This is a genomic window from Enterobacter cloacae complex sp. ECL411 (genome assembly GCF_021869665.1).
In the GTDB taxonomy this organism is placed as follows: domain Bacteria; phylum Pseudomonadota; class Gammaproteobacteria; order Enterobacterales; family Enterobacteriaceae; genus Enterobacter; species Enterobacter intestinihominis.
Genome location: NZ_CP091488.1, coordinates 110,393 through 165,214, shown reverse-complemented (window position 1 = coordinate 165,214; position 54,822 = coordinate 110,393). Strand labels below are relative to the sequence as shown.

Below are 54,822 nucleotides of genomic sequence, written 5' to 3'. Positions count from 1 at the left end.
GCAAAGGCCTTTTTGTTTATCCACAGGGTGGCAGAAGACAAAGATCCACTCTGGAATGAAATGAACAGAGCGATAAAAAACGGGGGTTAGATTATTTTGCGGATTCCATTTTTTTCCTTTCCGGAAAAGGTGAGTTATTCCTTTGCGGATTTCTGTGGAAAAAAGAAAATAACCGTCGTTCTGAGTCATCAGAATGGTTTTACAGGGTCAGAAACCGTGAGGGGCAGTGAGGAAAGGATAAAAAACTCGCGGATTTTCCGGAAAAAACCAGCACCAGAAGCCCCGGTGAGGGGCATGTGAACAGAGGGGCTGCGAGTGCGGTACGCCGGTCTATTCCGGCGGTGAAAGTGCCAGGTCCAGCTGGTACAGATGCTGAACCGCCAGCTGTGTCAGTCGTTCAGGTGTACACCAGTACGCCTCATCATGAGACAGGGTCCTGAACACCCATTTTTCCATGACGTGAAGACGTTCGTCTGCCGGCAGCTTAATCAGGTTGTTGGCACGCTTGCGCTCCGCCCCTTTCTTCCGGCGGTAAGCCAGGGCATCACGCCGTTTCTGACCGGACCAGCACTGACGGGCCTTATGCGGGGTAATGTCATCATGCTCACTCATCGCCCCTTCCCGGATGAGCCGTTCACGCTCGGCGCTGAGGCGCAGTTTCTTCTCCTGCTCTTTCAGCAGCTTGTCCATATCAACACCCAGCATCTGAAAACCAGCGGGCGTGATATAGACGTACATCGGGAGCCAGGAGCGGGTTTCACGATCCCAGGTGCGTTCTTCCGTATATCCCAGAACGCCAAACCGTACCTGCTCCTCGATAAGACGAGAAAGGCGTGACGCTGTCACCTCCGTTTCCGGAATGACGTTGCCCTGGGCGTCTTTTGGACTGAGTTCTTCTGCCAGACGCGAGACACACAGGCCGACAGAGTGCTTTCCGCCATCGCAGAAGCTGACGAGCAGGGGCCAGAGGGCATCGTTCAGGCGCTGGCGCTCCGGACGGAAGCCATACTTACGTCCTGCCTTCCGGCGGCCGGCCACATAAAGGGGATGACGCGAGATGTGAGTACGCAGCCCGGGCTGTCCGGTCGCCTTGTCAAACATCACAAGCCGGTTGTAGGCATGACCCAGTTCCCCGGAGAGCTTTTTATAATGCTCAGGACGGAACCAGGACGGGTTTTCACATTTGGCTTTTGTGGAATGTTCACCGCGTGTGCGGCGGGTCCGTTTTTTAACCGGTGCGACGAGGAAATTGTCCTGTGTTCCGGCATCAACATCCTGCCAGAAACGGGTTAAGTCATCTGCCGGCAGTTCAGACCAGTGGACAGAAATCTGTTTGTCATTCACGGCGGCCTGTTCTTATGGCGGCCGGGTGTTGTGTTATGTGGTGCATGCGTTATAATCCTTCACAGGCATCGCGCCTGCTTTTAGGCTCCCTGAATATCTGACTGGTCCGCCAAAACGAGACAGATTTCAGGGAGTTTTTGCATTCAGGCTCCGGAAAATTCCGTCACCTGCTCCTGAACGTTTTACTGGACACGTCCTGTCCCTGTTTGTTTCCGGAAGTCCGCATTTCTCCCGAATAACCGTCTTCTGCCACCCGCCTGCTTCACCACAAAGCAGTCAAACTCTTGGTTTGAGTTAGGTCACAAAAGTAATCTGAATCAACAAGCTGTCCCACCACAAGACGATTGCTGACGATTCGGATATTACCTTCTCGTCATTAATTTTTCCAGATGTTAGACAAGATAAGCGTCCATAGTTTGCATGACCATTATCCGTAAGGGACTTTTGAGTAGCAGCGCTCACCGCATTGTTGTCAGTGGATTGGGTTGGGCAGGGAAGAGAAAGAGCGTTTTAGTGGGAACGGGAGGATTACAGGTACTTCTTAGTGGGATTGTATCGCGTTTGCTATACGCTATCCTTGTGATATGCTTGTAAAGCAATTGCTATACAAGGGGCGCACTCATGAAATCAGATGTTCAGCTCAACCTTAGAGCTAAGGAATCCCAAAGAGCACTCATCGATGCTGCTGCAGAGATCCTCCATAAATCGCGTACAGACTTCATTCTGGAAATGGCATGTCAGGCTGCCGAGAATGTGATCCTCGATCGACGCGTATTCAATTTTAACGATGAGCAGTATGCAGAGTTTATCGATATGCTCGATGCACCAGTTTCGAACGATGCCGCAATTGATAAACTTCTGGCAAGGAAGCCTCAGTGGGACGTGTAACAGCACCGGAACCTTTATCAAGCTTTCATCAACTGGCTGAGTTCGTCAGTGGTGAGGTTGTACTTGATGACTGGCTTAAACAGAGAGGACTGAAAAATCAGGCTCTGGGTGCAGCCAGAACATTTGTCGTTTGTAAAAAGAACACAAAACTGGTTGCCGGTTTTTACTCTCTGGCTACCGGCAGCGTTAACCACGCGGAAGCAACTGGAAGCCTCAGGCGCAATATGCCTGATCCCATTCCAGTCATCATACTTGCTCGCCTGGCAGTCGATGTTTCATTTCGCGGGAAAGGGCTCGGGGCCGATTTACTGCATGATGCAGTTTTACGCTGCTACCGTGTTGCTGAGAATATTGGCGTCCGTGCGATTATGGTTCATGCACTGACAGAAGAAGCCAGGAGCTTTTATCTTCACCATGGCTTTAAGCTATCGCAAACCCAGGAGCGGACATTGTTTCTGAAACTGCCTCAGTAGGCTCTGAGATCGAAATGGGGTACCATGATTTAAGTAACTGATTAAATATCAAGGATAAAAAACTAGATTTAACATAATCAATCTTATACGCACCAAGGGTGTAACTGCAATATTCTGATGTCACTTTTAACCCATTTAGTGATGTCACTTTTTCTGGCATAAAGGATCCAATCCTCAGGCCATGGAGACATCAGGATGCTCGTGACCATGTCAGATAAAGAACTCAGCCGGATCAATGTCATTCAGTCAGTTGTTGAAAAGCGCATGCGCCGTCGTGATGCTGCCCATCAGCTTGCTCTGACCGAACGTCAGACACAGCGTTTAATGAACCGCTTTCGCGAGTCTGGAGTTGCAGGACTGGCAAATCTTCGGCGTGGACGCCCCGGTAATCACAGGCTTCCTGAGTCACTTAAGTTACGTGTTCTTTCATTACTTCACGATCATTACAGTGACTTCGGACCAACACTGGCCGCAGAAAAATTGCGCGAACGTCACGACATCTCGGTATCTGTCGAAACGCTCAGAAAATGGATGACGGCCGATGGACTCTGGGTTCCTTACTCACGTCGCAGGCCCCGCGTTCATCAGCCGAGATATCGGCGGGACTGCCTCGGAGAACTTGTTCAGATTGATGGTTCTCCGCATGACTGGTTTGAAGGACGTGCTCCAAAATGTTGCCTGCTCGTCTTTATTGATGATGCTACTGGTCGCCTGATGCATCTCCGCTTCGGCGAGACTGAATCAGCCTTTGATTACATGATGGCCACCCGCGAGTATCTTGAGCAACATGGCAAACCCCTGGCGTTCTACAGCGACAAACACGGCATTTTCAGAGTTAATAATGGTAGTTCAACCACAACCGGCGTCACCCAGTTTGGCCGTGTGCTTTCTGAACTGGGGATCGAGCTGATTTGTGCCAACAGCCCGCAGGCTAAAGGCCGCGTAGAGCGGGCAAATCAGACACTTCAGGATCGACTTATCAAGGAGATGCGTCTCGAGGGAATCAGTAGTATTGAAGCAGCCAACGCCTGGCTGGATATATTCATCGCTGACTTCAATCGTCGCTTCGCAAGACCAGCAAAATACCCTAAAGACCTGCATCGACCCGTAGCTGAAAGCAACGAAGAGCTGGATGATATCTTCGCCTGGCAGGAATTGCGTAAACTGTCTAAAACGCTGACATTCCGCTATGACAAAATGATATATCTGGTTGAACCTACAGAAGAAAACACTCGTATCGCTGGCGAAAAACTCACAGTCTATGACTATCCAGACGGCACATTGGCATTCAAATACGGTTACCGTTCACTCAAATATCAGGTGTTCGACAAACTGGAATGTGTCGATCAAGGGCAGATCGTTGATAACAAACGTCTTGGAGCTGTTCTGAAGCTGGCGCAAAGCAAAATGGATGAACTCGAACGCGATGGTAAGCGTGATCGGAGCAAAAAGATGCCCAAACGACGGGCCCAGGCCAGAGTTCAGGAGCAACTCAGAGCAATTAATCCGGTTCTGGTCAATCCAGCAGAATTCAGGGCCAGTTTGAAACGCTAGCCCCTGCTCTTTTGGGTTTAAATATTTCCACAGTGATTCACTGGGCGCTATTTCCACCTTTGCTCTTCCAGTGAATCAAACTTCTCAATTGCTTCCCATGGAACCAATTTCAACTTGTCCAGTTCTTCTAAAATTTCTAACGCCTGAGCTGTTGGGGATGTTATGCACGGAAGCGTACTTGTAATCCAGTCAATCACGCGACACTTTAGCTCATCATTACTGGCTAAAAGTCGGTTCTGATATGCCCGAATGTCACCGAGAAGCACATGCTCCACCTGAGACTGGAAGGTAATTCCAGCTTCAGGATCATCCAGCTGTTCAAGCAACTCACAAAGCGCCTCTTTTGAACAACGTTCACCTACTCGGGGGCGAGTTGTAAACCATAGCTCACATATAGAATCAGGCAGAATGATTGTTGTTCTTTTTCCACTTTGCTTACGGACGTAGTTAATTTTCACGCCTAAATACCAGCTAATCAATGATAGATGAGTTAATTTATACTCAATCTTGCTATTTGAGTCAATTTATACTCAACAAGAAATTAGATTTTTTCTCTTTTAAGATTCCTGATAATCGCGCTCGTCATTCATGCAGGAAACGTCAATCCCTCGTCTCTTAGGAGTAAACCCCTTTATCACCTCTCCCTTATGTCACTTCAGGTGACATTTGAAACTGGCTAAAACAGGTGACATTTTAAGCTTGCAATAACAAAGGGTGTTAGAACCATTTAGTAATGTCACTTTTTATCCAGATAGAAACGTCACCTTAGAGTAAGCTAAACTGAATGCAATTCTAAGGGACTCAACGGATGTTGGTGACCATGTCAGATAAAGAGATTCATCGCTTACCAGTGATACAGGCTGTTTGTGAAAAGCGTCTACGCCGTCGCGATGCAGCGTCACAGCTTGGCATCTCAGAACGTCAGGCGCAACGGCTTATCAATCGTTACCGGGTTTCAGGTGCTGAAGGACTTGTCAGCCGCAAACGTGGCCAGCCCAGCAACCGCAGGTTGACCGAATCTCTCAAACTACGCGTGCTCAGACTGATACGTGAAAACTACAGCGATTTTGGACCCACGCTGGCCGCTGAAAAACTCAGAGAGCGCCATGATATCCGGCTTTCAATCGAGACCGCCCGCAACTGGATGACGTCTGAAGGACTCTGGGTTCCGCATGCTCGCCGCAAGTCACGGGTTTATCAACCCCGACATCGGCGTGATTGCCTGGGTGAACTTATCCAGATCGACGGCTCCCACCATGACTGGTTTGAAGGCCGTGCGCCAAAATACTGCCTTCTGGTATTTATCGATGATGCCACCGGCCGTCTGATGCATCTGCGGTTCAGCGAGTCAGAAACAGCCTTTGACTACATGCTGGCAACCCGGGAATACATTGAGCAGCATGGGAAGCCGGTATCGCTGTACAGTGATAAACACGCAATATTTCGCGTCAGTGGTCCGGAGAACCGCAATACCACCGTTACCCAGTTCGGACGTGTCCTCTATGACCTGGCAATCGAGCTTATTTGTGCCAACAGCTCTGAAGCTAAAGGCCGCGTGGAACGTGCGAATCAGACACTTCAGGATCGGCTGATCAAGGAAATGCGTCTGGACGGTATTACCGACATTGAAGCCGCGAATGCCTGGCTTGCCACTTTCATCGTTGACTTTAACCGCCGGTTTTCACGACCGGCAAGGTTCCCGAAAGATTTGCATCGTCCGGTGCAGGAAAGCCCCGATGAATTAAGAGACATCTTTGCCTGGCATGATGTTCGTACCGTGTCGAAATCACTGACCTTCCAGTACGATAAGATCCTTTATCTCATTGACCCAACAGAAGAAAATAGCCGTCTTGCCGGTGAAAAAATTAAAGTACTGGATTATCCCGATGGCACCCTCGCCTTCCACTATGGGCATCGTAGCCTTAAGTGCCAGGCATTTGATAAGCTGGCCTGTGTCGACCAGGGGCAGATTGTTGATAACAAACGTCTCGGAACAGTACTCAGACTGGCTCAGGTAAAGCAGGATGAGCGGGAAAGCGAAGGCAAACGGGAACGAAGCAAAAAATCGCCCAGCCGTAAGGCTCAGGTGCGCGTCCAGGAACAGCTCCGGGCTATTAATTGTAGTGGCTCGCAATCGAAATCCCTCCGACTCGCAATCAGCGCATATTTCGGCTCACATTAACTGCAAATGAAAAACGCCCCCGACTCACATTAAGTGACAATGGGCTCGCAATCAGCCAGACGGACTCGCAATCCAGTCCGCCGGGCTCACAATAACTGCAAATAGACATCGTCATATCGGTAGGCCGACCGCCAGTATTCTGTCGCGTAGCTCGGCTGTGCGGGCAGGGTCTAACTGATTGTTAAATAATGCCCTGATTTCAGCAGGTTTTGCATCAAACTGCTCCACCATATCTTTCAGCCGGTAACCATGCCGCGTGAGTGTCGGTTCCAGGTCATCCAGTTGACGTGACAGTACGGATTCAACCAGCGTGGCGGTAATCGGCTTTTCACCTGTCTGGTATCCTGCTTCCATCGCCAGCGTCAGGTGCAACTGGACCTGCAGCGGTGTACGAAGTTTCATCGCCAACAGGTCAACTGCTTCGGTCGTCAGAATATCTTCCGGCTTACCCTTGCCGGTGCTGGTTTTCAGCAACCACTGGATATATTCGCGCTGGCTGCCGGTGATCCCGTCCAGCGTAAAAATATCGGTACGATAACCGATTTCCTCCATCGTCGGACGACGCAGGTCATTACGCAGTTTAGGGTGACCTGCCAGAACGACAGATAGCCGTCCTCCGCCGTCTTCAACCACTTCCATCAACCGTTTGAGCCCCGTCAGTGTATTACCGTTCAGGTCATGCGCCTCATCAACAAACAGCGCCACCGGGCGTTTACCTTTTTTGACTAGCTCCTGCAGTTCCCGCTCGCGACGTTCACCCTGCTTGGGGATCGGGGTTTGGGGAGCAACGGAACAGTAAACGCCGTTAAGTAGTCAATTTAAATGGCCATTAATTTATTAATCAATAAATTATTCCTCTTCATTGAAAGCTCTCAGCTCACACTTACTGACGGATTCCGGCACTGTAAATGAATAGCGCCCCTGCATATTGATATGCCCACACTGTAACGGTGAAAGTTTCTCAACGTCTGAATCTAAAACCGGATAACCCTCACGCCTGAGCTGCTGAATTGCTGCATCCATGTAAATCGTGTTCCACAGAACAATAATATTGAGCACCAGACCTAACGATCCAAGCTGATCTTCCTGGCCTTCACGGTAAGCCTGCCTCAGCTCTCCCCGCTTACCATGAAAGACATTTCTGGCCACCGCGTGGCGACCCTCTCCACGGTTGAGTTGTTGCAACGTTCTTCGCCGCTTGTTTTCATCGTCGAGGTAAGTCAGCATATGGATAGTTTTATCTGCGCGGCCTATTTCGGCTATAGCCTGCGCCAGACTGGTTGGCCTGTCGCCCGTTTGCAGTGTTTTCATGATGGACATTACGTTCAGTCGTCCAAGTTTGAGGGACGCAATCAGCCGCAGAATATCATCCCAGTGTGGCTTTGTTTTTTTCCCAAAATTAAGACGATGCGGGTAATGACTCCAACTTACTGATAGTGTTTTATGTTCAGATAATGCCCGATGACTTTGTCATGCAGCTCCACCGATTTTGAGAACGACAGTGACTTCCTGCCCAGCCTTGCCAGATGCTGCCTCAGATTCAGGTTATGCCGCTCAATGCGCTGCGTATATCGCTTGCTGATAACGTGCAGTTCTCCCTTCAGGCGTGATTCATACAGCGGCCAGCCATCCGTCATCCATACCACGACCTCAAAGGCCGACAGCAGGCCCAGAAGACGCTCCAGCGTGGCCAACGTGCGTTCACCGAATACGTGCGCCACAACCGTCCTCCGTATCCTGTCATACGCGTAAAACAACCAGCGCTGGCGTGATTTAGCGCCGACGTAACCCCACTGTTCGTCCATTTCCGCGCAAACAATGACGTCACTGCCCGGTTGTATGCGTGAGTTTACCGACTGCGGCCTGAGTTTTTTAAGTGTCGTAAAATCGTGTTGAGGCCAACGCCCATAATGCGTGCACTGGCGCGACATCCGACGCCATTCATGGCCATATCAATGATTTTCTGATGCGTACCGGGTTGAGAAGCGGTGTAAGTGAACTGTAGCTGCCATGTTTTACGGCAGTGAGAGCAGAGATAGCGCTGATGTCCGGCAGTACTTTTACCGTTACGCACCACGCCTTCAGTAGCTGAACAGGAGGGACAGCTGATAGAAACAGAAGCCACTGGAGCACCTCAAAAACACCATCATACACTAAATCAGTAAGTTGGCACCATTACCCCCTTACTGAACTGGCCACTCATCGAGCCGGATGCGTCAAGTACAAATGCAACCGCTGCCTCAAGGGTGTCCAGTTTATTTTTAGTGAGACTGACCGAGGCTTTTTTAGCGAGGCTTACAAGGCGCGGAGATCTGGTTTCCAGTTTCTTTTCCAGACTGATACGAGCTGGCTTTGCTGGCTGCGGAGCTGGCTGTGCGACATCAACGCCATAGCTAATGGCCAGAGGCTCAAGTCCACCGTTGAAACCCTGCCCGAGCGCACGAAGCTTCCAGGCGCCATTGTGCCGATATACTTCACCCAGGATGATTGCTTTCTCACTGCGGCCCTGAGTCTCAGCCTGAAAGTCAGCGATACCAGGAGCCTGAATGCTCAATAAACTGAGCCCACTGATGGTATCTTCACCATCAATGACAACGGTGATCGCAATTTTACTGACGTTCGCCGGAACACGATCCAGTGCTATATCAATGCTGGACTGCTGCGAACCGGTAACGAGCTTGACAGCCCCCTCAGGAGAAGACAAATTATTATAAAAGATAAAGTCAGAATCGCCACTGACCTTTCCCTGAGCATTAAGCAAGAACAGGCAGGTATCGGGTTCGCCTTTAAAGCCGAATTTGGCAGGGTACTGAAGATTCAGCCTGATAGCAGATTGCTGAAGGGGTATGTTTTGTCCGGATTGTAGATTCATATTAACTCTCCTGATTTTTGATTATTTTTAAAGCGCAGCGTTTATATATGTTCCCCAGGCTTAGTTCAGGACGCTGGATATTCGGTGAGGCGTAAATATGGTGTGACACCATATTTCATCACGCTGAAGTTTCTATACCTGTTGAATTTGAATTTTCATTGCCCGGGTATCTTATGTTCCAGATCCCGTTCCTTCATAAATCGCAAAAGTAACATATATCCGAGGGGCATGCTGTTGATATAAGGCACGGAATACTGGCTTAACCAGCAACCATAGATAAACCCGGGTCCTGCAAAAAGGTTCACGCCAGAATTAACATTACTCTGCTTTCTGAAAACGCCCGGCCCCCTTTCTCAGATTCAACAGCTGATAGCGGATCGTTACCCAAAAAAAACCCCGGCATTGCCGGGGTCAGACTCAGCGTCTTTTAGACATTGACGCCGTGCTGGGAAGCAAGCGCTGACAGGCCACCGGCAAAACCCTGGCCGACAGCTTTAAACTTCCACTCAGCGCCATGGCGATACAGTTCACCGAAGACCATTGCGGTTTCAGTTGAGGCGTCTTCAGACAGATCGAAACGGGCAATTTCCGTGCCGTTGTCGTTGTTGTAAACGCGCATGAAGCTGTTGCTCACCATGCCGAAGTTTTGTTTACGCGCTTCTGCATCATAGATGGTAACGGCAAACACCAGTTTTTTGATGTCTGCTGAGACTTTGGTCAGATCAATTTTGACCTGCTCATCGTCGCCGTCGCCTTCACCAGTACGGTTGTCGCCCTGGTGCTCTACTGCGCCATCAGGGCTGGTTTTATTATTGAAGAAAATGAAATGGGCATCTGACAGCACTTTACCGTCTTCACCTACTGCGAATACGGAAGCGTCAAGGTCAAAACCCTGACCATCGGTTACACGGGCATCCCAGCCCAGACCAACCATAGCGACATTCATGGTTGGTGCTTCTTTGGTCAGAGATACGTTGCCGCCTTTTACGAGAGAAACTGCCATTTTTAGCTCCTGCAAACAGTTGAATGAGGCTGAATTAACAGCCCCGGATATGAAAAGTTACTTTTCGATCAGGACGCGTTAATGCCGTACTGAGCACATACAGATGCCAGACCACCAGCATAACCCTGGCCTACTGCGCGGAATTTCCACTCACCATTGTGGCGATACAGCTCGCCAAACAGCATGGCGGTTTCAGTGGACGCATCTTCGGTCAGATCGTAGCGAGCGACTTCAGTCTGGTTATCGTCATTAACCAGACGAATAAACGCACCGGATACCTGACCAAAGCTCTGGCGACGAGCCTGAGCATCGTGGATGGTCACAACGAAGATGATCTTGTCAACTTCAGACGGGACGGCGTCCAGTTTAATTTTCAGCGATTCATCATCACCATCGCCCTCACCGGTGCGGTTATCGCCGGTGTGCGTTACGGAACCGTCGGATGACGTCAGGTTGTTATAGAAGATGAAATCTGAATCGCCGCGCACTTTGCCGTTTGAGGCCAGCAGGAATGCTGAAGCATCCAGGTCAAAGTCCTGACCGTCTGTTGAACGCGCATCCCAGCCAAGGCCCACCAGGACGTTTTTCATTGACGGAGCTGCTTTACTCAGGGAGACGTTCCCGCCTTTGGAAAGAGAAACACTCATAAAATAACCTCTTCGATTAGTAATTGTTCAGGTTAACACTTAAGGGGATTAACTCCCCTTTTCCTCAGATTCAGGTTTGCCCGGGAACATGACGCTTGCGAGAATGCCCAGCGCCAGTACACCCAGTACAACATACAGGCTGGTTGTAGCCGCAATGCTGTAACCATGATGCCAGATGTGATCGGTCGCATTCAGGCCGAGTTTTGCCGCGATGAAGAACAGCAGCACGATAACGGCCTTCTCCAGATGAACCAGGTACTGTTTCAGTGCCTCAAGGACAAAATACAGAGTACGCAGGCCCAGGATAGCAAACATCATGGCACTATAGACGATAAGCGGTTCACGACTGACGGCAATGATTGCCGGTACCGAGTCAAACGCGAACATTACGTCCGAGAGTTCAACCACAGCCACACACAGGAACAGCGGGGTCGCATATAGCGCCGCTTTTTTACCACGGCCAATGGTGACATCGCTGTTTTCTGGTTTCGCCAGTTCGGCATCCACTTCCTTCTGGTTAAGCAGGAAGGCATGCCCTCTGAGCTTCGGCCAGATAGGGAAGAAGCGTTTAACCATGCGGTAAGCCAGATGCTGGGAGTAATCCTCAATTTCATCATCGTCATCACCGCTTTTAAGCATCATGACCGCCGTCCAGGCAACGATAATAGCGAAGACAACTTCAACGTACGGCCCCAGACTCAGCAGGCTCGTACCGATGGCGACAAAGATGCCCCTGAAGACAATGGCACCAATGATCCCCCAGTAGAGAACACGGTGGCGATAACGATCCGGAACGGCGAACCAGGAGAAGATGGCCATCATGACGAACAGGTTGTCGACCGACAGCACTTTCTCCAGCGCATAACCCGTGACAAACAGACTGGCAACCTCAGCACCGTGGTGGATATAGAGGAAACCGGCAAATGCCATCGCAACCACAACCCAGAATACGGACCAGAGCGCCGCACTCTTAAGCGAGATTGGCTTGTCATCACGGTGCATAAACAGGTCAATAAAGATGGCACCGACTGAAAGCGCAATAAAAACAATGACCGTTTCAGTCGGGAAGCCGATGTGTGTGGAAACCATATTTTACCCTTAGGGATGTGGATCAGAGGCCAAATTCAGCCGGGTCGAAGCCCAACGCGATAGCGATCTCGCGGGAGGCCAGTTTCTCGTCCTGATCGAAGTTACCGTCACTTTTTGCAACGGCAATACCAACACGTAAGGCCAGCTGAGCGGCCTCAGGCTGATCTTTCAACGCCAGGATGTATTTCATGGTTTCGCCCTTGCCGATTTCAACATCGAAATCGAAGCTTGAAACCAGTTTATTGAAGAACTCGATCACCTCATTGGTATCGAATACCTTCAGCTCTTCTGAAGAGCGAAGAAAGCCCATCATTTTCTGCTTTTCTTCCGAACTCACGCCGTCACTCGATACGGCAATACGGGCACATACAGCAACGGTGCCGTGCATAAATTTTTTGTTTTTGAAACGGCCAACCTGGCGGGTCAGTTCGTCCCGGCCAGAGTTAATGGCACCTTTTACCTTGTCGAAAAAGCTCATACCTGTTTCCTTTGTTGCTGTGTTATTTAGAACCGGCGCTCCAGCGAAATCCCCAGCCAAATGCCCGGTCCATTTCGTCCTGGCCTTTGAAGTACTGGTTAATTCGCTCGACTTTAATTGCACCGTTTTCGTTTACGAGTCTGGCAATGGCGCACAATGTGCGACGGTTTTCACCTTCGGTCAGGCGGGTCTCAATGGGCGGTTGATCCGGCACATGAATGGTGACCACACCATCAGTCTTGTCCCAGCTGGGAACACCTTCATAAATAAAGGCGTAAATCAGCACTTCGCGGATATGCTTCCATTCACGTCCATTGATATGCAGCCACTCGCCGTCTGATACATCACCCGTCCGGTCATCTCCCTTGAGCTGAACATACGGTTCATCGCGATAATCACCGAATGCATTACCGAGCGCCTGAATGACCGATTTATACCCGTCCTGAAGCTCAACAAAGGCCCCCAGATCCAGGTCGATTCCTTTGGAGCCGAACATGCCTGCAAAGCCGGATTTGCCGCTGCCTCGGTGCCAGTTCAGGTTGATCCGGATTTCACCGAAGTTATCCCGTTTGGTCAGGCTGATTGCAGGCTTCTCTTTTGTCAGCGATACCTTGCTCAGGCTGATTTTTGTCTCAACTGGCGGAGGGGTTACAACCGGAGGAGTCGGGGCTGCGGGAGCAGGTTCGTCGGCAATATTTACGCCGAAATGCTCTGCCAGCGGTTTAAGTCCACCGTTGAACCCCTGCGCAACAAAGCGGAATTTCCAGTCATTATTACGACGGTAAAATTCACCCAGAATTAAGGCTGCTTCCTGACGGCCGCTCAGTTCGACACTGCCGCTAACCAGGCCGGTAGCCCCTTGCTCCACGTCGATGGAAAGATTACGAAGACCGGACACCGTCTGCCCACCGTCACAGGTCACGGTGAACGCAATTTTTTGGACATCAGGTTTCAGCCGGTTGAGCGCGACAGTAAAGGTTGAGTACTGGCCTTCACTGACCAGGCTGACGGTACCATCATCGTTACGTGGCTGACCATAGAACACCATGTCCGCATCACCCTGCACCTTCCCGTCGGCATACAGGCGAAACGCCGAAGCATCCACCTGGCCGCCCGAGGTGATCCGGACCCGCAACTCCTGGGCTGGAACGGGGGCATTGCCCCCCGGCGTCAGGTTCATTAGCGGATAACCGCTGAAACGATATCGGAGTGCATATCGTCAATTGTGCGGCCGCGACAGGCATGGCCAAGGGCGGTAAAGTCCCAGTTGCCGTTATTACGGTGCAGCGAAGAAATAACGATCCCGGTATGTGAGCCCTGCTCAGTCAGCTTGTAGCGAGCCAGCTCTTTGCCGGTTTGATCGACAACGCGGCAGAACGCGTTTTCGACGTCATTGAACGACTGACCACGGAAGCTGTTTACCGTAAACGCCAGGTATTCAACGTTTGCAGGCAGTCGGGAGAGGTTGACCTTAATCACTTCATCGTCACCGTCACCCTCACCGGTCAGGTTATCGCCACTGTGCACAACAGCGCCGCAGGTGGATTCCAGTTTGCGGAACCAGATGGTGTCAATTGTTTTACCGGTGCTGTCCATTAATACGCAGCCAGCATCGAGATCGATTGAGTCGTTGCCTCCAAACAATCCTCCAAGAAGACCTTTTTTCTTAACCGGATCCCAACCGAGACCGAAATGAAGCTGGCTTAATGCAGATGATTCTTTGCTGAGTGATACCGTCTGGTTCTTAACTAATGAAACCATGTTCTATTCCTTAAAATAGTAATGACCGAGACAATCAAAGGGTTGTTTATTAACTGACGAAGAAAATCATATCATGATGAAGTTCTCTGACAAGGGAAATTTTGGTAGTTTTCTGTAAAAACATAAAAAAGAAAACCTTTTCAGGGTGTTAATTTTCTATGTTTAATTTAAATATCAATACTTTATCTGGAATCCAAAAAATACTGACTCACTTCATAACCACAGAAGTTATTAATCATATTATGATTGACATGTAGCTTAGACACTCATAGACTCACTTCTCAATCATAAATTTGCATGACGTTCCGGATAATTAAAAAAAATGAACAAGAAAATTTGGTTTATGGAAGGTTTATCCTCCCAGCGAGATATTATTCAGGGGGTAAAATCATTTGCACAAAAAAATAATTTTGCCATTACCGTTTTTGCCTCCCACCGTAACGAAAGAAATGAAATCCTTTCCGTTGCCGATTATTCTTTGACTGAACCTGAAGATCCTCAAAAACGTCTCCAGTTTATTCAGGAAACCATTCAGACCTACGGCATCCACCATATTCATACTGGCCGTAACAGCCAGTGGTTTGAAGAACACCGTTCAGCCATTGAATCGACCGGTGCCACCCTTACTACCGGTGCAACGAGCGTCGACTGGTTAACTCTGGCTGACGAAAAAGTTACTTTTGCTCAGTTTATGGAGCAAAAGGGACTCCCGGTTGTACCATCCTGGAGGGTGAATACGCTGGCAGAATTAAAGACACACCTCGCGTCCCCGCCGTTCACTGACAGCCCGGTATGCGTGAAGCCGGTGACGGGTATCTATGGCATGGGATTCTGGCGCTTTGATGACAGTGCTTCGCCTATGGCCGTCTTTAATCATCCCGAACATCGTCTGGTCAGTCCGCAACAGTATATTGCAGCAGCATCAGCTGCTGAGTCGTTTAAACCCCTTGTTTTGATGCCGTACCTGCCAGGCCCGGAATTTTCCGTCGATATCCTCGCGGATAAGGGCGAAATACTCGCAGCCGTGGGACGCCGTAAGGAAGGGGCTATCCAGTATCTGGTAAACGAAGGTAGCGCCTGGGAACTGGCGTGTGACTGCGCCCGGGTTATGAAGGCCGACGGGCTGGTGAATGTTCAGACGCGAAACGATGTGAATGGCAACCCGGTGCTGCTTGAAACCAACATGCGTCCGTCAGGGGGGGTGGGTTATACCCTTCACAGCGGGGTGAACCTTCCTGGGTTATTTGCTGCCTTTAAGCTCGGTCTGATGTCTGAAGATATGGTGCGCCAGAGCGCTAAAAACACCTTTTCTCCGGTTGCGGTGAGAGCCATTACGGATGTAATTGCATACCCGGAATCACTCTCTAACCTTTTGAATTAAGGCGTGTTTATGTCTGATAACCTCGAAGATATGATTTATCGCCGTACCCTCTCATGCGGTACGATTCAGGTAATCCGCGATCAGGGTGAAGTTTCGCTCGATGACCTGTTTGATATCGCTGAAAGACGTAACCCGAAACGCGCCTTTCTGTTTGTCAGCAAAGTACTCGGCAGGCACATTCCCGTGCCACCCTCAGTCATGCGGCAGGCCTACAGACAGCTTGCCAGCCAGTTCCCCTCAACGCTGACAGGGCCCGTACTGTTTATCGGTATGGCTGAAACCGCCGTTGGGCTTGGGGCCGGTGTGTTTGATGAAGTGCGCCACCAGCATCGTGAATCTGTATATCTGACCTCTACCCGTCACCCGGTTGATGGCACGTTGCTTTGCGAGTTCAAGGAAGAACACAGCCACGCCACTGATCATCTGATCTATCTGCCAGATGATGAAGAGAAAAGACGTCGTGTTACCAACGCGCGAACGCTGGTTTTGATTGATGACGAGGCAACCACCGGTAATACCTTTATTAACCTGCTTTCTGCCCTGCGTAATACCGGCAAGCTTCAACATATTGAACAGGTTATCGCCGTTACGCTTACCGACTGGAGTGGCAAAGCCTTGTCCGAGCGCAGCACCTTACCCGTCACTTCTGTTTCTCTTGTAAGCGGTCAGTGGGGATGGACCACATTACCAGATGCACCGGTCCCGGACATGCCGAAAGTCAACGTAACTTCACGCGGAGAATGGGACATCCAGGGGAAACAGTCATGGGGTCGACTGGGGATGCTCGCACCTGCGGCCGATCTCGGCCATGAGGTTTCCGTCCGCAAAGGGGAGCGTGTTCTGGTTCTCGGGACAGGGGAATTCGTCTGGGAGCCGTTCCTGCTTGCAGAACGGCTCGAAGCTGCCGGGGCAAAGGCATTTTACGGTTCGACCACCCGCTCCCCTATCGCCGTTGGTTATGCCATTGAGTCCGCCATTTCCTTTACGGATAACTACGGGCTGGGCATCCCCAATTTTGTCTATAACGTCGCCCACCAGCAGTTTGACCGCATTCTTGTGTGTACTGAGACACCCGCAGAAAGTATTGACGCGCAGCTTCTTAAGGCGCTGGCTGAGGTTGCGCCCGTCGTGGAGATTGTTACCTATGAATAAACCCGTTGTTCTGAGCGACCTTGACGACACGCTCTTTCAGACCCGTCGTAAAATGGTGGACGAGCTGGCCCTGGAGCCATTCCGTACCGGTGCCGTTGATCGTACCCTGAATCCACGAAGCTTTATGACGGAAGAACAGTCCATGTTAGTGGACTGGCTTCTGGAGCAGGCTGAACTCATTCCCGTTACCGCACGGGGAACTGAAGAAATCAGCCGCGTACGGATCCCTTTCCACTCCTGGGCAATCACCACGCACGGGGCCGTCATTCTCACGCCTGAAGGCAACCCCGACGAGGAGTGGAAGGCCCATATGCTCGGCCAGCTGGCTCCCTATCAGGAAAAGCTGACATCGATGCAGCGACTGATAACTGAAATGATGGACGCAAAAGGGATTAATGCCTGGGCAAGACTGAACTTCGAATACGGTGAAACGGCGGTTTATATGGTGATGAAACACCGCGACAGCACCCGCCTTGACGAGCTCAATGCCATTGCAGATGAGATAGAAACGGTGTTTCCGACCGAGGGCTTCTACATCCACCGCAACAGTAATAACGTGGCCTGGCTACCCACCCCGGTTGAGAAAGGGCTGGCCGTCAGCTGGCTGCTTGAAAAACTTCGAGCTGAACGCGGCGTTTTCCCCGTAATTGGTCTGGGCGACAGCCTGAGCGATCATCGTTTTATGAAACTGTGCAGCTGGTTTGGCATCCCGCGTCAGAGTCAGTTTGCAGATGCCATTTCACAGCGAATTTTTGGAGAAAATTAAAATGCAGCCACATGAAACATTTACCGGCTCATACCAGCCCGGTGACGTGGAATTTCTGCTAAAGCCGGTTGTCATTGAGATGACGCCGGTTGATCAAAAAGAAGAGCTGATTCAGTCCGGGAAGAAACATTATTCAGACATGCTCAGCCAGGAGCCAGCACCAACACAATGGCATCTTGATTTGTTTCACCGGGCGCTGGATCGGGGCGCAGAGAGGCTTGCAAAAGAAGTCACACAGCTCGCTATTTCTCTGGCCGAACGCTTCGGTGATGAGCCCATTGTACTGGCCAGTCTTGTCAGAGCTGGCGTACCGCTCGGCGTTATGCTGCACCAGGCCCTGCGTGACATGGGGAAAACCTCATGGCATTACGGCATCAGCATCATCCGGGATCGTGGAATTGACGGTGCAGCACTCGACGTCATTGAAGAGCGGCATGGTACCAGCGGTATTGTCTTTGTTGACGGATGGACAGGTAAAGGCGCAATTACCGGAGAGCTTGTACGCGCACTGAAAGATCGCCCGGGCTATCCTGAGCAGCCGCGACTGGTTGTCCTGGCCGATCCCTGTGGCTGTTCCTGGCTTGCAGCAAGTGATGATGACTGGCTCATTCCTTTTGGCATCATGGGTGCGCCGGTATCAGGTCTGATCTCCCGGTCAGTATGGTCCTCTGAAGGATTACATGGGTGCATGGTTTGCGAGCATCTCAGTGAATTCGAATGCAGCCGGATGTTTGTCGATACCGTCGCTCATTTCCGTAAGAAGTTAACACCGACATCCCTCGCTCCCCTGAGCTGGAATACGGAGTCAGCCCGGATCTTATGGCAGACAAGTTGCGACGTTATCGCGTTCCTGGCCGATGAATTTAAAGTGGACAGCGTCAATCGTATTAAACCCGGTATTGCTGAAGCAACCCGGGCTGTATTGCGTCGGGTACCGGACCATATATTTGTGCGTTCTATTGACGACCCGGACGTTGCCTTGCTTGTAGGGCTTGCTCGTGAAAAGGGAATAGTTGTTACAGAAATGGGGGGAACCCTCGGCCAGTATCGGGCTGTAACCATTATCAAGAAGGTACTCTGATGAAAAATCGTCTTTCTCCCTGGAATCTGGGAGCCACGCTATACATGCCTGCAACACGGGAAGATATTGCTGATGCCGTCCTGCATGGGAAAATCCCGGGTTTGCGCTCTCTGGTAATTTGCCTTGAGGATGCTGTCAGTGAAGCAGACATCCCCATCGCCCTCAAAAATCTGGAGCACCTGCTGCACGAGCTCAGTAACAGCATGCGTAGCCTGGGTAAAAATGACTGGCCTCTGGTGTTCATTCGCCCCCGGCATGCCGACATGGGCAGATGGTTAAAAGCGCATTATGATCTTTCCGCTGTCGACGGGTTTGTGTTGCCGAAATTTACCCTCAGTTCGTTAGCTGAATGGTGGGATATCATGGGCGGGACTCACCTGTGCATGATGCCAACGCTGGAAACAGAAGACGTCTTTGACGTGGTTCAGATGCGCGAGCTGGCCACCCGTCTGGTGGAACATCCCTGCCACGACCGCATTATTGCGCTTCGAATCGGCGGCAACGATCTTATGAACGTTGTGTCGCTTCGCCGTCCCCGGGACCTGACGCTGTATGACAGCCCGATGGGCTACGTCATCAAAATGCTCGTTTCGGTCTTCGGCCCGCGTGATTTTGCCCTGACCGCGCCCGTATGTGAGCATATTGACGATCATGCCGTAATGGCCAGAGAGCTGGCTCTTGATATGGCACATGGGCTTGTTGGGAAAACGGCCATTCACCCGGGTCAGATAGAGGTCATTCAAAACGCGCTGATGGTCACTCAGGGTGAGCATTCTGACGCTCTGCGGATCCTGAACTCTACCCAGGCCGTGTTTAAGTCGCAGGGAGCAATGTGTGAACCCGCCACACATCGCCGCTGGGCGGCTGGCATTCTGGACAGAGCTAGTTTTTATGGGTTACAGAACGAGCAAAGCGCTGATGGAATCAGATTACTTACCGTGACCCAGCATCATTAAGGAAATCATAATGGGGTTCAGGTTCAGAAAGTCGATCAACATTATTCCTGGTGTTCGCCTCAACCTGAGTAACGGTGCACCGAGCCTGAGTGTCGGGCCGAGAGGTGCTTCCGTTTCTTTTGGAAGCCGGGGGACCTATGCCAATCTGGGCTTGCCCGGTACCGGGCTGAGTTACCGTACCCGGCTTGACCGGGCCGCGCGTTCCGGAGGTGGGAACCGGACGGCTACCGACCCGGGGCTCAGACAGGCGCTTGAGCAGGAAGCCGCTGATCTCATGTCAGCGGTGACCGCAATCCGTAATATTCACGAGCTGACGCCGGATCCCAAAACAGGCATCAGCTGGGCAGAGCTGGAAGCAGTATACCTGCATAACAGAACGTCGCCTTTTCAGGTTCCGGCACCGGTGCGTCCAGAAAAGCCAGACTATCTTGCATTGCCGGAAAAGCCTGCCGAGAGCGAAGGCATTAGTTTTCTGGGTAAATGGTTTGAATCGGAATCAGCTAAAGCTGAGCGCCACGCCGAAAATCTTCGCCGGTGGCAGCAGGAGCTGATTGATGTGGAGCGTGAGAATACCCTTCGACAGCACCGGTACCAGCAACAACGGACGGCCTGGGCCGAACAGTATGCAAACTGGAAGTTTGAGGCTGAAGAACATGAAAAACGGCTCGCCACGGCTCAGGCAGATGCCCGGCAGCAGTTCCGGACAGACGCCGCGTTTTTCGAATCATACCTGGCGGGTGTGCTGGCAGAAACTGAATGGCCGCGTGAAACGCTTGTTGCATTTGAAGTAAAGCCGGAGCTATCAGCAGTCCTGCTGGATGTTGATTTAGCTGAGATTGAAGATTTCCCTGATAAGATTTACGGCGTTAATGCCCGGGGCACGGAGCTGACGGAAAAAGCCATGACGCAAAAAGCCGTACGCGAAAACTATGCCCGCCACGTCCATGGCTGCTTGTTCCGCCTGGTCGGTATCGTTTTACATACGCTACCGTTCGACAACGTGATTGTGTCAGGCTTTACGCAACGGGTCAGTAAGCGGACCGGCTATCTGGAGGATGAGTATATCCTGTCCTGCAAATGCAGTCGCAGCCAGATGTCGTCAGTAAATTTTGCAGGCTTAGAACACATTGATCCGGTTGAAGCGTTAGGCGATCAACCGGTTATTCGAAAGATGAGCAGTACCTTCATTTTTCAGCCTATTGAACCACTAACCCTTTAAGCAGGCTAAATCTTACGATGCAATTAAATACCAGACAGGCCCGGATTTTTAAGCTTGCCAACTTACTGGGCACCGGCAAGCCCGTTTCCGCTGCCGACATTATAACCAGTCTGGAATGCTCAGAGCCGACATTAACCCGGGCACTCAAAGAGCTACGCGAGTCATATTCTGCGGAGATCAAATACAGCAAGGCAGGTCATTCATACCATCTCGTTAATCCGGGCCAGCTGGATAAAAAGACCCTTCGCCGGATGAATGAAGCGCTCGCACAGAATGCTGAACTGAAAACCGGTGAGTCCACAGGGAAGGTCGTACTCGATAAGGATAAAAAAACAGCCGTGTCATTATCGCTACGCATGCGGATTTTAAGAAAAATTGACCGTCTGGCTGCGCTGAGTGGCTCGACCCGAAGTGAAGCGGTAGAGAAGCTGGCTCTGCACTCCGTTGATGAACTGATAAAAGAATACAGCGCTAAAAAGTCCTGACGCTAAATCTCAGACCGGGGTGAAAACCCCGGTTTTGTCATATTTCACCTCTGTATCTGCGTGACGGAGTTTTGATCTATTCTCCTCCCGCAATGTCAGCAGCGCCTTTCTGCCTACAAAACCTGGTGTCTTGACATCCTCTTGTGCTACACATCAATCTTTGGGCGATTTACACTCCATTCATGCAGATCTGTGATGTATGATGATTTTCATACATAAGAAAGTTTATTTTTGCCGGAGTTTTTTTCAGAAATCTTATATTCCAGTACGGTCTGAATTTTTTTCTCTGATAAGAGGCCATTCACATGTCGGTAATTCAATGGTGGTTAACTTATTTCTTTAATGCCGCTTCTGAGTATTTAATCTCCACCCGACAGATGTCGTGCCGTTTTATCAAATCTACAAACTCTGGCCTCTTCCTGAAACTACTCTCCTCTTCCGATCTCTTAAGAAGGAATTACATTTGAGACGCTTACCCGTATATCTGCTACTCGACACGTCCGGCTCTATGCACGGAGAGCCTATCGAAGCGGTTAAGAATGGCGTTCAGACGCTGCTTACCACGCTGAAACAGGATCCGTATGCACTCGAAACGGCTTACGTGTCAGTGATCACCTTTGATTCTTCAGCCCGACAGGCAGTCCCCCTGACAGACCTCCTGAGTTTCCAGATGCCAGCACTAACAGCCAGCGGCACCACCTCTCTTGGCGAAGCGCTTACCCTGACGGCCAGCTCCATTGCCAAAGAAGTACAGAAAACGACGGCTGACACTAAAGGTGACTGGCGTCCCCTTGTATTCCTGATGACGGATGGAAGTCCGAATGATGACTGGCGTAAAGGCCTAAATGACTTTAAAGCGGCCAGAACCGGCGTTGTTGTGGCATGTGCAGCCGGGCATGATGCCGATACCAGCGTCCTCAAAGAAATCACTGAAATCGTGGTTCAGCTCGATACAGCTGACAGTTCGACGATTAAAGCTTTCTTTAAATGGGTCAGTGCGAGCATTTCGGTAGGCAGTCAGAAAGTGGAGTCCAGCAAAAAAGAAGTGATCGGTCTTGAAGACCTGCCACCACCGCCGCCAGAAGTAAACGTGGTCTTATAATTTTATTAATTAAGGGGATGTCATGTCTGTCAGTCTGAGCAAAGGCCAGGGCGTAAGCCTGAAAAAAAATGAATACGATCTCTCGTCCGTTACTATCGGCCTGGGTTGGGATATTAATGAGGAAAAGAAAGGTTTCCTCGGCGGGATCTTTGGTAAAAAAGAAGAAGAATACGACCTTGATGTGATCGCTTTCCTGTGTAATTCAGCCGGAAAGGTGACCGATCTCGGCAATGTGGAAAATGGTAAACCAACGCTTGTGAATGGCGATATCATCTTTTTCAACAGCCTTCGCCATAAGTCAGGAAATATCTGGCTGACGGGCGATAACCGAACCGGAGCCGGTGACGGTGACGATGAGCAAATTATTGTGCGCCTGAATTCCCTTGACGCTCAGTACGAGAAAATTGTGTTCATCGTTCAGATCTACAATGGTGAAAAGCTCCAGCAGCACTTTGGTAAAGTTCAGAATGCCTTCATCCGGGCAGTAGATGCCCGTAATATTGAAATGGCACGATTCGATCTTTCTGGCGGACCCGCCTTCGCCAGCCAGCGCTCCATGGTTTTTGCCGAGCTGATACGCGAGGCTACAGGCTGGAAACTCAGGGCAATTGGTGAGCCTTCAGAATCAGATTCGTTTGTCTCGCACCTGAGGAATTACATGTGATGCGCCGCCTGCCTGTTTACCTTGTTATCGACACATCCGGCTCGATGCGCGGTGAGTCCATCCATTCCGTTAACGTTGGAATTCAGGCGATGCTTAGCGCTCTTCGCCAGGATCCCTACGCCCTCGAAAGCGTTCATATCTCCATTATCACCTATGACAATGAGGCGCGTGAGTTCATTCCTCTCACGCCGCTGGAAGACTTCCAGTTTTCTGACATCGTTGTGCCAAGCGCAGGCGGGACGTTCACCGGTGCTGCCCTTGAATGTCTGATGCAGTGTGTTGAACGGGATGTACGTCGCTCAGATGGTGATACCAAAGGAGACTGGCGTCCTCTGGTATTCCTGATGACTGATGGAACCCCTTCTGATGCCCTGGCGTACGGTGAAGCGGTAAAAGCGATTCGCGGCCGGGGATTCGGATCCATCATTGCCTGCGCCGTTGGTCCTAAAGCAGGCCATGAGCACTTAAAACAGCTCACCGATAAGGTTGTGTCTCTGGAGACGCTAGATTCAACCGCGTTTGCAGGTTTCTTTAAATGGGTATCGGCCAGCGTGTCTTCCGGCAGCACAAGCGCGGGGATCAATAACGGAACTGATACCCTTCCCCCTCCTCCACCAGAAATCCAGCTGGTGCTCTGACAGACAGAAAGGTGCTGCTTTCCGGGCAGCACCTTTCTGTACAGCAACGTTTTCTGCTGGCCGTACCAGCCGTACGAGGAAAATTATGAGACGCCTTCCCGTGTTTTTTGTCCTGGACTGTTCAGAGTCCATGATTGGTGAAAACCTGAAAAAAATGACTGATGGTCTGCAAATGATCGTCGGAGATTTAAGAAAGGATCCACACGCACTTGAAACAGCCTGGGTTTCGGTAATCGCATTTGCCGGTGTAGCCCGTACGATTGTACCTCTTCACGAAATTGCCTCGTTCTACCCTCCCCGCCTTCCCGTTGGCGGCGGTACGAGCCTTGGGGCCGCATTGCGTGAGCTGACCGTACAAATTGATACCCAGGTCAGAAAAACCACTCATGAGGCTAAAGGCGACTGGAAACCCGTCGTGTATCTCCTTACCGACGGACGTCCGACTGACGACACAACCGCAGAAGTGAAGCGCTGGAAGGATCACTACGCGAGTAAAGTGAATCTCATTGCCGTTGGCCTGGGGCCGTCAGCGGACCTGAATACCCTGCGGCAACTGACAGAGAATGTCATGCTGTTCACCGAGTCTCAGGAAGGGGACTTTACCCGCTTCATCAAATGGATCACAGCCTCGGTTACGGCGCACAGCCGCAGCGTCGGAGACGACAAACAACCTGAGCTCAGCCAGACTGAATACATAGTCCGGCTGGCCAAGGACGAGCCAGTAAAAGCGTACGACGAAAACTGCGTTACGCTTACCGGCCGTTGCAGCAAGACCCGTCGTCCGTATCTGATGAAGTATGAACGGCCACCAGCAAGGATTTCCGGGCTCGATTTCAGCCTGAACCTGAACAGCTTTAATATTGCCGGATGCTATCCCATCGATGAGGACTATTTTGCATGGTCAGATGCCACCGCTACCGGTTTGCAGGTAAACACCAGCGAACTGCATGGCGTACCGGGTTGCCCTCACTGCGGTAATGCCAGTGCGTTTGCCCTGTGCTCATGCGGAAAATTGCTGTGCATTGACGGCCCGGATGACGTGATCTGCCCGTGGTGTGAAACAGGTCTGTCATTCAGCAATGATGGCGGAAACACTAACTTCGACGTAAACAGAGGGAGAGGTTGATGTCGCAAAATGCTTTACTTGAAGAGAAGATTATCCGCTTAGTGCTGTCTGAGCTGGGCCACCCTGTAGAAGGTGAGCGGCTTTTTCTTCTATCGCACGACCCTTCCCTTACTGAAGAGATTATGCGGCTTAAAGAGCGGATTGAAAGCCTTGCACAGGGTTTATCTGCGCGGGTTAGCGAAGGTTATAACGACGCAGAGATCGCCCCCTCGTCAGCATCCAGCCTTTCCGATCAGCAACAAACGGTCGTAAGTGATGCAGATAACCCGGGCATTGACGCTACCGATACACCATTACTGCAACCCCTGCCAGAAAATGAACCTCATCCTCCGTTCTGGAAGCTGATGCCTTATTACGAATTTGATAAACCAGCACAGAGGGAAGACGAAAACCTGTCTTCCCTGGTATTAAAACCCGGGCAGATACCGACAGGCCAGCAGCGGGCCGGATTAGCTGTGCCACCTGCCGTTCCCCCGAGAGCTAAAATAGTTATTCCCAACGCCCGCGCAGGCGAACGTTTCTCTTCGCCGGTTGCTATAGTTCTGGATGAGGGCCAGCAGGCTACTGTCAGGGACGTTGTCTTTCCCAGGAACATTGGCCTGACCTTTGACAAAGAGCATAAGTTGCTGACAGGTACACCCACCGAAAGCGGCGATATAGAGCTTTCAGTACTCTGGTCATGCGCTTCGCACGACGAATGCGAAACAAAACAGCTTTTTATAGTCAATCCCGATCCGAGAAGCCTGTGGAAGGTGGTAGAGCCACCAGCAGACGCTTCCTACCCTAAGTCCCATCTGGACGCTGCTGGCCTGGTCAGGGGTGACATACGTATTGCTGCCGCCAGTCGCCGGGGACGATCTCATGAGCATGCCGGGAGCTTCAGAGATGACGACTTCTATATCAACCACTGCCAGGAAACAGGATGGTCTGTCATGCTGGTCGCAGACGGGGCCGGTAGTGCGGTAAATTCCCGGGAAGGCTCCCGGATTGCAGTCCAAACGGCTGGCGATTACCTTTTCAATCAGCTCAGTGGTTTGAAAGGCGTCCATCTAAAGCAGCACATCACGGCGTGGGAAGGGAGCGATCAGCAGGCAACCATAAACGCCATGCTTCATCATTTTAAACAGGCAGCTACGCTCGCGGTCAACAGTATCCAGAACGAAGCCATTTGTGCAGAACAACCTGTGAAATCCTATTCAACAACCCTACTGGCAACTGTAGCGCTACGAACTGATAATGAGCTGTTTGCGGCTGCATTCTGGCTTGGTGATGGTGCGATAGGTGCATACAGCCCTTCCGGTAAAGTCAGGATACTGGGAAATCCCGATAGCGGAGAATACGCAGGACAAACCCGCTTTCTTGACCAGAGCATTATCGCAGACCCCTCGTTTAGCGGCCGCATCAGCGTGGGTAAATGGAATGATGTATCTCACTTGATCCTCATGACAGATGGCGTATCAGACCCTCTGTTTGAGACAGATAACGGGCTTCGCAGTGACGAAAAATGGACCCGTCTCCTTGATGAGCTCATCCCTGTCCTTACAGACGCCAGTATTGCGCCTGAGAGGTTAGGCGACTGGCTTAACTTTTTCTCCACAGGGAACCACGATGACCGCACTATTGCGGTGTTGTGGTAAGGGATACGCTTCTTCGGTGATCAATATGGCAAATATTGTTACGTGCAAAACAAAGGACGGCGAAACAGTCCAGTATGTTGACGAGGTAATTGGTTCGGGCTCGATGAAGGATGTTTACTTCTCGCCTGATAAATCATACGTCGTCGCTTTTTATCATAAACCGCAGAACGAGCAGGCCCGGGATCGGATTGATATGATCACCGGACGCTACAGGCAAAACATTTTTGGCCAGTCCGGAGGTGAATACTGGAAGGACCTGTTTTGCTGGCCGACCCACGTTGTTGAGCATGGGGATAAAATCGGCATCGTGGTTCCAACCTACAAAAGCTACTTTTTCTTTAAATACGGCTCTAAAAACGATGATTTTCTTGGCATAAAAGGCCGTGAAAAGGAAGGCAAATGGTTTGCCAGCGCCAGCAACCAGAATAAATTTCTCGACCCACGTGAACGAGGCAATACGCTTACCTATCTCAAGGTCTGTCTGCTGCTAACAAGAGCCGTCAGAAGGATGCATGCGGCAGGTCTCTGTCACAGCGATCTAAGCTATAAAAACGTGCTTATCGATCCAGAAATGGGACATGCCTGCATCATTGACGTAGACGGCCTGGTTGTCCCTGGAAAGTATCCTCCCGACGTCGTGGGCACCCCGGATTTTATCGCTCCGGAAGTGGTGAAAACCAGCCATCTTTCCAAAGAGGATCCGAACCGCGTATTGCCAAGCATTTCTACTGACCGTCATGCGCTGTCGGTGCTTATCTACATGTATCTGTTCTTCCGTCATCCGCTACGTGGCGGAAAAATACATGACATGTCGGATGAAGTACGTGATGAGACCTTATCTATGGGTGAGAAGGCACTCTTCATTGAACATCCGACAGACAAAAGCAATGCAGTCAAAGTCAGTCAGCTATCCTCCTTTTCACTGCCCTGGGCTGACCCGGAGAAAATTCCTTACACCATCATGGGCCCTTATCTGACGCCTTTGTTTGAACGCGCCTTTATTGATGGCTTACACGATGCCACTAAACGCCCGACCGCCGATGAGTGGGAAAGTGCCCTGGTTAAAACAGTCGATCTGATACAGCCCTGCCAGAACAAGGCGTGTGAACAGAAATGGTACGTTTTCTCAGGTAAGACAAAGCCGGTTTGTCCCTACTGCGGTACGCCATACAAGGGTAAATTACCGGTTCTAAATTTATATTCATCCCGAAAGGAAGGCAGTTATCGTCCTGACGATCACCGGTTGATGGTGTGGAGCGGGCAGTCAATCTATGCGTGGCATGTGAATCGCCTCATTGCGCCAAATGAGCGCACAACCGATGCACAAAGGAAACGAGTTGGGTATTTTGTTTTCCATAACGATCAGTGGTGGTTAGTAAATGAAGGCATAAATGGGCTTATGTCATTACCGGATAAACGACAGATTGCCATTGGTGAAAAAATTGAACTGACGAATAACGCTCAGTTTGTTCTGTCAAAGGAGGAAGGCGGCAGGCTAGTCGTCGTTCAGTTAGTAGAAAACTAACGGACGCCCATAACGACTAAAACGTTCTGGCAGAATACTGAACCTGTTTAAGGGGTCTGAGGTCCAACCATGCGAAAAACCACGTTAAGAAAGCAACCTTCTGAAAAGGCGACGTTTATCAGTTTTTTTTCCGGCCATAAAGGGGGCGGAAATTATTCCCTGCACGGGTATTCGCAAGGATTTCGGTAGTGCTCTGGCTCTGCCCCCCATAACCTGGCGGACAGAGCATGATTGGGAAAGCGGTACCCTCACGGCAGAAACGATTGACGCAGGCTATATTTCTATTATTCTGGAAATATAGATAAAGGAGGTATTATGGATTTAAACACTGCTGCAAACGCACTTCGAGAACTGGGCCACCCGACACGTCTCAGCATATACCGGGAGCTGGTCAGGGCGGGTCATGAAGGCCTGCCGGTTGGCGAACTGCAGAAGCACCTTGAGATTCCTGCCTCCACGCTCAGCCATCATCTTTCAGCGCTGATATCCGCTGGACGGCACTGTTGCAAATAGTCGGTGGTGATAAACTTATCATCCCCTTTTGCTGATGGAGCTGCACATGAACCCATTCAAAGGCCGGCATTTTCAGCGTGACATCATTCTGTGGGCCGTACGCTGGTACTGCAAATACGGCATCAGTTACCGTGAGCTGCAGGAGATGCTGGCTGAACGCGGAGTGAATGTCGATCACTCCACGATTTACCGCTGGGTTCAGCGTTATGCGCCTGAAATGGAAAAACGGCTGCGCTGGTACTGGCGTAACCCTTCCGATCTTTGCCCGTGGCACATGGATGAAACCTACGTGAAGGTCAATGGCCGCTGGGCGTATCTGTACCGGGCCGTCGACAGCCGGGGCCGCACTGTCGATTTTTATCTCTCCTCCCGTCGTAACAGCAAAGCTGCATACCGGTTTCTGGGTAAAATCCTCAACAACGTGAAGAAGTGGCAGATCCCGCGATTCATCAACACGGATAAAGCGCCCGCCTATGGTCGCGCGCTTGCTCTGCTCAAACGCGAAGGCCGGTGCCCGTCTGACGTTGAACACCGACAGATTAAGTACCGGAACAACGTGATTGAATGCGATCATGGCAAACTGAAACGGATAATCGGCGCCACGCTGGGATTTAAATCCATGAAGACGGCTTACGCCACCATCAAAGGTATTGAGGTGATGCGTGCACTACGCAAAGGCCAGGCCTCAGCATTTTATTATGGTGATCCCCTGGGCGAAATGCGCCTGGTAAGCAGAGTTTTTGAAATGTAAGGCCTTTGAATAAGACAAAAGGCTGCCTCATCGCTAACTTTGCAACAGTGCCGGATTGAATATAACCGACGTGACTGTTACATTTAGGTGGCTAAACCCGTCAAGCCCTCAGGAGTGAATCATGACCGTAGTCACGACCGCCGATACCTCCCAACTGTACGCACTTGCAGCCCGACATGGGCTCAAGCTCCATGGCCCGCTGACTGTCAATGAGCTTGGGCTCGACTATAGGATCGTGATCGCCACCGTCGACGATGGACGTCGGTGGGTGCTGCGCATCCCGCGCCGAGCCGAGGTAAGCGCGAAGGTCGAACCAGAGGCGCGGGTGCTGGCAATGCTCAAGAATCGCCTGCCGTTCGCGGTGCCGGACTGGCGCGTGGCCAACGCCGAGCTCGTTGCCTATCCCATGCTCGAAGACTCGACTGCGATGGTCATCCAGCCTGGTTCGTCCACGCCCGACTGGGTCGTGCCGCAGGACTCGGAGGTCTTCGCGGAGAGCTTCGCGACCGCGCTCGCCGCCCTGCATGCCGTCCCCATTTCCGCCGCCGTGGATGCGGGGATGCTCATCCGTACACCGACGCAGGCCCGTCAGAAGGTGGCCGACGACGTTGACCGCGTCCGACGCGAGTTCGTGGTGAACGACAAGCGCCTCCACCGGTGGCAGCGCTGGCTCGACGACGATTCGTCGTGGCCAGATTTCTCCGTGGTGGTGCATGGCGATCTCTACGTGGGCCATGTGCTCATCGACAACACGGAGCGCGTCAGCGGGATGATCGACTGGAGCGAGGCCCGCGTTGATGACCCTGCCATCGACATGGCCGCGCACCTTATGGTCTTTGGTGAAGAGGGGCTCGCGAAGCTCCTCCTCACGTATGAAGCGGCCGGTGGCCGGGTGTGGCCGCGGCTCGCCCACCACATCGCGGAGCGCCTTGCGTTCGGGGCGGTCACCTACGCACTCTTCGCCCTCGACTCGGGTAACGAAGAGTACCTCGCTGCGGCGAAGGCGCAGCTCGCCGCAGCGGAATGAGCGAACGTCGATATAGCCCGCTCGCGACGCTGTTCGCGGCGACCTTTCTCTTCCGGATCGGCAACGCGGTGGCGGCCCTCGCGCTTCCATGGTTCGTCCTGTCTCATACAAAGAGCGCGGCCTGGGCGGGCGCCACGGCCGCTAGCAGCGTCATCGCGACCATCATCGGCGCGTGGGTTGGTGGTGGCCTCGTCGATCGGTTCGGGCGCGCGCCCGTCGCATTGATCTCGGGTGTGGTGGGCGGCGTGGCCATGGCGAGCATCCCACTGCTCGATGCCGTTGGCGCCCTCTCGAACACTGGGCTGATCGCTTGCGTGGTGCTCGGTGCCGCGTTCGACGCACCCGGTATGGCCGCGCAGGACAGTGAGCTGCCCAAACTCGGCCACGTCGCCGGGCTCTCCGTTGAGCGCGTCTCGTCACTGAAAGCGGTGATCGGGAACGTCGCGATTCTAGGTGGCCCGGCCCTTGGGGGGGCCGCAATCGGCCTGCTTGGCGCTGCGCCAACGCTCGGGCTGACGGCGTTCTGCTCCGTCCTTGCAGGTCTGCTCGGCGCGTGGGTGCTTCCCGCGCGTGCCGCTCGGACGATGACCACGACGGCGACTCTCTCCATGCGCGCCGGCGTCGCTTTTCTCTGGAGCGAACCCCTGCTGCGCCCTCTCTTTGGTATAGTGATGATCTTCGTGGGCATCGTTGGCGCCAACGGCAGCGTCATCATGCCTGCGCTGTTTGTAGATGCAGGACGCCAAGTAGCAGAGCTCGGGCTGTTCTCCTCAATGATGGGGGCTGGTGGTCTCCTTGGCATTGCCATTCATGCGTCGGTCGGCGCCCGGATATCAGCGCAGAACTGGCTGGCGGTGGCATTTTGTGGCTCTGCGGTGGGCTCGCTTCTGCTTTCACAGTTGCCAGGCGTGCCGGTGCTGATGTTGTTGGGCGCGCTCGTGGGACTGCTGACCGGCTCAGTCTCTCCCATTCTCAACGCTGCCATCTACAACCGCACGCCGCCAGAACTTCTCGGCCGGGTACTCGGCACGGTCTCGGCGGTGATGCTGTCAGCCTCGCCCATGGTTATGCTTGCGGCCGGCGCGTTTGTCGACCTTGCTGGTCCGCTCCCTGGCCTCGTTGTATCGGCCGTGTTTGCGGGGCTCGTGGCTCTACTCTCGCTCCGTCTTCAATTTGCTACAATGGCGGCGGCAGCCACAGCCTCCGCCCCAACCCATACAGAAGGTGAACACTGATGCCCCGCCCCAAGCTCAAGTCCGATGACGAGGTACTCGAGGCCGCCACCGTAGTGCTGAAGCGTTGCGGTCCCATAGAGTTCACGCTCAGCGGAGTAGCAAAGGAGGTGGGGCTCTCCCGCGCAGCGTTAATCCAGCGCTTCACCAACCGCGATACGCTGCTGGTGAGGATGATGGAGCGCGGCGTCGAGCAGGTGCGGCATTACCTGAATGCGATACCGATAGGCGCAGGGCCGCAAGGGCTCTGGGAATTTTTGCAGGTGCTCGTTCGGAGCATGAACACTCGCAACGACTTCTCGGTGAACTATCTCATCTCCTGGTACGAGCTCCAGGTGCCGGAGCTACGCACGCTTGCGATCCAGCGGAACCGCGCGGTGGTGGAGGGGATCCGCAAGCGACTGCCCCCAGGTGCTCCTGCGGCAGCTGAGTTGCTCCTGCACTCGGTCATCGCTGGCGCGACGATGCAGTGGGCCGTCGATCCGGATGGTGAGCTAGCTGATCATGTGCTGGCTCAGATCGCTGCCATCCTGTGTTTAATGTTTCCCGAACACGACGATTTCCAACTCCTCCAGGCACATGCGTAAACGGAGGTGTGCAGAGTCCCTGCGGCAGGCGACGAACACGACCGTCGTCGATTAGTACCGGTACGGTCGGTGGTATCGAAGTCTTGATCACCACTCAGGTCTACGGCTTACAAATGGTGACCATCCCGATACTTGCGTCAGAGCACCGGGCCGATTCTTTGACAGTGAATCACTCCCGTAAGGTTGTGCCGGTGTGGGTGTCCCGGGTCGAGACGATACTCCGCCAATGCGCCCAGCAAACAACCTGGCCATCGCAGGTGGTGGGGAGCGGTGTGGCGGATGAGTTGGACAAGTTGGTGTAGCAGCACGAGCACGGCGAGATAACATCGCAGGAGTTCGACATGCTCAAGAGACAGCTGATTGCGAATCGCGATGCAGATTCATAACCCGATTGCGGGTTGGCTTCACTCCACCATCACCGAGCAGACTAGCACGGCGGGCTCTGTTGCAAAGATTGGCGGCAGTCAGAGGTAGGCTGTCGCTCTGCGCCGATCAGGCGGCTGCTGCGAAATGGTGGTTGAGCATGCCCATGGCCTCCGTCAGCGCCGAGGGCCCAATGCCAAAAGCTCTCTCCACAAGGCGCACCTCGCCCCTGATGCCGGGCTGCAGGCACCAGGGGCGAGCCTGTCCTTTGCGCAGGGCTCGCATGACTTCGAATCCCTTGATCGTGGCATAGGCCGTGGGGATCGATTTGAAACCGCGCACCGGCTTGATCAGTATCTTGAGCTTTCCGTGATCGGCCTCGATCACGTTATTGAGATACTTCACCTGCCGGTGGGCCGTCTCCCGGTCCAGCTTTCCTTCGCGCTTCAATTCGGTGATCGCTGCACCATAGCTCGGCGCTTTGTCGGTATTGAGCGTGGCAGGCTTTTCCCAGTGCTTCAGGCCTCGCAGGGCCTTGCCCAGGAACCGCTTCGCTGCCTTGGCGCTGCGGGTCGGCGACAGGTAGAAATCGATCGTGTCGCCCCGCTTGTCGACTGCCCGGTACAGGTAGGTCCACTTGCCCCGCACCTTGACGTAGGTTTCATCCAGGCGCCAGCTCGGATCAAAGCCACGCCGCCAGAACCAGCGCAGCCGCTTCTCCATCTCCGGGGCGTAGCACTGGACCCAGCGATAGATCGTCGTATGGTCGACCGAAATGCCGCGTTCCGCCAGCATTTCCTCAAGGTCGCGATAGCTGATCGGATAGCGACAATACCAGCGCACCGCCCACAGGATCACATCACCCTGGAAATGGCGCCACTTGAAATCCGTCATCGTTCCGTCCGTCCAATCTCCGCCAAGCATGCTCAAGCTTCACGATTTTTGCAACAGAGCCCACACGAGTATTGAGCATAGTCGAGATTGGTGCAGATCACTTCTGATATTGAACTGTCAGGAGCTGGCTGCACAACAGCCATTACGCCCAATCAACTGGTGCAGTCGTCTTCTGAAAATGACAATCCAGTTAGGGTATAGCTCAACCTGACATAGAAGCAAAAACTCAACCACCTTCTACCAACTCTCCGAACAGCTCCTTGACCTTTGTTTTCGCATCAGCAAGTGCAGTTCTGCCTTGTTCAGTGATGTCATAAACACGCCGTTCACGTCGCCCGGTGCGTTCGTGGCGTGAGGTCAGATAGCCTTTTTTTTCCAGGCCGTGCAGCATCGGGTACACGGTGCCAGCGCTCATCTCGTAGCCGTGTCGGCGTAGCTCTTCGATGATCCCCAGCCCAAAGACAGGTTCCTCGGCTGCATGGTGAAGGATGTGCAGGCGGATCAAACCGCCGTAGAGGTCTTTGTCAGTCATTTTTTGTGCCTCACAGAGCGACGCTCAACAGCCACCCAGCTGCACCGCTACCGAGGACAACCAGCCACGGCGGGAGCTTCCAGAACATAAGTGCGACAAGGGCAACTAATGCCAAGCCGAAGTCTTGCGGCTGAAAGATGGCGCTAGTCCATACAGGCTGATACAGCGCGGCCAGCAGCAAGCCGACTACAGCGGCATTGATCCCGGCCAGCGCAGCTTGGATGCCTGTATTGCGGCGCAAACGCTCCCAAAATGGCATTGATCCGACGACCAGCAAGAACGAGGGCGCGAAGATAGCCAGCAGACACACAATGCCGCCGATCCAGCCCGACGGGGCGGTGTTCATCGAGGCACCAAGAAACGCGGCGAACGTGAACAAAGGGCCGGGCACCGCTTGAGCTGCCCCGTACCCCGCGAGAAAGGATTCATTGTTGACCCAGCCGGAGGGCACCACTTCGGCTTGCAGTAATGGCAGCACAACGTGACCACCGCCGAACACCAGTGATCCGACACGATAGAAGGAATCCACCATTGCCATGGTTTGACTTGGCATCAGTTCGGCCAACACCGGCAGGCCAATCAGCAAGACAAAGAACAGCGAGAGCCAAAGCACGCCGGCCCGGTGACTGACCGTGATAGGTAGGGGGTCATGCTCAACAACTTTCGCTGGCTTGAACAATAACCGGCCTGCGATGCCTGCGATAGCAATCACGCCAACCTGTCCCCACGCGGACGGCACAAGTAAAACGACGCAGGTAGCAATTGCCATGATGGTGACTCGCAGCCCATCCGTGCATAGGTTACGCGCCATGCCCCATACTGCTTGAGCGACCACGGCCACAGCCACCACTTTTAAGCCATGCAACGCGCCCTGCGAGACGTAATCGCCATAGCTGGAGATGCCGAGCGCAAAAAGGATCAAGGCTATGGCAGACGGCAGCGTGAAGCCAGCCCAAGCAGCCAGCGCCCCGCTGTATCCAGCCCGAGACAGTCCTACCGCTATGCCGACCTGGCTGCTTGCAGGCCCTGGCAAGAACTGACAAAGCGCGACCAAGTCAGCATAGCTCCGTTCGGAGAGCCAGCGCCGCCGTGTGACAAATTCGGCGCGGAAGTAGCCCAAGTGCGCAATGGGGCCGCCAAAAGATGTCAATCCAAGCCGCAGAAAAATAAGAAAGACCGACCATGGTCTGCTGTCATCGGTAGGGTTATTCGTCATACTTTCGCCTTCATGATCTGCAACGAGTTGATCAATAATAAGCGAAATTCGATAACGAAATTCGATATAAATCTAGAAAAAAATACCTCTATGTGTACTACGCAGTTTTAGCTGTGGCTTTCACAGGAGCACGCTTACTTACGGCTTAGCGTGCTTTATTTAATGAGATGGTCACTCCCTCCTTCCCAGTACTATGCTGAGGACAGGCTTTCATTCGGAGAACCATCATGGAAAACATTGCGCTTATTGGTATCGATCTGGGTAAGAACTCTTTCCATATTCATTGTCAGGATCATCGTGGGAAGGCCGTTTACCGTAAAAAATTCACCCGACCAAAGCTAATCGAATTTCTGGCGACATGCCCGGCAACAACCATCGCGATGGAAGCCTGTGGCGGTTCTCACTTTATGGCACGCAAGCTGGAAGAGTTAGGGCATTTTCCAAAGCTGATATCACCGCAATTTGTCCGCCCATTCGTTAAAAGCAACAAAAATGACTTCGTTGATGCTGAAGCTATCTGTGAAGCAGCATCACGTCCATCTATGCGTTTCGTGCAGCCCAGAACCGAATCTCAGCAGGCAATGCGAGCTCTGCATCGTGTCCGTGAATCCCTGGTTCAGGATAAGGTGAAAACAACTAATCAGATGCATGCTTTTCTGCTGGAATTTGGTATCAGCGTTCCGCGAGGTGCTGCCGTTATTAGTCGACTGAGTACCCTTCTTGAGGACAGTAGTTTGCCTCTTTATCTCAGCCAGTTACTGCTGAAATTACAACAGCATTATCACTATCTTGTTGAGCAGATTAAAGATCTGGAATCTCAGTTGAAACGAAAGTTGGACGAAGATGAGGTTGGACAGCGCTTGCTGAGTATTCCCTGCGTTGGAACGCTGACTGCCAGTACTATTTCAACTGAGATTGGCGACGGGAAGCAGTACGCCAGCAGCCGTGACTTTGCGGCGGCAACAGGGCTGGTACCCCGACAGTACAGCACGGGAGGTCGGACGACATTGTTAGGGATTAGCAAGCGGGGCAACAAAAAGATCCGAACTTTGTTGGTTCAGTGTGCCAGGGTATTCATACAAAAACTGGAACACCAGTCTGGCAAGTTGGCCGACTGGGTCAGGGAGTTGTTGTGTCGGAAAAGCAACTTTGTCGTCACCTGTGCTCTGGCAAACAAGCTGGCCAGAATAGCCTGGGCACTGACGGCGCGACAGCAAACTTACGAAGCATAAAGGCAGAAATACACCAGTTTAAACAATCATTCATCTGGTTTTGCGAATACTGATATTGATGATACTAACGGCCCACCGGCCTGTTGAGGAACCTGTAAAACGGAAAGGCTCATTGAAGCCGTATATTTTCTGGAGGTTCATCAGGCGCGGAACTCATCGAGGCGCGGGAATAAAATCCCATTCAGACGCCGGATAGATTCAAGCAAGCCAACTTGTCGTCAAAATCGGTGTTGCAAAAACGGGAGTGACCATAGATTCCGTTTTCCAAGCGGACCCCTGGTACTGTGGAACACACTTTATATGCAGGAAGCCCTGAGCTGGATACGCAGTAATGGAGAAGAAATCGGGGTTGAAGATATCGCCCGGTTGTCCCCACTGATGCACGGGCATATCAATATGCTGGGGCATTATACGTTTACGCTACCGGAGGATATTTTGAAGGGGGAACTGAGAGAACTAAATTTCAATTTAAACAATGAATTAACTTCTTAGCGTACGTTTTCGTTCCATTGGCCCTCAAACCCCTGGTATGAAAGCCTTTGTCATACTGATGGCGCTGCTTGCTTTGGTATTCATCGGGATTACGGTCATGGGTAAAATTCGCGCCCCGGCTAAAGCTGAAGCTGATAAAGACGGTGGTAAAGCGCAACAGGCCAATACACTGCCAAACTACAGCTTTAACAGCGATCCTGATGTTAATAAACCTGCAACTGCGCAGAATAGCGCCACTGATGCCCGTGCTGTGCAGGCTGCCGCACAGGCAGATGCAGATGCGGGCAGCAGCAATACCGGCGCGCGTACCTCTAATAAGCGTAAAGAACCTTCGCCTGAAGAACTGGCTATGCAGCGTCGTCTGGGCGGCGAGCTGGCCCAGACTAATCAGGCGGCTACAAGCAATAGTCCCGGAGTGCAGCCCCAGGACAACGAAACAAGCGAAGGTAGTTCAGCACTCGCTAAAAACCTGACTCCTGCAAGGCTGAAGGCTAGCCGCGCTGGAGTCATGGCTAATCCCAGCCTGACTGTTCCGAAAGGCAAAATGATCCCCTGTGGTACCGGCACCGAGCTGGATACCACTGTTCCGGGTCAGGTTTCCTGCCGGGTTTCACAGGACGTTTACTCAGCTGATGGACTCGTTAGGCTGATTGATAAAGGCTCATGGGTTGACGGGCAGATTACCGGTGGTATCAAAGACGGCCAGGCGCGCGTGTTTGTTCTCTGGGAGCGTATCCGCAATGACCAGGACGGGACAATCGTTAATATTGACAGTGCCGGAACGAACTCACTCGGCAGCGCGGGGATTCCGGGCCAGGTGGATACCCATATGTGGGAGCGTCTGCGTGGTGCGATCATGATTTCGTTGTTCTCTGACACCTTAACGGCGCTGGTTAACCAGACGCAGAGTAATAACATTCAGTACAACAGCACAGAAAACAGCGGTGAGCAGCTGGCGTCTGAAGCACTTCGCTCTTACATGTCTATCCCCCCTACCCTCTACGATCAGCAGGGTGATGCGGTGAGCATTTTTGTTGCCCGCGACCTCGATTTCAGCGGCGTTTATACGCTCGCAGACAACTAAAAAAGTGGGCGCTTAGCGCCCGCTTTTCTTCAGGAGTAATCATGACTGATGCAGCTTTCTATCAACTTGGCCCACTGCGCGAGTATTTAGAAGATCCTACTGTTTTTGAAATTCGCATTAACTGCTTTCAGGAAGTTATCTGTGATACGTTCAGCGGCCGCAGGGTTGTGCAGAACGCGGCAATTACGGCAGATTTTATTAGGAACCTTGCTAAATCGTTGGTGAGCAGCAACAAGCTGACCATGCAGGCCATTAATGACGTGATCCTGCCTGGCGGGATCAGGGGCGTTATCTGTCTGCCCCCTGCGGTGATTGACGGTACAACGGCCGTAGCGTTTCGTAAGGATTTGGCGGCCGATAAAAATCTGGAGCAGCTGACCAGCGAGGGGATTTTCAGTGACTGCCGGAAGATTACCGGCAGCAAGCAAAGCCTAACGGATGATGATTTTTTCCTTAAAGAGCTGCACAGCAGCGAAAAATGGCCCGCATTCCTGCAAACCGCCGTTGAGAAGAAACGCACTATCGTGATCTGCGGTGAAACCGGGTCGGGGAAAACGGTACTCACGCGCGCGCTGTTAAAATCGCTACATAAAGACGAGCGTGTAATTATTTTAGAGGACGTTCACGAAGTCACGGTCGATCACGTTGTAGAAGCCGTTTATATGATGTACGGCGATGCAGGAAAGATCGGCCGCGTCAGCGCCACTGATGCCCTGCGAGCCTGTATGCGTCTGACACCGGGCCGTATCATCATGACTGAGCTTAGGGATGATGCTGCGTGGGATTATCTTAAAGCACTTAATACCGGCCATCCAGGCGGTGTTATGTCAACGCACGCTAACTCTGCGCGCGATGCCTTTAACCGTATTGGGCTGCTTATCAAGGCGACCCCTATCGGCCGTATGCTCGATATGAGCGATATTATGCGAATGCTCTACTCCACCATTGACGTTGTGGTGCATATGGAAAAGCGGAAAATCAAAGAAATTTATTTTGACCCTGAATATAAAATGCAGTGTGTGAACGGGAGCCTGTAATGAAAAACTTAGCAACCTGGCTTCTGGCCGCAGCATTTACGACAGCCGCCCTGCCCGCCTTTGCGGTGGAACCATCCGTTCAGGTTGGCTACTCGCCTGAAGGAAGCGCCCGCGTTCTCGTCCTGAGCGCCATTGACTCCGCAAAAACCTCGATACGGATGATGGCTTATTCTTTTACCGCCCCGGATATTATGAAAGCACTGGTAGCAGCCAAAAAACGGGGAGTTGATGTGAAAATCGTAATTGATGAAAGGGGCAATACGGGGCGCGCCAGCATTGCGGCCATGAACTACATAGCGAACAGCGGCATCCCTTTGCGTACTGACAGTGATTTCCCTATCCAGCATGACAAGGTGATCATCGTGGATAATGTGACCGTTGAAACTGGCAGCTTTAATTTCACCAAAGCGGCCGAAACGAAAAACTCGGAGAATGCGGTGGTGATCTGGAACATGCCTAAGCTCGCTGAATCATTCCTCGAACACTGGCAAGACCGCTGGAATCGGGGGAGAGACTACCGTTCCAGCTACTGAATACTGACCGCCAAAAGGCGGTTTTTTTGTTCAAAGAAACTGATCTCAGTATCGCGCCCGGGGCAGCTGGCCAACGTCGCCGGCATCGCGCCGGCAAAAATCGAAAAACAGAAATATCAGCAAGATAGCTTAAACAGGTGTCGGGAAATTTCGTTGAGATATTTTGAAGGAATCACAGTGTAAGCAGGCGCTTTTTCAGGGAGGCGCGTTCTTGCGGGTTGCGTCCCTTGTGATTGGCGATGCGATCCGCCGTGGCGGCCTGGCGCTTGACGGGCCAGTAGGAGCGGCCATCCTTGCCCATCGACCAGACGCTGCTGGCCTGGTTTTCCAGCAGGGGCAGATGGGCGCTCAGGGCTTCGGGCGACGCGCTGGTCAGCGCCGTGCGCTCACGGGTGCGCCAGCGCTGATGCCAGAGCTTCTTGTCCTCGCGCTCGCTGCCGCAGGTCGTGTGCCCGACGATGGGTGTTTTGCGGCGGCTGCGGCTCATAACGTAGTGGTCTCCAAGAACATTCAGGACTGATCCCAGGCGTCGATGGTCAAGACCTGATCGGCAGGACAGGCGGCTACGCGGTCGGGAACTGGATGGTGTTCAGTCTCATGCCGACCCCATTCGATTGATCGCGTCGCTTGCGGCACGCTGCGACGCAAGGAGGTTTGCGACCTGGTTTAGCAGCCGTGTCCGCTGCATGTCTGTTACCTATCTCCCCGACCGCTCATTGGACCAACTCCAGAGATTGGGCTCTATCGCTCAGCCAATACGAAACCGGCATTGGCTGATGCCACAACCGAGACTAACACAAATGGCTCGGTACCTGTATTTCGCGCCCCGTGCACTTGGCCCGGTCTTGCCACGGCTATCTCACCTTCCCTGAGGGCACGAACAATCCCATTGCCCTGAAAGTAATCAGCCATTCCCGACAAAACAGTCCACGTGTCTTGGCCGTGAGGATGAATGTGAGCCGCAATTTCCTGCCCGGGATGGACATGCCAAACCACGATAATTGAGTCTCGGGTTTCAAGCACAACGGAACGAATAGGCTCGCCTTCGGACGGCTGAACATACTCGGCTACAGAAAATATTCTCGATTCAACAGTCATCGGAGATCCCTCTTTCACAGTTGTCGTTACGGTCTTCATCGTCGGCATCCTGACGCACGGCGGGCAATTGCTGGAGCAACGCCGGCAGCCATTCCTGTACCGTCTCCCACACCACATCGAGGTTGATGTCGAAATAGCCGTGAGCCATGCGATTACGCATATTGCGCATGCTGCGCCACGGCACGTCGGCATGCGCCTGGGTGAACTCGACGTAGCCATCCATCACCTTTGTGGCCGCCTCGCCGATGACGATCAGGCTCATGATGACGGCCTGCTGGGTGCGCTTGTCGGCCAAGAAGTCGTCCTTGGCCATCCCTTCCACGAAGCTGCGCGCATCGGTTGCGGCCTGCTGAATGTGGTCGAGGTAATCGGGCAGGCGGTTCTCGCTCATATCGGTTGCGCCTCCGCGAGCACCTTGGCCCGGAACTTCGGCGGCAGGTCGCCGGGAGTCAGCAGATCGACGTCAACGCCGAGCAGCGATTTCAGTTCTTCTTCCAAATCGCCCAAGTCCAACAACGTGGCACCGGGCAGCGCATCGACCAACAGGTCGAGGTCGCTGCCATCCCGGTCGGTGCCATGCAGCACCGAGCCGAAGACGCGCGGGTTCGCGGCGCGAAAGCGGCCTACCGCTTCACGCACTGCGCTTCGCTTCATGTCAAGCACAACAGACGGTCGCATGCGCATCCTTTCTTATCGAAACTCGTTGAGATGATATGCAATCAAGAATAGAATTTCAAGAACTATTTTCGAGAATCGCAATGCCTTGATTCCCGTGCCGCGCCGGTTGCCTTGGCGGGCTTGTCACAAACCTACGTTTTCAAGAAGAAGGAAACCGCATGCCCCGCCGTTCGATCCTCTCCGCCGCCGAGCGCGAAAGCCTGCTGGCGTTGCCGGGGTCGTCTCAGAAAACGGAATCTATGGTCACTCCCGTTTTTGCAACACCGATTTTGACGACAAGTTGGCTTGCTTGAATCTATCCGGCGTCTGAATGGGATTTTATTCCCGCGCCTCGATGAGTTCCGCGCCTGATGAACCTCCAGAAAATATACGGCTTCAATGAGCCTTTCCGTTTTACAGGTTCCTCAACAGGCCGGTGGGCCGTTAGTATCATCAATATCAGTATTCGCAAAACCAGATGAATGATTGTTTAAACTGGTGTATTTCTGCCTTTATGCTTCGTAAGTTTGCTGTCGCGCCGTCAGTGCCCAGGCTATTCTGGCCAGCTTGTTTGCCAGAGCACAGGTGACGACAAAGTTGCTTTTCCGACACAACAACTCCCTGACCCAGTCGGCCAACTTGCCAGACTGGTGTTCCAGTTTTTGTATGAATACCCTGGCACACTGAACCAACAAAGTTCGGATCTTTTTGTTGCCCCGCTTGCTAATCCCTAACAATGTCGTCCGACCTCCCGTGCTGTACTGTCGGGGTACCAGCCCTGTTGCCGCCGCAAAGTCACGGCTGCTGGCGTACTGCTTCCCGTCGCCAATCTCAGTTGAAATAGTACTGGCAGTCAGCGTTCCAACGCAGGGAATACTCAGCAAGCGCTGTCCAACCTCATCTTCGTCCAACTTTCGTTTCAACTGAGATTCCAGATCTTTAATCTGCTCAACAAGATAGTGATAATGCTGTTGTAATTTCAGCAGTAACTGGCTGAGATAAAGAGGCAAACTACTGTCCTCAAGAAGGGTACTCAGTCGACTAATAACGGCAGCACCTCGCGGAACGCTGATACCAAATTCCAGCAGAAAAGCATGCATCTGATTAGTTGTTTTCACCTTATCCTGAACCAGGGATTCACGGACACGATGCAGAGCTCGCATTGCCTGCTGAGATTCGGTTCTGGGCTGCACGAAACGCATAGATGGACGTGATGCTGCTTCACAGATAGCTTCAGCATCAACGAAGTCATTTTTGTTGCTTTTAACGAATGGGCGGACAAATTGCGGTGATATCAGCTTTGGAAAATGCCCTAACTCTTCCAGCTTGCGTGCCATAAAGTGAGAACCGCCACAGGCTTCCATCGCGATGGTTGTTGCCGGGCATGTCGCCAGAAATTCGATTAGCTTTGGTCGGGTGAATTTTTTACGGTAAACGGCCTTCCCACGATGATCCTGACAATGAATATGGAAAGAGTTCTTACCCAGATCGATACCAATAAGCGCAATGTTTTCCATGATGGTTCTCCGAATGAAAGCCTGTCCTCAGCATAGTACTGGGAAGGAGGGAGTGACCATCTCATTAAATAAAGCACGCTAAGCCGGTGGCAGCGGTCGCAATGGCCTAAACTTCCCCGCACCGACCTTGGCGCTGCTGCGCCATAGGTAATCGCCGGTCAGGTTGATGTGCTCCCACCCCAGCGGCGACAGATATTGCAACAATGTGTCGTCCAGCGCCGTGCCGTTGCCACGCAAAGCACTGGTGGCACGCTCCAGATATACCGTGTTCCACAACACGATGGCCGCCGTCACCAGATTGAGGCCGCTGGCCCGGTAGCGCTGCTGCTCAAAACTGCGGTCGCGGATTTCACCCAATCGGTAGAAGAAGACCGCCCTGGCCAGCGCGTTGCGCGCCTCGCCCTTATTCAGCCCCGCATGGACGCGGCGGCGCAGCTCCACGCTTTGCAGCCAATCCAAAATGAACAGCGTGCGCTCGATGCGCCCCAGCTCGCGCAACGCCACGGCCAAGCCGTTCTGGCGCGGGTAGCTGCCGAGTTTGCGCAGCATCAGCGAAGCCGTTACCGTGCCTTGCTTGATGGAGGTGGCCAGCCGCAGAATTTCATCCCAATGGGCGCGTATTTGCTTGATGTTCAGCCTGTCGCTGCTAATCATCGGCTTGAGCGCGTCATAGGCGGCATCGCCCTTGGGGATGAATAGCTTGGTTTCGCCCAAGTCACGGATACGCGGCGCGAAGCGAAATCCCAGCAAATGCATCAAGCCAAACACGTGATCGGTGAAGCCTGCCGTGTCGGTGTAGTGTTCCTCGATGCGCAAGTCCGACTCGTGGTACAGCAGGCCATCAAGCACGTAAGTTGAATCACGAATGCCCACGTTGACCACCTTGGCACTGAAGGGCGCGTACTGGTCGGAGATATGGGTGTAGAAAGTCCGTCCTGGACTGCTTCCATACTTCGGGTTGATATGACCAGTGCTTTCTGCTTTGCTGCCGGTTCTGAAGTTCTGGCCGTCCGACGATGACGTGGTGCCGTCACCCCAGTTGCCGGCGAAGGGTTGCCGAAACTGCGCATTCACCAGCTCGGCCAGCGCCGTCGAATAGGTTTCATCGCGGATGTGCCAGGCTTGCAGCCAAGACAGCTTGGCGTAGGTGGTGCCAGGGCAGGACTCGGCCATTTTGGTCAGACCCAGGTTGATCGCGTCGGCCAGGATCGTCGTCAACAGCAAGGTTTTGTCCTTGGCCGTGTCGCTGGTCTTCAGGTGTGTGAAGTGGCGGGTGAAGCCCGTCCATTCATCGACCTCCATCAGCAACTCGGTGATTTTGAGGTGCGGCAGCAGCATAGCTGTCTGGTCGATCATGGCTTGCGCGGCGTCTGGTACTGCCGCGTCCAGCGGCGTGATCTTCAGGCCTGACGCGGTGGTGATGATGGCATCCGGTAAGTCGTTGGCCGCAGCCATGCGGTTGACTGTGGCGAGTTGCGCCTCCAACAATTCCAACCGGTCATGCAGGTATTGGTCGCAGTCGGTGGCCACTGCCAGCGGCAATTCGCTGGCCAGCTTCAAAGTGGCGAACTTCTCGACCGGCACCAGGTATTCGTCGAAGTCCTTGAACTGGCGAGAACCCTGCACCCAGACATCACCGGAGCGCAGCGCGTTCTTCAGCTCCGACAGGGCGCATAACTCGTAGTAACGCCGGTCGATGCCGTCGTCGGTCAGAACCAGCTTTGCCCAGCGCGGCTTGATGAATGCGGTTGGCGCATCGGCGGGCACCTTGCGCGCGCTGTCGCTGTTCATGCCGCGCAGCATGTCGATGGCATCGAGCACACCCTTGGCGGCGGGCGCAGCCCGCAATTTGAGCACGCCCAGGAACTGCGGCGCGTAGCGGCGTAGCGTGGCATAGCTTTCACCGATGTGGTGCAGGAAATCAAAGTCGGCAGGCCGCGCCAATGTTTGCGCTTCGGTGACGCTGGCGGCGAAGGTGTCCCAGGGCATAACGGCCTCGATGGCGGCGAACGGATCGCTGCCGCTTTGCTTGGCCTCAATCAACGCTTGACCGATGCGCCCATACATCCGCACCTTGTCGTTGATCGCCTTGCCGGAAGCCTGGAACTGCTGCTGATGCTTGTTCTTGGCCGCGTTGAACAGCTTGCCGATGATGCGATCGTGAAGGTCGATGATTTCATCGGTGACGGTGGCCATGCCTTCGATGGCCAGCGCTACCAGCGTGGCATAGCGTCGTTGCACCTCGAACTTTGCCAGATCAGCAGGCGTCATCTGGCCACCTTCACGAGCGATTTTGAGCAGGCGGTTCTGGTGAACCTGCCGCTCGATGCCTGCGGGCAGATCAAGTGCTTGCCAGGATTTCAGGCGCTCAATATGTTCGAGCATGTGGCGAGAGTTCGGTTTGGCAGGCGACTGGCGCAGCCATGCCAGCCACGTCACTTTACTGCCGTCCTTGCGCTTGAGAAGTTCGTCCAGGCGCTGACGGTGGGGTGATAACAAAGAATCGGTCAGCGCCGCGTAAATGCGTCGGTTGGCACGGGTGATGGCCTCGGCGCTTGCGCGCTCGATGGCATTCATGGCGGGCAGGATAATGCTCTGCCGCCGCAGATTCTCGACAAGTGCGCTCGCCAGCACGATGCCTTTGTCGGTCTGCAAGGCCAGCTCGGTCAATGTATGCACGGCTTGCCGATAGTGGCTCATGGTGAAGGGCTTGAACCCAAAAACCGTTTGCAGCTCGACCAAGTGCTCCCGCCGTGTCTGTTCGCGCTGGCCGTACTCGCTCCAACTTTCCACTGGCATCTTGAGTTGCGCGGCCACCATGCGCAACAGGGGCGGAAACGGAGGCTCATCGACGCCCAAAAAGGTGCCAGGGAATCGCAAGTAGCAAAGCTGCACAGCGAAGCCCAATCGATTCGCGGCGCCGCGACGCTGACGGATCACCGACAGGTCGGTTTCGTTGAACGTGTAGTGCCGTATCAGTTCGTCTTTGGCATCTGGCAGTGCCAGCAGGCTTTCGCGCTCGGTGGCGGACAGGATTGAGCGGCGTGGCATGGTCAGTCTTCCCGCAGGTACTGGTACAAGGTTTCGCGGCTGATGCCGAAGTCACGGGCCACCAAGGTTTTTTGGTCGCCTGCCGCAACTCGCCGTTTCAACTCGGCAATTTGTTCGCTGTTCAGCGATTTCTTTCGTCCCCGGTAGGCACCGCGCTGCTTGGCCAGCACGATTCCCTCGCGCTGACGTTCGCGGATCAGGGCGCGCTCGAACTCAGCGAAGGCTCCCATGACCGACAGCATCAGATTGGCCATCGGTGAGTCCTCGCCGGTGAACTTCAGCCCTTCTTTGACGAACTCCATGCGCACGCCCCGTTGTGTCAGCCCTTGGACGATGCGGCGCAGGTCATCAAGGTTGCGTGCCAGCCTGTCCATGCTATGCACCACCACGGTGTCGCCCTCGCGGACGAAGGCCAGCAGCCTTTCCAGCTCGGGACGCTGGGTGTCCTTGCCAGAAGCCTTGTCGGTGAACACCCGCGCCACCTGAACACCCTCCAATTGCCGTTCCGGGTTCTGGTCGAAGCTGCTGACGCGGACATAGCCGATGCGTTGACCTTGCAAGATGCCTCCAAAGGCAAAAGTGTCAGGATGAAATCTATTACCTTTGACGGAATATGTCAATCAATAGGAAATTTAACTCTATTCTGACATCGTTTGCACATGGCATCTGACATCAAGTTAGGGTATGCCTCAATCTGACGGCTGCGAACCGCCAGGGACAGGCGCAATGTCAGATTCTGTCGCGGCCTTGGCGCGTGCCTGGAAGCGTTCATAGCAATCCAGCCCGCAGAAATGTTCGACGTATTCCGCGCCTTCCGGGGTGAAGGCGGCATCGAGCGGAATTTCTTTGCAGCATACGCAGCAGGTGGTGCAACTGGCAGTGTTCGGGGCGTTTGCGTTCATGGTGGTACTCCTCCAGATTGGTAGCGAAGCTCAAAGCTGCCCACTCTCGGCTGGCTGGGAAGCGGTCATGATCTTCCCTTGAAGGCCCGCAGCAGCCGCGTCACAGACAGGACAAACAAGCCGGTCAGCGTGAGGGCTGCAATACCCTAGTGCTCCCCGATGAACGCGCCGGCCGTCGTGCCGGCTAGCACAATGGCGAGAATCGGCAAATGGCAGGGACAGGTGAGCACGGCCAGCGCGCCCCACAAGTAGCCGGTGATCGGTTTGTGCGTCTCAGACGGCAAGTGCTCTGGGCTGTTCATGGCAGACTCTCCGCGTGCTGTGCCGGTTCGGTTGGCATGGCGGCCAGTTGCATTTCGAGGCTGGCCAGGGCCTCGCGCCGACGCTCGACGAGTTGCCGCAACACGGCAAGCTGCGCAGACGCACCGTCACCGTCCGCAGCATCCAGCGCCCGGCACAGCCGCGCCAGTGCGTCCAGGCCGATACCCGCTTCGAAGGCAGCCCGTACAAAGCGCAGCCGTTGCAACGCGGTGTCATCGAACAAGCCGTAGCCGCCCGTGGTGTACGCGACCGGCCGTAGCAATCCGCGCAGCAGGTAGTCGCGCACGATATGCACGCTCACCCCGGCATCAAGGGCCAGCCGGGACACTGTGTAGGCGCTCATTGAACACCTCCTTTTCCTCATCCGGCGCAGCACGAAAGCTGCTTCACGTCCTTGCTGAAGGTCTGCGCCGCGAGCTTCAGCCCTTCGACCATGGTCAGGTAGGGGAACAATTGGTCGGCCAGTTCCTGCACGGTCATACGGTTGCGAATGGCGAGCACCGCCGTCTGGATCAGTTCACCCGCTTCCGGGGCCACCGCTTGCACGCCGATGAGCCGTCCGCTACCTTCCTCGATGACCAGCTTGATGAAGCCGCGTGTGTCGAAGTTGGCAAGCGCACGCGGCACGTTATCCAGTGTTAGCAGGCGACTGTCGGTCTCGATCCCGTCGTGATGTGCTTCCGCCTCGCTGTAGCCCACGGTGGCGACCTGCGGGTCGGTGAACACCACGGCCGGCATTGCGGTCAGGTCCAGGGCCGCATCGCCGCCAGTCATGTTGATCGCCGCACGAGTGCCGGCCGCTGCCGCCACATAGACGAACTGCGGCTGGTCGGTGCAGTCGCCGGCCGCGTAGATGTTCGGGCTACTGGTGCGCATGCCCTTGTCGATGACGATGGCCCCCTGCGCATTGACGGCTACCCCCGCCGCTTCCAATGCCAGGCTGCGCGTGTTCGGTGTCCGGCCGGTGGCGACCAGCAGCTTGTCGGCGCGCAATTCACCGTGCGTGGTGGTCAGCACGAATTCACCGTCCATATGGGCGACCTGGCTGGCTTGCGTGTGCTCCAGCACCTCGATGCCCTCGGCACGGAAAGCGGCTGTCACCGCCTCGCCGATGGCCGGGTCTTCACGGAAGAACAAGGTATTGCGCGCCAGGGCCGTGACCTTGCTGCCCAGCCGGGCAAAGGCTTGCGCCAGCTCCAGCGCCACCACCGACGAGCCGATTACGGCAAGGCGTTCGGGAATGGTGTCGCTCGCCAGGGCCTCGGTGGAAGTCCAGTAGGGTGACTCTTTCAAGCCCGGAATCGGCGGGACCGCCGGGCTGGCACCCGTGGCGACCAGGCAGCGGTCGAACATCACGACGCGCTCGCCACCCTCGTTCAAACTAACGATAAGGCTCTGGTCGTCCTTGAAACGCGCTTCACCGTGCAGAACGGTGATGGCTGAATTGCCGTCCAGGATGCCTTCGTACTTGGCATGACGGAGTTCTTCGACACGGGCCTGCTGCTGGGCCAGCAGCCGCTCGCGCAAGATCGTCGGCGGTGTGGGTGGCATGCCGCCGTCGAATGGGCTTTCCCGGCGCAGATGGGCGATGTGGGCGGCGCGGATCATGATCTTGGACGGCACACAACCGACGTTGACGCAGGTGCCGCCGATGGTGCCGCGCTCAATCAGCGTGACCTGCGCGCCTTGCTCGACGGCCTTCAGTGCTGCCGCCATCGCGGCTCCACCGCTACCAATGACGACGACCTGCAACGGGCGTTCGTTGCCACTGGGCTTATCAGCGGCCCCTATCCAGCCGCGCATCTTGTCGAGCAGGCCGGCGCGGTTGTCCGTCGGTGGCGCATCGGCAAGCGTTGCCTCGTAGCCCAGTCCGGCCACGGCGGTAGTCAGCGCATCCGATGACGTGCCCGCCTCAATGGCGAGTTGCGCTGTGCCCTTCGGATAGGACACCAGCGCCGATTGCACGCCGGGCACTTTCTCCAAGGCTTCCTTGACGTGAGCCGCGCACGAGTCGCAGGTCATCCCGGTGATTTTCAGGGTGGTCATGTATTTTTCCTTTTCTGTGGTGGCTACGGCTGTTGCCGTCAGCCACGTTGTTCTGGCAATTCACAGCTGTCCGGCCCGCAGCGGCGATGTGCTGGCGAGATGAAATCCCAGACCGACACCCCAACCATCAAGGCCAGGCCGACATAGAGCAGTCCACCGCTCTGCCAGCCGTAAGCCCGCATTAAAAACACCGCTGCCAGCACCAAGATCGGGCCTATCGTGCCGAGCGCCGTGCGTCGCCACTGTCGATGATTGAGCCAAGCGATAGCATTGGCGAGTAACGCGATGCCGGCGAACATCGGCAGCAGGATGCCAATGAATAGCCCCTCGTACTGGCTCAAGAAGCCCAGTCCGATGGCCGCGCCAAAGCTGGCGATGGCAGGAAAACAGGCGGCGCAGCCCATCGCGGAAACGACGCTGCCGAGCGCGCCGGTTTTGCCAGCGATGCGCGTGATGAGTCCCATGTGTCGCTCCCGAGTTCGGTTAACGGATCAGCGTTTGAGGCTGGACGGATAGCCCGCGTCCTCGGTCGCCTTGGTCAACTTCTGGACGTTGGTCTTGGCATCGTCGAAGGTGACGACGGCCTGGCGCTTGTCGAAACTTACGTCGGTCTTGCTCACGCCCTCAACCTTGGAAAGCGCGTGCTTGACAGTGATCGGGCAAGAGGCGCAGGTCATGCCAGGCACGGACAGCGTGACGGTCTGGGTGGCGGCCCACACGGGGGCAACAACGGCAGCGAGGGCGAGGGCGGCAAACAGTTTTTTCATGATGAACTCCTGTGATTAATAGAAAAATGGCATGACGTAGGGAAATCCGAGCGCGACCAGGACCAGCGCGGCCACGATCCAGAAAATGAGCTTGTAAGTAGCTCGCACTTGGGGAATCGCGCAGACCTCACCCGGTTTGCAGGCTTGCGCCGGGCGGTAGATGCGCCGCCAGGCGAAAAACAGCGCGACCAGCGCTGCGCCGATGAAGATCGGGCGATAGGGTTCCAGCACCGTCAGGTTGCCGATCCATGCCCCGCTGAACCCCAAGGCGATCAAAACCAGCGGCCCCAGGCAGCAGGCCGACGCAAGAATGGCGGCCAGCCCACCGGCGAAGAGCGCGCCGCGCCCGTTTTGTGGTTCAGACTTTTGTGGTTCAGACTTTTGTGGTTCAGACTTTTGTGGTTCAGACTTTTGTGGTTCAGACATACGCTTGTCCTTTCAAATTTGGTTTGGATAGCTTAAGCTTACTTCCGTAGTTATGTACGGAGTCAAGCGATATGCAAATTAATTTTGAGAATCTGACCATTGGCGTTTTTGCCAAGGCGGCCGGGGTCAATGTGGAGACCATCCGGTTCTACCAGCGCAAGGGCCTGCTGCCGGAGCCAGACAAGCCCTATGGCAGCATTCGCCGCTATGGCGAGGCGGATGTAACACGAGTGCGGTTCGTGAAATCGGCCCAGCGGCTGGGCTTTAGCCTGGACGAAATCGCCGAGCTACTGCGGCTGGAGGATGGCACCCATTGCGAGGAAGCCAGCGGCCTGGCCGAGCACAAGCTCAAGGATGTGCGCGAGAAGATGGCCGACTTGGCACGCATGGAGGCCGTGCTGTCTGAACTGGTGTGCGCCTGCCATGCGCGGAAAGGGAACGTTTCCTGCCCGCTGATTGCGTCACTGCAAGACGGAACGAAGCTCGCTGCATCGGCGCGGGGGAGTCACGGGGTGACTACGCCTTAGCGTGCTTTATTTTCCGAATTCTGAGACGACCCCCAGAAGCAGAATGACATCCTCTGGCGGGAGAATGTCTTCTTCCGGGTATTTACTTCGCGGCTGCAGCTTTACGGATGGCGGCCTGCAGTCTGTCAGCGGTTACGGCTTCCGGGAAAACAGTAATGGTGTCGGGTGTGGCACCACTGACCGGCATAACGATAATTCCGGGTGTTCCGGTGAGGCCCAGCGATTCAGCCAGGCTGCTGTTTTTCTCAAGGGATGCGGTATTATCGTCATGCGTTGGTGTTGCCAGTCCGGCTTTTGACGCCGCCGCCCTGATGTCGCTCTCTGTCAGGGCGCCCTCGTTGTGCCCAGTGGCGTAAAGGGCGTTATGATAGGTCACATACGCCTGTGCCCCTTTCTGTTTCCAGACAGACAGCCCCTGCTGTGCGGCCTGAAGAGATTCTGGCCAGCGGCTGCCAAAGATAGGCCACTCCTTAAAGACATAGCGGACGTCCGGCTGTGCTTTCATGACTTTTTCCAGCTCCGGCGCGAAGCGGTTGCAGAACACGCACTGGTAATCAAAAAACTCGATTACTGCCACTTTCGCCTTTTCCGGGCCGAAGGACGGGGTATCAGGGTCCTGCAACAGAGCGGTCTGATTATCCATCACGCTGAGTGCAAACATGTTTTGCTTACGCGCCTGCTGCTGCTCCAGCAGCTTACTGCTGACCGTGACCAGGATTTCCGGGTGTGCCACCAGGTAGTCTGCGGCAATTTCGCCGATTCGGGCTTCCTGCTCCGGGCTGAATACCGGCTGAGGAGCTGAGGCGTGGGCAGTAAAACCAAAGCCAATGTATGTTGTAACTATTAATGCCGCTATTGTGTTTGCTTTCATTGCTGAACTCTCATGTTTAAAGGGGGATTAACGTTCTTTCTGAATGGTACGACTGAGGGTCTGTTCGTCATGTTCCGGCATACGCCCACGTTCGCCGATATCCGGCTGGCGAATAATATCCCGCTCACTGTTGGCCAGTTCATTCACAATACGATTTGCCTCAGCCCGTTCTGTCGCAGTCTTCCCGAGCAGTGGTTCATTGTCAGCCCTGGCCTGACGGTCTGTTTCATCTTTGCTGATGCTGTCGGCACTGACGACCCTCCTTAGCAAGCTTCTGTCAGGGACATCCGGTTCATTTCGTTCCTCAACAGACAGCATCTCCGGTGTGAGGCGAAGCGCCTCCTCAGCTGGCAGAACAATACGTTCCGGCATCTCTTTCACCTCACTGTCGAGTCTGGCGGCCTTACTGAGCAGTTCTTTCTCTGCCAGCTGCGTTGTTTCCTCCTGGTCACGGATCAGTTTGCTTTCTGAAGTGGTATCCTGCGGAACACCACCGCTGACCCTGAGCAGCCATGAGGACGGCGCTTCATCTCCGGTCTGCCAGACCACACCGTCCTTTGGATGGTTGCGGACAGCATCGAGCGCGGCAGTCAGGTCACTGACCACAATCGTGTTTCCGGACTGGCTTCGCTGTAACACGGCCCCCCGGGCCTGTTCTGTGGCTATCATGCGGGTGTCGCCCTGCGTCATACGACCTTCCGGACCGGGAACCAGAGAAACCAGGGCAAGACCGGCACTTTTGCCATTGTTGTCATACACCGGCAGCGCCAGTGCCGGCTCCGGGAATCGCCGGGTTGCCGGGATAACTTTCGCCGTCAGGGACGCCTCCTGCATCCCCTGATGCCGCACCCAGGCTCGTCCAATTACAGTTTTACTGACCGGCTGCCCCATTGCCCAGATGGCTTTTGCCTGCTTACGCTGCGTTTCGGGTGCCAGCGCATCGTGGGCCGTTTTGATATCGCGATCTGGTGATTTGACCGCCTTAACCCACTTCTCTTTTCCGTCGGTGTAAATCTGGACGTGCTCCTTCACACGTGAAGTGGAGATATAGAACGCGCGGCGGGTGGCCAGCGCCTTACGCCCCTCTTCTGTCCCCTCAAGTGCGATGACGTAATCGGTGCTCGCCCCCTGTGCCCCATAGCCGGTGACTGCCCAGCCGTAGTCGATATGCTGCTGCGCCCGGACATTCTGCGGGTTGATGGTGACGCGCCCGTTATCGCCCCTGAGACGGATATGGCCCGTCTCACTGACCGATTCCACCGTGTAGCGCTGATTGGCCATCTGACCCAGCTCCTTGTCGGTCGCCGTGTATTTCAGCAGGTCGCCGGCGCGGACCTCCATCTCGCTGCGGCTGAACAGCTGCACATCGCCCGTAATGAGTTGTTTTGGCGAATACAGCCCGATTTTGCCCTCTTCGTCACGGACAGTGACCGTGTTGCCGTTGCGGTCAACGGCCACCACATCCTGGTAGCGGTCGCCGCGTTTCACCACCATGCCGGTCTGCCATGCCGCTGTCTTGTTAAACTCATGACGGGTATGGGTGATTTTGTTCAGCACCGGAACGGTGATGGCCTGCTCACCCAGTTCACCCCGGCTGGCCATCTGTGAATGGATACCAGCATTTACGGCCTGACGGTCGGCGTTCAGCTGGGTGATGATAAGCGTCTGTGCCCGGGCAGCTGGCGTGCGGCCAATCCAGTCCGCCACAATATCGGCCACTGGCGTTTCCGTTTCCTGAAAGGGGCTGGCAGGCAGCGTTGCTCCTTCCGTTCTGGCCACGCGGTCAGCCGGCTGCGCCTCAATACGCGTCAGGGCGGCATCGATCCGGTTATCAATGATGTCGTGGACGGCACCACGCAGCTGCACATCCTTCTGGCGGACAATCTGTTTCATGATGGCCACGTCCATCGGACTGCGCTCCTGCATCAGCTTAAAGGGCGCACCCACATCCACAGATTCGAACTGGTCGATGTCTCCCATTGATACCGCCCGGCCACCGCCGTTCGCTATCGCCTGGAACAGGGCCGCCGTGTCCTGGTTACCTGCCATCGAGGACTCATCAATAAGAAACAGCTGTCCTCTGTAGTCGGGTTTCTCACCCGCAGCCGTTGCCTGATCATGCTCCACGATAAAGGATTTTATGGTCTGTGCCCGGACACCCACATCATTCATCTCTTTTACGGCCTGGTGCGTCGGGGCAAGCCCCGTCAGTTCGGGTCGCACATCAGAGGGCAGCGTCTCCAGCGCCCCCTTCACGGCCTTCATTTGCGTGGTTTTCCCCACCCCCGCGTATCCCTGAATCCCGATAAACCGGTCAGTGGTTCCCAGAACAAGGGTTGTGGCCGCTTTCTGGCCGCCGGTCAGACCGTTCAGCACCGCGTCAGGGACCTGTTCCAGCAGCGGCTGCTGCGTGTTTTTCCCCTCGCTCACCACGCGCAGAATGGCCTTTTCCATCTCCCAGGTCGCGCGGGCAACCAGCATGGGTTCGCCCCCGGCCGATACCTGAAGCAGCTCCCCCGTTTTAATCATCGCGCCAATCTCATGCCCCACGGAATCGAGATCCGGGTGATATTTCTCAGCCTGGGTTGCCAGCTTCAGTTCGCTGAACACCACATCGCGCTGGTCGTTAATGGCACGCCATACCGCCAGTCCGGCTTCCGTTCTGACATTGTCGTGCAGGGAGCCAACGGCTTCGCTGACATCCTCACGGCCACTCAGACTGCGGACCAGCTGCACAGGTGAGGTGCTGGTTTTCATACGCTGAAGCCGCGCTTCTGCCCGGTCCTGTACCTCAGCAGTAAACACTTCCGCGCGATGGCCACTCTGTGCCAGTGAGTTCATGGTCTGCGTCGAGATATCCCGGCTGTTCAGCGCCGCGAGAACGACGCCGGTATCGTTATCCCGTCCGCCTGGCGCAGTGACATAAGCGTGAGCGAGGTAAAGTGGCTGGTCCACGGGAAGCGTCAGGGTGGAGTCCCCGCGCCTGACTTCTATACCTTTTTCGCTGATACCGGTGACCTCCAGGCGGTCCTTTGCCTTCAGGCTGTGTTCGCGGTCGCCCGCCACGGCCAGCAGTTTCTCACCAGTGGCCACATTCAGGGTTTCGCGGTTGAACAGACGCCA

Annotated in this window: 54 protein-coding genes and 8 pseudogenes (1 of these 62 running past the window's edge); 30 read left to right on the top strand and 32 right to left on the bottom strand. The window is 54.1% G+C overall.

Annotated features, from left to right (window positions below; genetic code table 11):
* Window positions 1-330: 330 nt before the first annotated feature.
* Complete coding sequence (gene repA / locus L3069_RS25485; protein WP_148577035.1) at window positions 331-1,344, bottom strand: plasmid replication initiator RepA; 1,014 nt, start codon at window positions 1,342-1,344, stop codon at window positions 331-333.
* 621 nt (window positions 1,345-1,965) lie between these two features.
* Between repA and L3069_RS25480 the strand changes: the two genes are divergently transcribed.
* From L3069_RS25480 to L3069_RS25470, 3 genes are all read left to right on the top strand, one after another.
* Window positions 1,966-2,232 (top strand): DUF1778 domain-containing protein, encoded by a 267-nt coding sequence (locus tag L3069_RS25480; protein WP_127851259.1) that lies wholly within the window; start codon window positions 1,966-1,968, stop codon window positions 2,230-2,232.
* Complete coding sequence (locus tag L3069_RS25475; protein ID WP_127851260.1) at window positions 2,220-2,705, top strand: GNAT family N-acetyltransferase; 486 nt, start codon at window positions 2,220-2,222, stop codon at window positions 2,703-2,705. Before L3069_RS25480 ends, L3069_RS25475 begins: the two co-directional genes overlap by 13 nt.
* 207 nt (window positions 2,706-2,912) lie before the next feature.
* On the top strand, window positions 2,913-4,259 hold the full coding sequence (locus tag L3069_RS25470) for an ISNCY family transposase (RefSeq protein ID WP_236901934.1): 1,347 nt from the start codon (window positions 2,913-2,915) through the stop codon (window positions 4,257-4,259).
* 47 nt (window positions 4,260-4,306) lie between these two features.
* Here L3069_RS25470 and L3069_RS25465 read toward each other — a convergent pair whose 3' ends face one another.
* Window positions 4,307-4,717 (bottom strand): hypothetical protein, encoded by a 411-nt coding sequence (locus tag L3069_RS25465; RefSeq protein ID WP_155732125.1) that lies wholly within the window; start codon window positions 4,715-4,717, stop codon window positions 4,307-4,309.
* Between the two features lie 362 nt (window positions 4,718-5,079).
* Here L3069_RS25465 and L3069_RS25460 point away from each other — a divergent pair, with 362 nt between their 5' ends.
* Entirely contained in the window at window positions 5,080-6,441 is a 1,362-nt protein-coding gene (locus L3069_RS25460; RefSeq protein WP_217189050.1) for an ISNCY family transposase, read from the top strand.
* 111 nt (window positions 6,442-6,552) lie between these two features.
* On the opposite strand, the pseudogene L3069_RS25455 reads toward L3069_RS25460, so the two are convergent.
* The 10 genes and pseudogenes from L3069_RS25455 to L3069_RS25410 all read right to left on the bottom strand — a co-directional run.
* Window positions 6,553-7,215, bottom strand: a pseudogene (locus L3069_RS25455) (AAA family ATPase); the annotation flags it as partial.
* 75 nt (window positions 7,216-7,290) lie between these two features.
* Window positions 7,291-7,821 (bottom strand): annotated as a pseudogene (locus tag L3069_RS25450) (Tn3 family transposase); the annotation flags it as partial.
* Between the two features lie 47 nt (window positions 7,822-7,868).
* Window positions 7,869-8,566 (bottom strand): IS1 family transposase gene (locus L3069_RS25445; protein ID WP_223274117.1). Its coding sequence is split into 2 segments (ribosomal slippage): window positions 7,869-8,317 and window positions 8,317-8,566, totalling 699 coding nucleotides; the frame shifts between segments, so codons are not numbered across the junction.
* A 54-nt stretch (window positions 8,567-8,620) separates the two neighbouring features.
* Window positions 8,621-9,313: pseudogene (locus L3069_RS25440) on the bottom strand (TerD family protein); the annotation flags it as partial.
* 427 nt (window positions 9,314-9,740) lie between these two features.
* On the bottom strand, window positions 9,741-10,316 hold the full coding sequence (locus L3069_RS25435) for a TerD family protein (protein WP_020996162.1): 576 nt from the start codon (window positions 10,314-10,316) through the stop codon (window positions 9,741-9,743).
* Window positions 10,317-10,384: 68 nt separating this feature from the next.
* Window positions 10,385-10,963 carry a tellurium resistance membrane protein TerD gene (terD, locus tag L3069_RS25430; RefSeq protein WP_000116680.1) on the bottom strand — a complete coding sequence of 193 codons (579 nt, stop codon included), beginning with the start codon at window positions 10,961-10,963 and terminating at the stop codon, window positions 10,385-10,387.
* 48 nt (window positions 10,964-11,011) lie between these two features.
* The gene (gene terC, locus L3069_RS25425) at window positions 11,012-12,052 is read right to left on the bottom strand and encodes a tellurium resistance membrane protein TerC (protein ID WP_000255079.1); all 1,041 of its coding nucleotides are present in this window, start codon (window positions 12,050-12,052) and stop codon (window positions 11,012-11,014) included.
* Between the two features lie 22 nt (window positions 12,053-12,074).
* Complete coding sequence (locus L3069_RS25420) at window positions 12,075-12,530, bottom strand: tellurite resistance TerB family protein (RefSeq protein ID WP_000007448.1); 456 nt, start codon at window positions 12,528-12,530, stop codon at window positions 12,075-12,077.
* Window positions 12,531-12,552: 22 nt separating this feature from the next.
* Entirely contained in the window at window positions 12,553-13,710 is a 1,158-nt protein-coding gene (locus tag L3069_RS25415; RefSeq protein WP_001054786.1) for a TerD family protein, read from the bottom strand.
* On the bottom strand, window positions 13,710-14,291 hold the full coding sequence (locus L3069_RS25410) for a TerD family protein (protein ID WP_040113325.1): 582 nt from the start codon (window positions 14,289-14,291) through the stop codon (window positions 13,710-13,712). The genes L3069_RS25415 and L3069_RS25410 overlap by 1 nt, the downstream gene beginning before the upstream one ends.
* A gap of 322 nt (window positions 14,292-14,613) precedes the next feature.
* Here L3069_RS25410 and L3069_RS25405 point away from each other — a divergent pair, with 322 nt between their 5' ends.
* The 18 genes and pseudogenes from L3069_RS25405 (at window position 14,614) to mphR(A) (ending at window position 32,133) form a co-directional block, all read left to right on the top strand.
* Window positions 14,614-15,672, top strand: a complete 1,059-nt coding sequence (locus tag L3069_RS25405; RefSeq protein WP_040113324.1) for an ATP-grasp domain-containing protein — start codon at window positions 14,614-14,616, stop codon at window positions 15,670-15,672.
* Between the two features lie 9 nt (window positions 15,673-15,681).
* Window positions 15,682-16,824 carry a phosphoribosyltransferase domain-containing protein gene (locus tag L3069_RS25400; protein ID WP_001282603.1) on the top strand — a complete coding sequence of 381 codons (1,143 nt, stop codon included), beginning with the start codon at window positions 15,682-15,684 and terminating at the stop codon, window positions 16,822-16,824.
* Window positions 16,817-17,590: a hypothetical protein gene (locus L3069_RS25395; RefSeq protein WP_001040062.1), complete on the top strand. Its 774-nt coding sequence runs from the start codon at window positions 16,817-16,819 to the stop codon at window positions 17,588-17,590. Before L3069_RS25400 ends, L3069_RS25395 begins: the two co-directional genes overlap by 8 nt.
* A gap of 1 nt (window position 17,591) precedes the next feature.
* Window positions 17,592-18,671 carry a cysteine protease StiP family protein gene (locus L3069_RS25390; RefSeq protein WP_040113323.1) on the top strand — a complete coding sequence of 360 codons (1,080 nt, stop codon included), beginning with the start codon at window positions 17,592-17,594 and terminating at the stop codon, window positions 18,669-18,671.
* The gene (locus L3069_RS25385) at window positions 18,671-19,627 is read left to right on the top strand and encodes an HpcH/HpaI aldolase/citrate lyase family protein (protein WP_040113322.1); all 957 of its coding nucleotides are present in this window, start codon (window positions 18,671-18,673) and stop codon (window positions 19,625-19,627) included. The genes L3069_RS25390 and L3069_RS25385 overlap by 1 nt, the downstream gene beginning before the upstream one ends.
* A gap of 10 nt (window positions 19,628-19,637) precedes the next feature.
* Window positions 19,638-20,846 carry a DUF4236 domain-containing protein gene (locus L3069_RS25380; protein WP_000506888.1) on the top strand — a complete coding sequence of 403 codons (1,209 nt, stop codon included), beginning with the start codon at window positions 19,638-19,640 and terminating at the stop codon, window positions 20,844-20,846.
* A gap of 17 nt (window positions 20,847-20,863) precedes the next feature.
* Window positions 20,864-21,331 carry a tellurium resistance protein TerW gene (gene terW / locus L3069_RS25375; RefSeq protein ID WP_001176767.1) on the top strand — a complete coding sequence of 156 codons (468 nt, stop codon included), beginning with the start codon at window positions 20,864-20,866 and terminating at the stop codon, window positions 21,329-21,331.
* A 463-nt stretch (window positions 21,332-21,794) separates the two neighbouring features.
* Window positions 21,795-22,433, top strand: a complete 639-nt coding sequence (locus tag L3069_RS25370; RefSeq protein ID WP_001388628.1) for a VWA domain-containing protein — start codon at window positions 21,795-21,797, stop codon at window positions 22,431-22,433.
* Between the two features lie 22 nt (window positions 22,434-22,455).
* Complete coding sequence (locus tag L3069_RS25365) at window positions 22,456-23,097, top strand: TerD family protein (RefSeq protein ID WP_000116681.1); 642 nt, start codon at window positions 22,456-22,458, stop codon at window positions 23,095-23,097.
* Window positions 23,097-23,735, top strand: a complete 639-nt coding sequence (locus tag L3069_RS25360) for a VWA domain-containing protein (RefSeq protein ID WP_001253658.1) — start codon at window positions 23,097-23,099, stop codon at window positions 23,733-23,735. Before L3069_RS25365 ends, L3069_RS25360 begins: the two co-directional genes overlap by 1 nt.
* 85 nt (window positions 23,736-23,820) lie before the next feature.
* On the top strand, window positions 23,821-24,861 hold the full coding sequence (locus L3069_RS25355) for a TerY-C metal binding domain-containing protein (protein WP_045899550.1): 1,041 nt from the start codon (window positions 23,821-23,823) through the stop codon (window positions 24,859-24,861).
* Entirely contained in the window at window positions 24,861-26,498 is a 1,638-nt protein-coding gene (locus L3069_RS25350) for a PP2C family serine/threonine-protein phosphatase (protein ID WP_111971777.1), read from the top strand. Before L3069_RS25355 ends, L3069_RS25350 begins: the two co-directional genes overlap by 1 nt.
* Before the next feature lie 25 nt (window positions 26,499-26,523).
* The gene (locus L3069_RS25345; protein WP_032662300.1) at window positions 26,524-28,023 is read left to right on the top strand and encodes a helix-hairpin-helix domain-containing protein; all 1,500 of its coding nucleotides are present in this window, start codon (window positions 26,524-26,526) and stop codon (window positions 28,021-28,023) included.
* 315 nt (window positions 28,024-28,338) lie between these two features.
* Window positions 28,339-28,518 (top strand): annotated as a pseudogene (locus L3069_RS25340) (ArsR/SmtB family transcription factor); the annotation flags it as partial.
* 64 nt (window positions 28,519-28,582) lie between these two features.
* Window positions 28,583-29,287, top strand: a complete 705-nt coding sequence (locus tag L3069_RS25335; protein ID WP_001067855.1) for an IS6-like element IS26 family transposase — start codon at window positions 28,583-28,585, stop codon at window positions 29,285-29,287.
* Window positions 29,288-29,408: 121 nt separating this feature from the next.
* Entirely contained in the window at window positions 29,409-30,314 is a 906-nt protein-coding gene (locus L3069_RS25330; protein ID WP_000219391.1) for an Mph(A) family macrolide 2'-phosphotransferase, read from the top strand.
* Window positions 30,311-31,549, top strand: coding sequence for a macrolide resistance MFS transporter Mrx(A) (mrx(A), locus tag L3069_RS25325; protein ID WP_000004159.1), 1,239 nt, complete (start codon window positions 30,311-30,313; stop codon window positions 31,547-31,549). The genes L3069_RS25330 and mrx(A) overlap by 4 nt, the downstream gene beginning before the upstream one ends.
* A complete protein-coding gene (gene mphR(A) / locus L3069_RS25320) occupies window positions 31,549-32,133 on the top strand; it encodes a macrolide-binding transcriptional repressor MphR(A) (RefSeq protein ID WP_001137892.1) in 585 nt (194 codons plus the stop codon). The genes mrx(A) and mphR(A) overlap by 1 nt, the downstream gene beginning before the upstream one ends.
* A 492-nt stretch (window positions 32,134-32,625) precedes the next feature.
* On the opposite strand, the gene L3069_RS25315 is transcribed toward mphR(A), so the two are convergent.
* The 4 genes and pseudogenes from L3069_RS25315 to chrA all read right to left on the bottom strand — a co-directional run bounded on the left by L3069_RS25315 (window position 32,626) and on the right by chrA (window position 35,138).
* Window positions 32,626-33,390 (bottom strand): IS6-like element IS6100 family transposase, encoded by a 765-nt coding sequence (locus L3069_RS25315; RefSeq protein WP_001389365.1) that lies wholly within the window; start codon window positions 33,388-33,390, stop codon window positions 32,626-32,628.
* A gap of 117 nt (window positions 33,391-33,507) precedes the next feature.
* Window positions 33,508-33,573: pseudogene (locus tag L3069_RS25310) on the bottom strand (EAL domain-containing protein); the annotation flags it as partial.
* A gap of 43 nt (window positions 33,574-33,616) precedes the next feature.
* Complete coding sequence (locus L3069_RS25305; RefSeq protein ID WP_000130000.1) at window positions 33,617-33,922, bottom strand: PadR family transcriptional regulator; 306 nt, start codon at window positions 33,920-33,922, stop codon at window positions 33,617-33,619.
* A gap of 10 nt (window positions 33,923-33,932) precedes the next feature.
* A complete protein-coding gene (gene chrA / locus L3069_RS25300; protein ID WP_000184001.1) occupies window positions 33,933-35,138 on the bottom strand; it encodes a chromate efflux transporter in 1,206 nt (401 codons plus the stop codon).
* A 227-nt stretch (window positions 35,139-35,365) separates the two neighbouring features.
* Here chrA and L3069_RS25295 point away from each other — a divergent pair, with 227 nt between their 5' ends.
* From L3069_RS25295 to L3069_RS25275, 5 genes and pseudogenes are all read left to right on the top strand, one after another.
* Window positions 35,366-36,370, top strand: coding sequence for an IS110-like element IS5075 family transposase (locus tag L3069_RS25295; RefSeq protein ID WP_000427619.1), 1,005 nt, complete (start codon window positions 35,366-35,368; stop codon window positions 36,368-36,370).
* 276 nt (window positions 36,371-36,646) lie between these two features.
* Window positions 36,647-36,862, top strand: a pseudogene (locus L3069_RS25290) (Tn3 family transposase); the annotation flags it as partial.
* A gap of 31 nt (window positions 36,863-36,893) precedes the next feature.
* Window positions 36,894-37,946: pseudogene (gene virB10, locus L3069_RS25285) on the top strand (type IV secretion system protein VirB10); the annotation flags it as partial.
* Between the two features lie 41 nt (window positions 37,947-37,987).
* Window positions 37,988-38,983, top strand: a complete 996-nt coding sequence (locus L3069_RS25280) for an ATPase, T2SS/T4P/T4SS family (RefSeq protein ID WP_000128596.1) — start codon at window positions 37,988-37,990, stop codon at window positions 38,981-38,983.
* Window positions 38,983-39,516, top strand: a complete 534-nt coding sequence (locus L3069_RS25275) for a phospholipase D family protein (protein ID WP_000792636.1) — start codon at window positions 38,983-38,985, stop codon at window positions 39,514-39,516. The genes L3069_RS25280 and L3069_RS25275 overlap by 1 nt, the downstream gene beginning before the upstream one ends.
* A 172-nt stretch (window positions 39,517-39,688) precedes the next feature.
* On the opposite strand, the gene L3069_RS25270 is transcribed toward L3069_RS25275, so the two are convergent.
* The 4 genes from L3069_RS25270 to L3069_RS25255 all read right to left on the bottom strand — a co-directional run bounded on the left by L3069_RS25270 (window position 39,689) and on the right by L3069_RS25255 (window position 41,292).
* The gene (locus L3069_RS25270) at window positions 39,689-40,003 is read right to left on the bottom strand and encodes a hypothetical protein (RefSeq protein WP_000091613.1); all 315 of its coding nucleotides are present in this window, start codon (window positions 40,001-40,003) and stop codon (window positions 39,689-39,691) included.
* Window positions 40,004-40,257: 254 nt separating this feature from the next.
* Complete coding sequence (locus L3069_RS25265; protein WP_000215515.1) at window positions 40,258-40,614, bottom strand: cupin domain-containing protein; 357 nt, start codon at window positions 40,612-40,614, stop codon at window positions 40,258-40,260.
* Entirely contained in the window at window positions 40,604-41,005 is a 402-nt protein-coding gene (locus L3069_RS25260) for a DUF86 domain-containing protein (protein WP_001293886.1), read from the bottom strand. Before L3069_RS25260 ends, L3069_RS25265 begins: the two co-directional genes overlap by 11 nt.
* Entirely contained in the window at window positions 41,002-41,292 is a 291-nt protein-coding gene (locus L3069_RS25255; RefSeq protein WP_001247892.1) for a nucleotidyltransferase family protein, read from the bottom strand. The genes L3069_RS25260 and L3069_RS25255 overlap by 4 nt, the downstream gene beginning before the upstream one ends.
* Before the next feature lie 158 nt (window positions 41,293-41,450).
* Here L3069_RS25255 and L3069_RS27405 point away from each other — a divergent pair, with 158 nt between their 5' ends.
* A complete protein-coding gene (locus L3069_RS27405) occupies window positions 41,451-41,585 on the top strand; it encodes a hypothetical protein (protein WP_255737041.1) in 135 nt (44 codons plus the stop codon).
* Window positions 41,586-41,783: 198 nt separating this feature from the next.
* Here L3069_RS27405 and L3069_RS25250 read toward each other — a convergent pair whose 3' ends face one another.
* The 10 genes and pseudogenes from L3069_RS25250 to merT form a co-directional block, all read right to left on the bottom strand.
* Window positions 41,784-42,788 (bottom strand): IS110-like element IS5075 family transposase, encoded by a 1,005-nt coding sequence (locus L3069_RS25250; RefSeq protein ID WP_000427619.1) that lies wholly within the window; start codon window positions 42,786-42,788, stop codon window positions 41,784-41,786.
* 78 nt (window positions 42,789-42,866) lie between these two features.
* Complete coding sequence (locus tag L3069_RS25245; RefSeq protein WP_001138073.1) at window positions 42,867-45,839, bottom strand: Tn3 family transposase; 2,973 nt, start codon at window positions 45,837-45,839, stop codon at window positions 42,867-42,869.
* A gap of 2 nt (window positions 45,840-45,841) precedes the next feature.
* Window positions 45,842-46,399 (bottom strand): recombinase family protein, encoded by a 558-nt coding sequence (locus L3069_RS25240; RefSeq protein WP_001162012.1) that lies wholly within the window; start codon window positions 46,397-46,399, stop codon window positions 45,842-45,844.
* A gap of 129 nt (window positions 46,400-46,528) precedes the next feature.
* Entirely contained in the window at window positions 46,529-46,741 is a 213-nt protein-coding gene (locus tag L3069_RS25235; RefSeq protein WP_000993245.1) for a DUF3330 domain-containing protein, read from the bottom strand.
* Window positions 46,742-46,806: 65 nt separating this feature from the next.
* Window positions 46,807-47,043, bottom strand: a pseudogene (merE, locus tag L3069_RS25230) (broad-spectrum mercury transporter MerE).
* Window positions 47,040-47,405: a mercury resistance co-regulator MerD gene (gene merD / locus L3069_RS25225; RefSeq protein WP_001277466.1), complete on the bottom strand. Its 366-nt coding sequence runs from the start codon at window positions 47,403-47,405 to the stop codon at window positions 47,040-47,042. The pseudogene merE and the gene merD overlap by 4 nt, the downstream one beginning before the upstream one ends.
* A 17-nt stretch (window positions 47,406-47,422) precedes the next feature.
* On the bottom strand, window positions 47,423-49,108 hold the full coding sequence (merA, locus tag L3069_RS25220; protein ID WP_000209296.1) for a mercury(II) reductase: 1,686 nt from the start codon (window positions 49,106-49,108) through the stop codon (window positions 47,423-47,425).
* Between the two features lie 38 nt (window positions 49,109-49,146).
* On the bottom strand, window positions 49,147-49,572 hold the full coding sequence (gene merC / locus L3069_RS25215) for an organomercurial transporter MerC (protein ID WP_000522996.1): 426 nt from the start codon (window positions 49,570-49,572) through the stop codon (window positions 49,147-49,149).
* A gap of 27 nt (window positions 49,573-49,599) precedes the next feature.
* On the bottom strand, window positions 49,600-49,875 hold the full coding sequence (gene merP, locus L3069_RS25210) for a mercury resistance system periplasmic binding protein MerP (protein WP_000732275.1): 276 nt from the start codon (window positions 49,873-49,875) through the stop codon (window positions 49,600-49,602).
* A gap of 15 nt (window positions 49,876-49,890) precedes the next feature.
* Window positions 49,891-50,187: a mercuric ion transporter MerT gene (gene merT / locus L3069_RS25205; protein ID WP_371825704.1), complete on the bottom strand. Its 297-nt coding sequence runs from the start codon at window positions 50,185-50,187 to the stop codon at window positions 49,891-49,893.
* Between merT and L3069_RS27495 the strand changes: the two genes are divergently transcribed.
* Both L3069_RS27495 and merR read left to right on the top strand, forming a co-directional pair.
* Complete coding sequence (locus tag L3069_RS27495; protein ID WP_371131454.1) at window positions 50,186-50,332, top strand: pentapeptide repeat-containing protein; 147 nt, start codon at window positions 50,186-50,188, stop codon at window positions 50,330-50,332. The two genes, merT and L3069_RS27495, sit on opposite strands and share 2 nt — an antisense overlap.
* Window positions 50,333-50,372: 40 nt before the next feature.
* Entirely contained in the window at window positions 50,373-50,828 is a 456-nt protein-coding gene (gene merR, locus L3069_RS25200) for an Hg(II)-responsive transcriptional regulator (protein WP_001166628.1), read from the top strand.
* A gap of 82 nt (window positions 50,829-50,910) precedes the next feature.
* On the opposite strand, the gene L3069_RS25195 is transcribed toward merR, so the two are convergent.
* Window positions 50,911-51,699, bottom strand: coding sequence for a DsbA family protein (locus L3069_RS25195; protein ID WP_236901932.1), 789 nt, complete (start codon window positions 51,697-51,699; stop codon window positions 50,911-50,913).
* A gap of 27 nt (window positions 51,700-51,726) precedes the next feature.
* A protein-coding gene (gene traI, locus L3069_RS25190) for a conjugative transfer relaxase/helicase TraI (protein WP_236901931.1) crosses the window boundary here: on the bottom strand, window positions 51,727-54,822 show its 3' portion. It continues 2,325 nt past the right edge of the window; 3,096 of the gene's 5,421 nt are visible here — the last part of the coding sequence; its start codon lies beyond the right edge, outside the window — the gene reads right to left on this strand; the stop codon is at window positions 51,727-51,729.

Coding starts and splice junctions, on each gene's coding strand:
- L3069_RS25480 (WP_127851259.1), top strand. CDS start 1,966: ATGAAATCAGATGTTCAGCTCAACCTTAGAGCTAAGGAATCCCAAAGA.
- L3069_RS25470 (WP_236901934.1), top strand. CDS start 2,913: ATGTCAGATAAAGAACTCAGCCGGATCAATGTCATTCAGTCAGTTGTT.
- L3069_RS25460 (WP_217189050.1), top strand. CDS start 5,080: ATGTCAGATAAAGAGATTCATCGCTTACCAGTGATACAGGCTGTTTGT.
- L3069_RS25435 (WP_020996162.1), bottom strand. CDS start 10,316: ATGGCAGTTTCTCTCGTAAAAGGCGGCAACGTATCTCTGACCAAAGAA.
- terD (WP_000116680.1), bottom strand. CDS start 10,963: ATGAGTGTTTCTCTTTCCAAAGGCGGGAACGTCTCCCTGAGTAAAGCA.
- terC (WP_000255079.1), bottom strand. CDS start 12,052: ATGGTTTCCACACACATCGGCTTCCCGACTGAAACGGTCATTGTTTTT.
- L3069_RS25420 (WP_000007448.1), bottom strand. CDS start 12,530: ATGAGCTTTTTCGACAAGGTAAAAGGTGCCATTAACTCTGGCCGGGAC.
- L3069_RS25415 (WP_001054786.1), bottom strand. CDS start 13,710: ATGAACCTGACGCCGGGGGGCAATGCCCCCGTTCCAGCCCAGGAGTTG.
- L3069_RS25410 (WP_040113325.1), bottom strand. CDS start 14,291: ATGGTTTCATTAGTTAAGAACCAGACGGTATCACTCAGCAAAGAATCA.
- L3069_RS25405 (WP_040113324.1), top strand. CDS start 14,614: ATGAACAAGAAAATTTGGTTTATGGAAGGTTTATCCTCCCAGCGAGAT.
- L3069_RS25400 (WP_001282603.1), top strand. CDS start 15,682: ATGTCTGATAACCTCGAAGATATGATTTATCGCCGTACCCTCTCATGC.
- L3069_RS25395 (WP_001040062.1), top strand. CDS start 16,817: ATGAATAAACCCGTTGTTCTGAGCGACCTTGACGACACGCTCTTTCAG.
- L3069_RS25390 (WP_040113323.1), top strand. CDS start 17,592: ATGCAGCCACATGAAACATTTACCGGCTCATACCAGCCCGGTGACGTG.
- L3069_RS25385 (WP_040113322.1), top strand. CDS start 18,671: ATGAAAAATCGTCTTTCTCCCTGGAATCTGGGAGCCACGCTATACATG.
- L3069_RS25380 (WP_000506888.1), top strand. CDS start 19,638: ATGGGGTTCAGGTTCAGAAAGTCGATCAACATTATTCCTGGTGTTCGC.
- terW (WP_001176767.1), top strand. CDS start 20,864: ATGCAATTAAATACCAGACAGGCCCGGATTTTTAAGCTTGCCAACTTA.
- L3069_RS25365 (WP_000116681.1), top strand. CDS start 22,456: ATGTCTGTCAGTCTGAGCAAAGGCCAGGGCGTAAGCCTGAAAAAAAAT.
- L3069_RS25360 (WP_001253658.1), top strand. CDS start 23,097: ATGCGCCGCCTGCCTGTTTACCTTGTTATCGACACATCCGGCTCGATG.
- L3069_RS25355 (WP_045899550.1), top strand. CDS start 23,821: ATGAGACGCCTTCCCGTGTTTTTTGTCCTGGACTGTTCAGAGTCCATG.
- L3069_RS25350 (WP_111971777.1), top strand. CDS start 24,861: ATGTCGCAAAATGCTTTACTTGAAGAGAAGATTATCCGCTTAGTGCTG.
- L3069_RS25345 (WP_032662300.1), top strand. CDS start 26,524: ATGGCAAATATTGTTACGTGCAAAACAAAGGACGGCGAAACAGTCCAG.
- L3069_RS25335 (WP_001067855.1), top strand. CDS start 28,583: ATGAACCCATTCAAAGGCCGGCATTTTCAGCGTGACATCATTCTGTGG.
- L3069_RS25330 (WP_000219391.1), top strand. CDS start 29,409: ATGACCGTAGTCACGACCGCCGATACCTCCCAACTGTACGCACTTGCA.
- L3069_RS25315 (WP_001389365.1), bottom strand. CDS start 33,390: ATGACGGATTTCAAGTGGCGCCATTTCCAGGGTGATGTGATCCTGTGG.
- L3069_RS25305 (WP_000130000.1), bottom strand. CDS start 33,922: ATGACTGACAAAGACCTCTACGGCGGTTTGATCCGCCTGCACATCCTT.
- chrA (WP_000184001.1), bottom strand. CDS start 35,138: ATGACGAATAACCCTACCGATGACAGCAGACCATGGTCGGTCTTTCTT.
- L3069_RS25295 (WP_000427619.1), top strand. CDS start 35,366: ATGGAAAACATTGCGCTTATTGGTATCGATCTGGGTAAGAACTCTTTC.
- L3069_RS25280 (WP_000128596.1), top strand. CDS start 37,988: ATGACTGATGCAGCTTTCTATCAACTTGGCCCACTGCGCGAGTATTTA.
- L3069_RS25275 (WP_000792636.1), top strand. CDS start 38,983: ATGAAAAACTTAGCAACCTGGCTTCTGGCCGCAGCATTTACGACAGCC.
- L3069_RS25270 (WP_000091613.1), bottom strand. CDS start 40,003: ATGAGCCGCAGCCGCCGCAAAACACCCATCGTCGGGCACACGACCTGC.
- L3069_RS25265 (WP_000215515.1), bottom strand. CDS start 40,614: ATGACTGTTGAATCGAGAATATTTTCTGTAGCCGAGTATGTTCAGCCG.
- L3069_RS25260 (WP_001293886.1), bottom strand. CDS start 41,005: ATGAGCGAGAACCGCCTGCCCGATTACCTCGACCACATTCAGCAGGCC.
- L3069_RS25255 (WP_001247892.1), bottom strand. CDS start 41,292: ATGCGACCGTCTGTTGTGCTTGACATGAAGCGAAGCGCAGTGCGTGAA.
- L3069_RS27405 (WP_255737041.1), top strand. CDS start 41,451: ATGCCCCGCCGTTCGATCCTCTCCGCCGCCGAGCGCGAAAGCCTGCTG.
- L3069_RS25250 (WP_000427619.1), bottom strand. CDS start 42,788: ATGGAAAACATTGCGCTTATTGGTATCGATCTGGGTAAGAACTCTTTC.
- L3069_RS25245 (WP_001138073.1), bottom strand. CDS start 45,839: ATGCCACGCCGCTCAATCCTGTCCGCCACCGAGCGCGAAAGCCTGCTG.
- L3069_RS25235 (WP_000993245.1), bottom strand. CDS start 46,741: ATGAACGCAAACGCCCCGAACACTGCCAGTTGCACCACCTGCTGCGTA.
- merD (WP_001277466.1), bottom strand. CDS start 47,405: ATGAGCGCCTACACAGTGTCCCGGCTGGCCCTTGATGCCGGGGTGAGC.
- merA (WP_000209296.1), bottom strand. CDS start 49,108: ATGACCACCCTGAAAATCACCGGGATGACCTGCGACTCGTGCGCGGCT.
- merC (WP_000522996.1), bottom strand. CDS start 49,572: ATGGGACTCATCACGCGCATCGCTGGCAAAACCGGCGCGCTCGGCAGC.
- merP (WP_000732275.1), bottom strand. CDS start 49,875: ATGAAAAAACTGTTTGCCGCCCTCGCCCTCGCTGCCGTTGTTGCCCCC.
- L3069_RS27495 (WP_371131454.1), top strand. CDS start 50,186: ATGGCGGCCAGCCCACCGGCGAAGAGCGCGCCGCGCCCGTTTTGTGGT.
- merR (WP_001166628.1), top strand. CDS start 50,373: ATGCAAATTAATTTTGAGAATCTGACCATTGGCGTTTTTGCCAAGGCG.
- L3069_RS25195 (WP_236901932.1), bottom strand. CDS start 51,699: ATGAAAGCAAACACAATAGCGGCATTAATAGTTACAACATACATTGGC.